The organism is Microcystis sp. M015S2 (assembly GCF_020245945.1).
Taxonomy (GTDB): Bacteria; Cyanobacteriota; Cyanobacteriia; order Cyanobacteriales; family Microcystaceae; genus Microcystis.
This window is the reverse complement of sequence record NZ_JADBTX010000063.1, coordinates 1-57,671: the sequence shown is the minus strand read 5'-3', so window position 1 is coordinate 57,671 and position 57,671 is coordinate 1. Positions and strand designations below refer to the sequence as shown.

Sequence of the window (57,671 nt, the reverse complement as noted above, 5' to 3'; positions counted from 1 at the left end):
CGCAAGAGAAGTGTAGGTAGTTCACCAAGTATTTGACTTGAGTAAGACGGCAATATATGTTACTATCGCAAGGTAATCGCAGCTAGCTTGAAAAAGCTGCCACTCAAAACTAGGAATGACCATGAATTATCCTAATAGCGAACAAAGTAAAGCAATCCCCTTCTTTGCTCGTTTTTTATCTGCGGACCAAGACGAGGCTCCGACTCCCGATTCCCCCCCCGATTCTCAACCCGCTCCCGTTTGGACTTGGAAATGGCCTTCTGACTGGGAAGATAGTTAATTAATTTAAAGATTGCTTTCAGTAATTCAGACAGAAATAAACTGCCGCCATAAGTCAAGCAGGAGTAAGATTTATGGCGGTTTTTTGTTGTATTTAGGGTTTGCTGAAAAAGTCAATTTGCCGGTGAGGGCAGCGGGGGGAGAAGGTGCTTAGTCAAGTTAAAACTACTCTTCAGCAATTTCGACTTCTTTGGGAGCAATGGGTTCTTCGGCAGCAATTTCTACTTCAATAGCCTTTTTCAGGTTAAGTTTTAGAACTTGAGAAATTGGCAAACCTTCCACCTCATTGATGAGATATTCTTGAGTTTCTGTTTCACGACGTTTGAGATAGACCGTTTTAAGCAGTGCCTCAATGCCATAACGCGTAACAATGTCGCCAATAATGGTAGAGATGCCTAAGACCCCAAGTCCACCAATTAGTCCCAGCGGACCGCCTAACCCAAAAAGCGCGTAAATCATCGGATAGGCAGTACCACCGGATGCGGCAACAGCAATAATGAAAATAATGCCGGGGAGTCCCAGAGATGCAAGTTTTTGAACAACTTCATCCAGAGAAATTCCCCAGGAGACAAGTTTTTTGTTGATGTCTGTGGGATTAATTCCGAGAAAATCATTGGGAATGGCCGTTTCAGTAGTTTCCGTCATTGATGAGACTCCTAAAATCACTAAGTTGGATTGGTTGGTCGGGATTTCAGTCATATAAAATCCATGGTAAGGCAAAAGAATACAAATCGGCTGTCTAGCAATCAGATGCCTTGCAGCATTTTACATTAGTCTTACCGTTCACACAACTTGTAGAAAATCGTCAGTTCTTAGATTAAATCCTGTTGAAAAGATAGATGAGATTGGGGAGAAACAATTGATAACTGGGTTTTTCAAGTTGAATTGGGAGTTAACCATAGTCTTAAAAACGGGTTTGGTATCAAATCTCAAGGCAAACTTTTAACTCTTCGGCTAAAATCTGGACATGGGGTTCCACCATAATCGAGACATGATTTCCTAGGACGAAATGAATCTCAACTGGCTCTGTAGAAAATTCACTCCAGCCTAAAGAGGAATCCTCGCAATCTCCAGCTATTAAATCTTTATTTGGATCATCAGCTAATTCCTCCCCAGCCCGTATAATCGTAATTTTACCAGGATAAATCTGTTTAGGGAGATAATCAATCAGACATAAACAGCTAGTTTTATAGGCTTGGACAATTTTTTCAAGCTGCCTAGTTTCCGCATTGGGAGGAAGCATATTAGCCAGTTTAAAAAAGTTTAAGGCGTATTTTAATTGTTCCTCCACTGTTAAGAGTTGAAGAGTTTCATAGGAAATATCGATGGTTTTATCTAAATAAACTTCGATACCTTTGCTGACTTCAGCTAACCATCGCGCATGATCCCAATTAATATAATCAAGCAAAATTTGTTTGTCTTTATAAGTGGGTGCTGAAGAATCAATGATTGCTAGTAATGCCACTTGTTGACCCTGATTAACCAACTGTTGAGCCATTTCAAAAGCCACATTACCACCGTAGGAATGTCCTCCCAAAAAGTAGGGTCCTTGGGGTTGTAAATCTTGCATGGCTTGAAGATAAATACTGGCTATATCCTCAATGCGAGTGATTTCTCCAAACTGTTGATAGAGATCATTTTCAAAACTGTAGAAAGGTTGATCTTTTCCTAAACAACGTCCTAAATGGTAAAAATAAAATGGTCGTCCCCCGGCGCCTGGAACACAGAAGAAAGGAGGCTTTGAACCCTGGGGTTGAATGGGAACCAAACAAGACTGATTAGATGGATCTAACCTGGTTTTAATAATAGTCGCTAACTGTTCAATAGTTGGGTTTTGAAACAGTGTTGTTACGGCAATTTCTTTGCCCAACTGTTCTTTAATTTGAGTTATTAAATAAGGAGCCAACAGGGAATGACCACCGAGATCAAAAAAGTTATCCTGCACGCTAACTTTGTCAATTTTTAGCACTTTTGACCAGATTTGTACTAGGTTTAATTCTAACTGATTACGCGCTTCAATAAATCTGTCTGAATCACTGGGGTTACTAGGAGCTTTTAACGCACGGCGATCAATTTTTCCGTTAGCTGTTAAAGGGAAAAACTCCAGCAGCACAAAAGCACCAGGAACCATATAACCGGGCAATTTATGGCTAAGAAATTGACGCAAATCGCCACTTGTTAGCTTTACTCCTAGCTTAGGTACAATATAGGCAACTAATTGTTTTTCCCCCGGATTGTCTTCACGAACAATCACACAAGAAGACTGTACCGCCTGATTTTGACTAAGTACAGCCTCAATTTCTCCCAATTCAATACGGAAGCCGCGAATTTTTACTTGATTGTCAATCCGTCCTACATATTCAATATTACCATCGGGTAAATAACGGGCCAAGTCTCCCGTTTTATATAATTTTGACGGCTCATTGCCCCCCTTATTAAGGGGGGTTGGGGGGATCACTTCATCCTTCTCAAAAGGATTAGGGATAAATTTTTCTTGGGTTAATTCGGGACGGTTAAGATAACCTTTGGCTAATCCTGCACCAGCAATATGTAATTCTCCTACTACACCAATCGGGACAGGTTGGAGATAGTTATCTAAAATGTAAACCTGTGTGTTGGAGATTGGACAACCAATGGGAATTGACTTTATTGTTGCCTCTAGTTGTTTAGGAATAGGATAGCAACAGGTAAAAGTTGTACTTTCTGTTGGTCCATATCCATTAATAATTTGCGTCAATGGCAAAGTTTCCAGTGCTTTATGAACATGAGCAACTGAAAGTGCTTCTCCACCAATTAGTAGCTGTTTAATTCCTGATAAAGCTTGGGAATTATCGTCAATAATCTTATTGAACAAAGCAGCCGTTAGCCATAAAATAGTAATGCCATGTTTGTCTATTGCATTTCTTAAACTTGTAGCGGTAGGAATATCTTCCGTAAAAATCACACATCTCGCACCATGTAATAAAGCACCCCAAATCTCAAAGGTAGAAGCGTCAAAAGCAATGGGAGCCATTTGTAAAAATCTTTGTGTTGCATCCAGATGTGCGTAATTTACGCCAAACAAAAGACGGTTAACGCTACGATGAATAACCCCAACGCCTTTAGGTTTACCTGTAGAACCAGAAGTATAAATAACGTAGGCTAAATTATCCGCAGAAACTGTGCTGTTCAGATTCTCCTGACTTGCTTGATTAATTTGTTGCCAATCTTTATCTAAACAGATAACAATAGTCTGATGATTTGGCAAGGAATTCTGTAAAGATTCGCAGGTTAACAGTATTTTAACCTGGGTATCTTGGAGCATAAAGCTAATGCGTTCTTGGGGATAATCTGGGTCAATAGGAACATAAGCTCCACCGACTTTAAGAATAGCCAATAATCCCACAATCATGTCTAAGGAACGCTCTAGACAAATCCCCACTAATTCATCTGGTTTTACTCCTAATTTTCGCAGATAATGGGCTAATTGATTGGCTCGACAATTTAATTCATTGTAGGTTAATTTTTGCTCTGAACATACCACTGCTACCGCATCGGGTGTGCGTTTTACCTGTTCTTCAAATAATTGATGAATACATTTATCAGAGGGATAATCTGTGTGAGTTTCGTTCCACAATGATAACAATTGATAACGTTCTTCATCACTTAACATCGATAACTGAAAAATTCCCATATTGGGATTAGCTGCAATCGCAGTTAAGAGATTCTGAAAATGTTGCCCCATTTGGTTAATAGTGGGGGCAGCAAACAAATCCGTACTATAACACCAAACCGCTTCTAAACGATCAGAAACTTCCCAAAAATTTACCTCTAAATCAAATCGCGCTTTAAGCTCAACAGATAAAGGCAAACTCTCCATCTTTAAGCCAGATAAACTGGCCTCAGATTGGGGAGTATTTTGCAGTGAGAACATTACCTGTATCAAAGGATTGTGACTTAAATCTCGGTTTAATTGTAATTTTTCTACTAACATTTCAAAAGGCAAATCTTGATGAGCATAAGCTGATAAAGTTGTTTGCTTTACTCGTTCTAATAACTCCAGAAAACTCGGATTTCCCGACATATCACCCCTTAAAGCCAAAGTATTCGCAAAAAAGCCCATTAATTTCTCAATTGCCGAACTATTACGATTAGCGATGGGAGAACCTACCAAAACATCTGATTGACCACTATAACGAGAAATTAGGACAAAAAAAGCCGCCAGTAAAGTCATAAATAGTGTTGCTCCTGACTCCTGACTTAACCGTTTGAGGCGTTGTGTTAAGTCTTGATTCAGGCGAAAAACTTGCCCATCACCCCGGAAACTAGGAATTGGAGGACGGGGATAATCCGTCGGCAATTCTAAAATAGTAGGTGCATCTTGTAACTGTTTTTGCCAGTAATTAAGTTGACGCTCCAAAACTTCACCGGTGAGCCATTGACGTTGCCATACGGCAAAATCGGCGTATTGAATCGATAATTTAGCGAGAGGGGAAGGCAAACCCTGGACAAAGGCCGCATAAAGTTGAGATAATTCATCAAAGAAGATGCTCAAAGACCAACCATCGTAAATAATATGGTGCATCTTCAACAGCAATACATACTCTTGAGAACCCAGTTTAAGTAACTTAAATTGGACTAATGATTCCTTGGCTAGATTAAAGGGTTTTAAGGAGAAAGCAATCGCTATTTCTTGCAGATGTTCTGTTTGTTCATTCTTTGATAAATTTTGTAAATCTTGAAGGGGTAAACTGACGGGTGAAGGGGGAGCAATCCGCTGAATTGGTTGCCCTTCTACCATGGGAAAAGTGGTTCTTAAAATTTCGTGACGGCGAATCAGTTCACTGAGACTTTGTTCTAAAGCCAACAGATTGAGGGAGCCTTCTAACCGCAAAGCTTCCAACAGATTATAGGAATGACTATCGGGAGAAAGTTGATGCAGAAACCAGAGTCGTTGTTGAGCAAAAGAGAGGGGTAAATCCTGATACCGTGACACAGAAATAATCTCTAAATCAACAGTATTAGTTGGGATTTTTGCCGCTCTTAAAAAGTCCAAAATTTCAGGTTTTTTGGCAGCGATTTCTTCTTTAATTTCTGGGGTCATAACCCCTTTGGGAGCCTGAAAACGAAGTTTTTCGCCTTCCAGCCATAGTTTAATGTCTAAACCCTTTAAATAGGCTAAAAATTCTCCTACTTTCACTTACCAATTGCCTCCCAAAGTTGTTGTTTAATTAGGTCTAAATTACGAGGTTCACTCTTAGGAGCAAAAAGTCCATCAGATTCCCATTTACTAGCATTTAGACTAATTGCCCAGGCATTTAACCAAGAATTAGAGCTAACTTTTGGTAACATTTCTGGCATAGTATCTTCTAGAGCTAGGTGAAACATAACTTGAGCTACCTCCTCTAACAATTTTAAGCTACTGAGATAGTTTTCAATGATTTCTGACTCGGTTTGGTTGTATCTTAAATTTCGTGATCGCAGTTCCTCGACAAAAGGAATTGCTAAATAGTCAATAAATTCAAAATTAACCCGATGTAAAGATTGATTCGCCCAATCCTTAAATAACTGCTGCATTCGATAGGAAAGGGGGAAAAATTTGCTATTGATCTGTTGAACTTTCGTTCTAAATTCTTGGTCAAGGTAGATAGAATTAAACATCATCAAACCACTAAATGTCCAGCCTGACAACGTATCCCAGATAAATTTTGTTGCCATCACCATGCCATTACCCAGACAATTGTAGGCGTTTTGAATATTCAAGGTTACTCCATCGCTATAGCTTAGATAAAAGCAATTTGCATCTTTGACTTTTTCCTGCGTCAGTTTACCTTCTAGATCAAGGGTAATCAACTGAGTTGTTAAGGAATTACCAAAGCCAATATTATCGGTACCTGGAGAATAAAAAGGATCGGGAAATGTCCCTGCTTCACCGACACAAGCCCAACGATTGTAGGAAAATACTTGTTTAGATGAGTAGCTATATTTGGGCATTTTCCTAAAGTCTTCCGGTTTTTTATCGGCTAAGTGAAAAGCCAAAGTCGGCTCATTTTTCTGTAACCATTGGTAAGCCAGTTCGTAGTTATAATAATTCTTTAAAGGATGAATATCTTGGCGAGCGACAATACCAATACTGGTATGACCTGTGGATAGAGGAATTGTCCAAACCCAGTAACCTTCACCGCATAAATGATTGGTAGAATAGTAACGGTTTTTATTGGGAACACGATTATGCCATTTTTCTTCACTACTAGGGACAAAATCGCTGATATCAAAGCGACCCTCAATCCGAAACCAAACAGCACCAAATTGAGCATTATTAGGTTTATCTAAGCCTAATTTTTTTTGCAGAAAACGACGGCGACTCATTGCATCAACCACCCATCTAGCTTGAATGAGTTTAGTTTTTTTATGATTTCCTTTTTCTTGAGTATAAACAACTTTATGATGTTGCTGTAACCCAACGGCGAGTTCAATCTCATTAACTGAACAATTTTCGCGTAATTCTACTCCTGCTTCGAGATTAAAGGCGCGTAAATCATTCTCTAATTTACCCCGATCAATTTGATAGGAATTAGGAAGATGAAACTCTGATAAACCTAGTTCGGGTCTATCTTGAAAATGAGTAGCACTATTGTTAAAGAAATATCGCAATCCTAGTTTAACTAAATGTTGCTTTTCAAGGTAATCTGTTAATTGAAGCGTATTGGCTAAATAGAAAGCACCCACTTCAACTGTTGACTCTCCCACTTTAAAACTGGCTTCTGGTAAAGGACGAGCTATTTTATCGAGAACAATGACAGAAATATTCGGCTTTTGCAGTTTTAACTGTCTTGCTAAGGTTAAACCAGCTAATCCACCGCCACAAATGACGACATCATAAACTTCTGCTTCACTTAAATCCTCAGCTTTTTGGCGCAATAAAGCAATTAATTGCTCTTTCCGCTCTTTTAACTTTCCCAATAATTCTGGGGTCATTACTCCTTGGGGTGAACGATAGCGTAGTTTATCATTTTCAACCCATAGATTAATTTGTAAACTGTTGAGATAAGCTAAAAATTCAACTGTTTTCATAGTTCTCCTTCCTCATAATCTTCTAAGGTTTCAGTCATAGATGTTTCTCCCGGTGCAACGGTAAGAACTTCAATGATTTCGGCTAAATTAGCGATAGTTGGGTATTCCAGCAGATTTTGTAAAGACAATTCCACCGAGAAAAGATCGCGGGAACGGGAGATAACCTGAGTTGCTAACAAAGAATGTCCTCCCAATTCAAAGAAATTATCCTTAATTCCAATACGTTCGACTCCCAAAACTTCACTCCAAATTTGAGACATTTGAGTTTCAATCGCGGTACGAGGTGCTAGAAATCCCGTAGCCAAATTGCGCGTAGCTAGATCAGGTGTAGGCAAAGCTCGCCGATCTACTTTACCATTAGGAGTCAAAGGTAGGGTATTAAGCAAAACAAAAGCCTGAGGAACCATATAACTAGGTAGCTTTTGTTGGACAAATTCCCGCACCTGTGGCACCAACTTCTGGACTAATTTACCGTATAGGGGATTATTCGTATAATCAGTCCAGGATTTGGGAATAATCGTCCCATCATCCCAAAAATTGGGGTATAGTTTTTCATCAACTTTACTTATTATCGGTTCTAAGATGGCATTCTGGCGACAGAAAACCACATCAAAAGAACCATCTTGACTACCTTTCCACCAACTGAGATGAACAGTGTAACCTAACTGTTCTCCCAGTTGCCACATTTGCTCAGGATTAATCCCTATCCCACTATTTTTTCCTAACAATTGCCGCAATTCTCCCACCGTTTTTACCCCCGGAGGATTTTCTAAACAGTCTAAAATTTGTAGTGCTTCTTGTAATCGTTGATTGGGTACATCCCTGATAGCTAAATATTCTGGTTGTTCCAGTTTCAGTTTATCTTGTAGTTGCCCTAAAGAAAACCGATCCCGCTGCCAATTTAGCCAAGGAATTGCGGTTTTTTGCCCATCAGTATCCAGATGTAAAGTAACATCATAGCGGAATTGGGTTAACTCATTGTCAGCCTGACCCCGTTTCGGTGCAATTTCTACCCAAGAAATTCGCGGAAAACGTTGTTTAAGCGCGATAAAGAACTGAGGTGCAATTAACAATTCTTCTTCGGTAGCTACACTTTGATTCACCTGTTTTTGCCATTCTTCAAGGGTTTTATTAGCTTCAGCGCGAGCTAACTGTACCGCGGCATGGTAAGGCTCTAGTAAGGACAAATTACGGATATCACCTAGGAAAATCTTACCCTGATCCGCAATCGTCTTGACTGCTCCTGCGATAACTTGTAATAGATAATCGACACTAGGAAAATACTGAACCACAGAGTTAATTACTACTCGATCAAAAGTAGCTTGGGGAATGCCAGTAAAATCATCGGCTGTTCGGTGTAATAATTTTACTTTGCCCTCTAAACCCTCAATTGTGCTGCATAAATGTTCGAGGTTATTAATAGTAGCAGCGGAATAATCGGCTCCCCAATATTCCTGACAATGTTTCGCCACACGGAATAGCAATAAGCCACTTCCGCAACCAATTTCTAACACTCGTTGCGGTGGTTGATTTCCTAAAATTCGGCTCACTGTCTGATCAACCCATTCCCGCATTTCTGCTGCGGGAATAGCTTGTCGCGTATAACTACTATTCCAACCACTAATATTAAAAGTGGGATCCTCGGTTTGAGGTTGGGGTTTACTGTAGGATTCTTCGTAAATTTTTTGCCAATCACTAACATATTCACTCTGCCATTGAGCAAGCTGTTCAGGCAATACTTGATCCTTGAGAGCCGGAACCAAGTAGGCTACTAAATTAGTATTAAGCTGGTCCTGATCATGATCACTTGCCTGATCAGCGCGAGCTATCACAACCGCTTCTTGTACTAGGGGATGTTGGCTCAAAACTGCTTCAATTTCCCCTAATTCGAGACGGAAACCCCTTACTTTAACCTGATTGTCAATTCGTCCCAGATATTCAATTCTTCCATCAGGTAAATAACGAGCTAAATCTCCTGTTTTATACAAACGTTTGCCTTTTAACTGTTCCTTATTTTCTAAATAGATAAATTTCTCTTGTGTCAATTCTGGGCGATTCAAATAACCTCTGGCCACCCCTGCTCCTCCGATGTGTAATTCCCCGGGTACACCGATAGGAACCGGTTGTAAATGCGAGTCTAAAATATAAACTTGGACATGAGGAATTCGCCGACCAATAGTTATTTTTGTGTCAAAAGGCGTACATTTAGCTACCGTTGCACAAACACTTCCTTCTGTGGGTCCATAACCATTAAAGAAATTTCGTCCCTGGGACCATTTTTTCACCAATTCAGGAGAACAAGCTTCCCCGGCGACAATAATAGTTTGCAGAGAGGAAAGATTTTCCCAAGACAGAACCGCTAAAGCTGATGGCGGTAGAGTAATATGAGTAATCTTATTATCTCGTAATTGCTTGATTAAGGGTAGGCCGGGCATTAAATTGTCTTTACTTGCCAAATAAAGTGCAGCGCCTGCTCCCAAAGCCATCAAAACTTCTGAAATACAGGCATCAAAACTAAAAGAAGCAAATTGAAGCACTCGACTCTGAGAAGACACAGCAAAAGTCTGAATTTGCGCCAAAGCTAAGTTACATAACCCTTGATGCTCAACCATCACCCCTTTAGGTTTACCCGTAGAACCAGAAGTATAAATCACATTAGCTAAATTAGAAGCTGTCACTTTCCCTGTCAAATTATCCCGGTTCATTGGTTTAATTTCTTCCCAAGTTTCAGCTAAAAAGATGGTTTTGCCTCGATGATTTGGGAGTTTATCAATCAGTAAACTTTGGGTTAGTAATAAGGGTACTTGACTATCCTCTAACATAAATTGTAAGCGTTCTTGAGGATATTCCGGGTCAAGGGGTAGATAGGCAGCACCGGCTTTAAGGATGCCTATTAATGCCACAATCATGTCTAAAGAGCGCTCTACACATAAACCGACTATTACCTCGGTTTCTACACCTAAAGAGCGTAAATAGTGAGCTAGTTGATTGGCCCGACTATTTAATTCTGCATAGGTCAACTGTTGATTTTCAAAGACTACTGCTACTGCATCAGGGGTACGCGCTGCTTGTTCCTCGATCAATTGATGAATACACTTGTTATAGGAGTAATCAGCTTTTGTCTCATTCCACTCCTCTAATAGTTGATACTCTTCCTCTGGGTTTAATAAGGGTAGTGAAGCTACTGATTGACGGGGATTTTCCACAATTGCCGCTAACAAAGTCTTAAAATGATTCATCAGGCGGACAATAGTTTCAGCAGCAAATAAATCCCTGTTATAAGAGCAAAAACCGCCTAATCCTTCCGGTGTATCCCAGAGGTAAAGTTCTAGGTCAACCCTAACTGAATCAAATCCCGATGGTATCTCCTCAATCTTTACTCCGGGTAAATCCCAGGGAGAACTAGGAGCATTCTGAAGGGCAAAAACTATCTGTGTTAAAGGATTACGATCTAAATGACGCTCAATTTGTAATTTTTCGACTAACATCTCGAAGGGTAAATCTTGATGGTCGTAAGCATCTTGAGTAGTTTGTCTGACCTGCGCGAGAAAATCCTCAAAGGTCGGGTCTTGAGATAAATCAAATCTTAACACTAAACTATTGACAAAAAAGCCGATTAACCCTTCAATTTCGGTGCGGTTACGGTTAGCAATTGGTGAACCAATTACCACATCTGTTTGTTGACTATAACGAGATAGTAACACAGCAAAACCCGCTAGTAATGTCATAAAGAGAGTGCTACCGGACTCTTGACTGAGTTTTTTCAGTTGTTGCGTTAGTTGACTATCTAGTTGCAGTCGCTCCGTCCCACCGCGAAAACTTTGGATTGCTGGCCGGGGACGGTCTGTGGGAAGTTGGTGTAGTAGGGGAACCCCGGTTAATTGTTGCTTCCAGTAGCTTAATTGACGGTCTAATACTTCATTGGTTAACCATTGACGCTGCCACAAGGCAAAGTCAGCATACTGTATCGATAAATCAGGTAAATCTGCTTTTGTCCCGGTGCAGAAACTTCGATAATAGACTGATAATTCGTCGATTAAAACACCTATTGACCAACCATCCGCCGCAATATGATGAATGGCTAATAATAGTACATATTCCTCTGTCTTGACTTGCCATAATTTGACTCGTAATACTGACCCTGATTCGAGATCAAAGGGTTCGGAGGCTGCTGCTAATAACAGGTTTTTTACCTGTTGCTCAGAATGACTGAGGTTTTGCAGATTGACAACTGGTAAGGTGAAGGTTACATTAGGATCTATCGCTTGTATTGGTTGATTATCTTTGAGTTTAAATTGAGTCCGTAGGGGTTCATGGCGTTGAATAATTGCCTGGAAAGCTTTTTCTAAGGCTTTAACATTGAGATTTCCCTGCAAACGCATCGTTAAATCAATAGTATAAGCCCCACTTTCTCCTTCTAATTGATTCACAAACCAGAGACGTTCCTGTGCCCAGGATAGGGGAATATCATCCTCTCGATTAACGGGGACAATTGATGGTAGCTTTAACCCTAAACCTGTTTGCAGTTCTTTTAAAATTACCGCACTTAACTGAGCAATGGTTGGGGATTCAAACAGATAACGCAAGGGTAAAACAATCTCAAAGGTTTCCTGTAATCGAGAAATAACTTGAGTTGCCAACAGAGAATGTCCCCCTAATTCAAAGAAATTATCCTCAATACTGACTCGTTCTAATTTCAGTACCTCAGCCCAAATCTGCGCCATTTTTTCTTCAATGGGGTTACGGGGAGCTATATATTCACCTTTGCTTTGGAAATCGGGAACAGGTAAAGCACGGCGGTCGATTTTGCCATTGGGAGTTAAGGGGAAAGCATCAAGAAGGACAAACGCAGTAGGAACCATATAGTCGGGTAATTTTGCTCGCAAAAATTGCCGTATTTCGTTAATTGTCAGGTTGATTTCGGGTTGCGGTACAACGTAAGCAACTAAGCGTTTATCCCCTAGATTATCTTCACGAACAATCACACAAGAAGACTGTACCGCCTCATTTTGGTTGAGTAAGGCCTCAATTTCTCCTAATTCAATACGGAAGCCGCGAAGTTTTACTTGATTGTCAATGCGTCCTAAATATTCGATTTTACCATCGGGTAAATAACGGGCTAAGTCTCCCGTTTTATATAATTTTGACGGCTCATTGCCCCCCTTATTAAGGGGGGTTGGGGGGATCACTTCATCCTTCTCAAAAGGATTAGGAATAAATTTTTCTTGGGTTAATTCGGGACGATTGAGATAACCCCGCGCTAATCCCATACCACCAATATGTAATTCTCCCGGAACACCAATCGGGACAGGTTGTAAATGGGAGTCTAAGATATAAATTTGGGTGTTAGCAATGGGACGACCAATAGTGATTTTTTCCGTCGCATCTGTCCATTTTTCTACCGTGGCACAAACGCTGGTTTCTGTCGGTCCATAAGCATTAAAGAAATTTCTACCCGTAGCCCATTGTTTGATCAATTCTTCTGAACAAGCTTCTCCCCCCACAATAATAGTTTGTAACTCTGGTATTTCTTCTAGTGGCAAAGCCGCTAAGGCTGAGGGGGGTAAAGTAACATGAGTAATACCATAATCTTTTAATCGCCCCATTAATGGCAACCCAGGCATTAAAGCGTCTTTGGTGTCTAAATAAAGGGTTGCACCCGATCCTATGGCCATGATAATTTCCCAGATAGAAGCATCAAAATTGAGGGAAGCAAACTGGAGAAGGCGAGAGTTTGACTGTAAGTTAAACGTTTTAATTTGCGCTTGAGCTAGGTTAAATAGTCCCCGATGTTCCACCATTACCCCTTTAGGTTTTCCTGTAGAACCAGAGGTATAAATGAGATTAGCTAAATTATTGGCTGTTACTACTCCTGTTAGGTTATCTTGGCTGTTTTGGTTAATTTCTTCTGTGAATCTGTCTAACAAGATTAGCCGCGCTTGATGTTCGGGTAATTTATCGATTAATCCCTCTTGAGTTAGCAATAATGACAGTTGAGCATCAGCGATGGCAAATTGTAGCCGTTCACTGGGATAATCTGGGTCGAGAGGTACATAAGCACCACCCGCTTTTAATATCCCCAATAATCCCACAATCATGTCTAAGGAACGTTCTAGACAAATCCCCACTAATTCATCTGGTTTTACTCCTAATTTTTGCAGATAATGAGCTAATTGATTAGCACGACAATTTAACTCATTGTAGGTTAATTGTTGCTGGGAACAGACCACCGCTACCGCGTCGGGTGTGCGTTTTACCTGTTCCTCAAATAACTGATGAATACACTTATACTCAGGATAGTAAACTTGAGTATTGTTCCACTCAATTAATAACTGATTAGTCTCACTTTCTGTCAGTAAGGGTAATTGGGAAATCCGCGCTTGAGGATTAGCCGCAATTCCCCCTAATAAGTTGAGAAAATGCCCTGATAGTCGCTCAATAGTGCTACTCTCAAACAAATCAGTATTATATTCCCAGACACCTTTTAAGCCATCATCGGTGTTAACCATAGCTAAGGTTAAATCAAACTTAGCTGTGGTATTTTCCGGTGGCAAATCTGTCACCGTTAATCCCGTCATTGCAATCTCAGACTTAGGTGTATTTTGCAGGACAAAAGCTACTTGAAATAGGGGAGTATGGCTCAAATCCCGTTCCGGTTGCAACGCTTCGACTAACATTTCAAAGGGTAAGTCTTGGTGCGCGTAAGCATCCATTGTCACTTCCCGAACCCGGGTTAATAACTGACTAAAACTCGGATTGTCTGATAAATCCGTCCGCATCACTAAAGTATTAACAAAGAAGCCGATTAAACCCTCAATTTCACCGCGATTACGATTAGCGATGGGAGTTCCTACTAAAATATCACTTGACCCTGTATAACGATACAGTAAAGCATCAAAAGCAGCCAACAGCGTCATAAATAATGTCACCCCTTGTTGGCGACTCAATTCATTCAAAACTTGGCTAAGTTTGGGGGAAAGGGAAAATTCTTGCTGAGTACCGACAAAGCTTTGCACCGCAGGTCGAGGGTGGTCTGTGGGAAGAGATAATAAAGAAGGTGCATTTGCTAGTTGATTTTGCCAGTAATTTAATTGAGTTTGCAGGACATCCCCTTGTAACCATTGTTTTTGCCAAACTGCAAAATCTCCATACTGAATCGGTAAGGGAGCTAAATTTGCGGGTTGATTCTGCACATAAGCATTATATAAGCTGGTCAATTCGTGAATAAATACTTCGATTGACCAACCATCACTAATAATGTGGTGCATACACACTAACAAGAGATGTTCCGTCTCAGATAGCACCACTAAAGTGATTCTGATTAAGGATTCTTTGGCTAAATTAAAGGGTTGAGTGGCTTGTTTTTGCTTTAATTGCTGTGTTTTTTCTTCTTGTTCATGGATGGGTAAATCTTGTAAATCAACGACCGATATTGTCTCCCTTGTTGTTTGAATAATCTGAGTCGGTTGTCCATCAATCGTGACCAAATTAGTCCGTAATACTTCATGGCGATCACAGATTTCTCGTAAACTTTGTTCTAAGGCCTTTTGATTGAGGTTGCCTCGGAAATGCAACACCATCGGTATATTGTATAAAGCGCTATTTGGTTGCAATTGATCTAAAAACCATAAACGCTGTTGAGCAAAAGATAGAGGTAGTTCTGTATCCTTAGTTCTCGGTAAAATGGGGGGTACTGTTAGCGTGAGATTTTGCTGCTGTAATTGTCCAATGAGATGCGCTAATTCGGCCACCGTAGCTGCTGCAAATAAACTCCGCAAAGGCAGTTCTATTTTAAATAAACTCCGAATCCGAGAGACTAATTGAGTTGCGAGGAGAGAATGGCCGCCAATTTCAAAGAAATTATCATAAATTCCCACTTGCTCTACTTTGAGTATTTCTGTCCAAATTTGCACCAACATCTCTTCAATTCCATTGCGTGGTGCTACATATTGATCCCGGCGATTCCCTATCTTATCTGGTGCGGGTAAAGCGCGACGATCTACCTTACGATTAGTAGTAAGGGGTAAAGATTCCAGAAAAACGAAAGCTTGAGGAACCATATACAGAGGCAATTTACTGGACAGAAACTGACGCAGTTCACTAATCATCGGTATCCGTTCGTAATGAGCTACTATGTAGGCGACTAAATATTTATCCCCCGGAGTATCTTCGCGAATAATCACACAAGATGTTTGTACATCAATATTTTGGTTAAGTACCGCTTCAATTTCTCCTAACTCAATACGGAATCCGCGAATTTTAACCTGATTGTCAATCCGGCCAAAACATTCAATATTACCATCGGGTAAATAACGCGCTAAATCTCCCGTTTTATACAAACGATTGAACGGTGAATGAGCAAAGGGATTGTTAATAAATTTTTCAGCAGTCAATTCGGGACGATTCAGATAACCCCGCGCTAAACGAACACCGCATAAATGCAATTCTCCCTTAACTCCAATGGGTACAGGTTGCAGATTTTGATCCAAGATATATGCTTTTGTGTTAGCAATGGGACGACCAATCAGCACTGAATTGATTTTTTCTGACTGATAATCTAGCAAGTCATGAACTATGGCGGTTACAGACGCTTCTGTAGGTCCATATACATTAATACATTCAACCCGTTTTCCGACCATTTGTCGCCAAATATTGACGGTTTCTGGTAACACTGCATCCCCTCCCACGGCGACGACCCGCAGACTGGATGGTACAGTAGCTAATGATTGGGAAACGGCGAGCGCCCATTCATGCCAATAGGCAGGGGTAATATTTAAAACGGTGAGGCTTTCTTGTTCGATAAAATCGGCAAAATCAGTCAAAGTTGGGAACATTTGCCCTGGTCTTAAGACCACTGTGCCACCTTTTAACCAAGTGGGGAAAATTTCTTCCGCAGCGACATCAAAACCAAAGGAAGCAAACTGTAAAACGCGATCAAATTCTGTCAAACCGAATACTTCACTAATGCCCCAACTATGATTAACTAAGGCTGCGTGAGTTAACATCACTCCTTTAGGTTTACCGGTTGAACCAGATGTATATAATAGGCATAGTAGATTTTCTGGGGCTACTTCACTGAAGGGATTTTCTGGTGTTTGAACTGTCAATTTTTCGGCTAATTTATCTAAGACAATTACCCCCACATCTTCTACTGGCAAAGAATCGAGTAAACTTTCTTGAGTTAGCAGTAGAGAAATTTGGGCATCTTCTGCCATATAAGTCAACCGTTGCTGGGGATAATCTGGATCTAAAGGTATATAGGCTCCTCCAGCTTTGAGAACTGCCAATAATCCGACAATAACTAACAGCGACCGCTCTAAATAAATACCAACTAAAACTTCTGAATTTACCCCCAAAGATTGGAGATAATGGGCCAATTGATTCGCCTGAATATTTAATTCTTGATAGGTTAATTCTTGACCTTCAAAGACCACTGCTACTGCAGCCGGTGTTCGTGCTGCTTGTTCTTCAAATAATTGATGAATACATTGATGGAAAGGATATGCTTTTTCGGTAGCATTCCATTCTTCTAATAATTCTTTTGCCTCGACTTCAGTTAATAGTGGTAGTTGAAAGATTGGCTGTTGCGGGTTAACAACCAATGCTTCTAGTAGGGTGATGAAATTTCCTGTTAATCGCTCAATGGTGCTGCGATCAAATAAATCGGTATTATATTCCCATACCCCTTTTAATTCTGCACCGGTATTCTCCATCGCCAGGGTTAGATCAAATTTGGCGGTGTCATTTTCTGTGGTGAGGGGAGTGGCGGTTAATCCTGTTAGTTCTAAGGGAGACGGGGGACTATTTTGCAGCAGAAAATCCACTTGAAATAAAGGTGCGTGACTTAAATCTCGTTCAGGTTGTAGGACTTCTACTAACATTTCAAAGGGCAAATCCTGATGAGCATAGGCATCCATTGTCATTTCCCGTACTCGACCCAATAACTGATTAAAATTGGGCTTACCTGACAAGTCAATTCGCAGAACCAAAGTATTGACAAAAAAGCCGATTAAACCTTCAATTTCACTGCGATTACGGTTAGCAATGGGAGTACCAATTAAGATGTCTTCCTGTTCTGTATAACGGTAAAGTAAGACAGCATAAGCGGTTAACAGGGTCATAAATAAGGTGACACCCTGTTCCTGGGTCAATTGGGTCAGTTTTTCGGTTAATTCCCAAGAAAGGCTAAAGGGTAAATGTCCCCCAGCAAAACTTTGTTGATTGGGTCGAGGTCTATCTGTTGGTAAAGATAGGAGGGCCGGTGCGCCGGCTAACTGTTTTTGCCAGTAGTCTAGTTGCTGTTGCAATACCTCTCCCTGCAGCCATTGTCTTTGCCAAAGGGTAAAATCTCCATACTGGATAGATAGGGGATTTAGAGGCGAAGATAAACCCTGAATATAGGCATTATAGAGGGCGGTTAGTTCCTGAAGAAATACCCCCATTGACCAGCCATCACTGACAATGTGGTGCATACAGACTAATAAGAGATGTTCCGTTTCAGATAACACCACTAAAGTGATTCTGATTAAGGGTTCACCGGCTAAGTCAAAGGGTTGAATCGCTTGGTTTTGTGTTAACTCTTGGGAGGCAATTACTTTTTCACTGCTAGATAAATGCTGTAAATCAACTACCGTAACTGTCCAGGTTCGTGTTTGTATAACCTGGGTAGCGATACCATCAACGGTAATAAAGTTGGTGCGTAAAGCTTCGTGGCGATCGCAAATTTCTTCTAAACTCTGGATTAAGATTTCTGAGTTCAGGTTTCCCTCTAAACGCAAGGCTAGGGGGATATTATAAAAAGAACTATTCGACTCAAATTCAGCCAAAAACCAGAGACGAGTCTGAGCAAAAGATAGGGGTAATTCTGCTGTTTTGTCCCTGGGTAAAATCGGCAGTTCAGTTAGTTGTTCTCCTTCGGAAAGCCGTTTTATTTCTTGGGACAATTCGGCGATTGTCGGTGCAACAAATAACTCGCGTAAGGGCATTTCTACCTGAAAAGCCTCACGGATGCGCGAAATCAGTTGAGTTGCTAATAATGAATGTCCACCTAACTCAAAGAAGTTGTCATAAATCCCCACCTTTGCAACTTTTAGGACTTTTACCCAAATCGAGGATAATATCTCCTCAATCGGGTTACGCGGCGCGATATACTGCTCTTGGCTTTGGAATTCGGGAGCAGGTAAGGCACGACGATCAATCTTACCGTTAGGCGTTAAGGGTAGGGATTCCAAAATAACAAAAGCACTAGGAATCATATACTCTGGTAACTTGGCTTTCAGGAATTGCCGCAGTTGAGTAATATTAAGGGAATTTTGCTCTTTTTTTGCAACAATGTAGGTGACTAAACGTTTCTGATTTGTCTCATCTTCCCGAGCAATAACAATAGCTGTCTTGACTGCACTGTGCTGACTAAGAACAGTTTCAATTTCTCCCAATTCAATGCGGAAACCGCGAATTTTTACCTGATTGTCAATCCGTCCTAAATATTCGAGATTACCGTCAGGTAAATAACGTGCTAAGTCTCCCGTTTTATAGAGACGAGAATCTGGGGAATTACTAAAAGGATTAGGAATAAATTTTTCTTGTGTTAATTCTGGACGGTTAAGATAACCTCTTGCTAATCCTGCTCCACTGATGTGTATTTCTCCTGGAATACCTACAGGTACTGGTTGAAGATTGGAGTCTAAAATGTAGATTTGTGTGTTAAATATTGGGCGACCAATGGCGGGTGAAAGACTATTATTCTTTTCTCCAGAAATTACTACCCCTGAAGTTGTAACGACTGTGTTTTCAGTGGGACCATAATTATTTACCACCTGAAAAGGAATGAAATTTGACGGGTATTGATTAAGCTTATCTCCCCCTGTCAAGATAGTTCGCAAAGAAACATTAATTTCTGTCCATTCTAACGATAATAATTGCTCGGCTATTGGTGTTGGTAGAAAACTGATGGTTATTTTTTTCGCTGCTAACCATTTTTGTAATTCCACTAGAGATATCAGGATTTCAGGTTTGACTAAATAAATACTTGCTCCGGCAGTTAAATAAGGCCACAATTCCCAAACAGCAGCATCAAATCCTGTTCCAGCTAACTGAGTAGCTTTGTCTAGGTTCGTAATTTCAAAGGTGTTTTGATGCCAGAATACTAGATTTAGTAATCCCTGATGGGTAACTAATACTCCCTTGGGTATTCCTGTAGAACCGGAGGTGTAAATTACATAAGCTAGGTTACTAGATTTAATGGTAGTAATTAGATTCTTTTGCTCCTCTTTAGAAATTACTGGCAAGTCAGCGTCTACACAAACAATATTTATATTTGCTTGAGATTCAGATAATTTATCAATCAATTTTTGTTGAGTTAGCAATACCTTCAAACCAGCATCTTCTAACATCAAACTAATCCGTTCAAGCGGATAATCAGGGTCAAGAGGAACATAAGCCCCACCCGCTTTTAATATCCCCAATAATCCGACAATCATCTCTAAAGAACGTTCTACACAAATCCCCACTAATTCATCAGGTTTAACACCTAAAGATTGCAAATAATGCGCTAACTGATTAGCTCGACAATTTAACTCATTATAGGTTAATTCTTGCTCTTCAAATATCACCGCTACAGTATCAGGAGTCCGTTCAACCTGCTCCTCAAATAACTGATGAATACACTTATCAACTGGATAATCTACCTCAGTATTATTCCAGTCAATCAATAACTGTTGTTGTTCAGATTTAGTTAACAAAGGTAATTGAGAAATCCGCTCACTCGGATTAGCAATAATTCCCTCAAGTAGAGCCAGAAAATGACCGTTCATTCTCTCAATAGTCTCAGCATTAAATAGGTCAGTATTATATTCCCAATGTGCAGTCAATCCAGCTTCTTTTACCTGTATAAACAAACTTAGATCAAACTTAGCCTTTTTAAATTCCAAAGGCTGAGGGGTGGCTTTTATTCCCTCTAAATCCATTTCATTTAGAACTTCATTATCTAGTCCAAACATCACCTGAAATAAAGGAGTATAACTCATATTTCTTTCAGGTTGTAATGCTTCTACTAACATTTCAAAGGGTAAATCTTGATGGTCGTAAGCATCTGTTGCCGTCTTTCGTACCTGTTTTAATGCCTCGCTAAAACTGGGATTTCCTGCTAAATCTGTTCTTAAGACTAGGGTGTTGACAAAAAAGCCGATTAACCCAGCTAATTCACTACGAGTACGGTTAGCGATGGGAGTACCGACTAAAATATCTTCTTGTCCCGTATAACGATAGAGTAGTACCTTAAATGCGGTCAAGAGGGTCATAAATAAGGTGACACCTTTTTCACGACTCAGCTTATTTAAGTCTTGACTAAGTTCTGGGGAAAGAATACCATTTATCTGATCTCCCTCAAAACGTTGTTCCGGAGGCCTTGGACGATCTGTCGGTAGATGTAATAAGGCGGGTGCTGCTGCTAACTGTTTTTGCCAGTAATTTAACTGATTTTGTCGGATTTCTCCCTGTAAATACTCCCTCTGCCAAATTGCAAAGTCGGCATACTGAATCGGTAACTCTGGTAAAAGAGGCTCTAAACCTTTAGTATAGGCATTATAAAGGGTTGTCAATTCCTCAATAAATACCCCCATTGACCAACCATCAGAGACAATATGGTGCAGACAAATGAGCAAGAAATGTTCTGTGTCTGATAACTTGAGTAGGGTGGCTCTAATTAGGTAGTCATTGGCTAAATCAAAGGGTTGATGGCTGCGAATTTCTAGCCATTTTTTTATTTCCTGCTCTTCTCGATATTTTGGGCTGTCTTTCCCATTGACAAGCGTTAATTGCCAATTACTTTCTGGTTTAATTACTTGTACAGGATTTCCCTCAATAGTGGCGAAATTTGTGCGGAGGGACTCATGGCGCTGAATAATTTCTTGTAGGCTTTTTTCGAGGACATCTACCTGGAGATTTCCCGCTAAATGCAAGGCAAGAGGAACGTTATAGAAAGAACTGTTTGGTTCTAATTGATCTAGGAACCATAAACGCTGTTGGGCATAGGATAGGGGTAATTCTTCAAAATTCATTTTCTTTTTCTTGGTAAAATAGTTGGAACGATGGTATCAGATTTTTCCTGTTTTAACTGTTCAATCCCTTGGGCTAATTCAGCTAGGGTTGCTGAGTTGAATAACTGACGTAAAGGAAGTTCAACTTTCAAGCGATCGCGTATCTGTGCTACTAATTTAGTGGCTAGTAGGGAATGTCCTCCCAGTTCAAAGAAGTTATCATTGATGCCCACTTTCTCAACTTTTAGAATTTCTGACCAAACATTGACTAATATATCCTCAATCGGGTTACGCGGAGCAACATATTTTTCTGATGGTTCACTACTAGATTCTGATGGGGGTAAAGCTCGACGGTCTATTTTTCCATTAGCAGTAAGGGGTAAGGCATCTAAAATAACGAAAGCATTAGGTATCATGTAACTGGGTAATTTAGCTTTCAGAAATTGCCTTATTTCGTTAATGGTAATCGTTTTTTCCGATTGTGGCACAATGTAGGCCACAAGACGTTTATCTCCTGTTGTATCATCCCTCACTATTACTACTGTTTCCCAAATCTGGGGATGAGATGCTAATAATGCTTCGATTTCCCCCAACTCAATCCGAAAACCCCGAATCTTAACTTGATTGTCAATGCGTCCTAAATATTCTAACTCTCCCTTAGGTAAATAACGCGCTAAGTCTCCCGTTTTATACAATTTTGACGGCTCATTGCCCCCCTTATTAAGGGGGGTTGGGGGGATCACTTCATCCTTCTCAAAAGGACTAGAAATAAACCTTTCTGTTGTTAATTCAGGACGATTGAGATAACCTTTTGTTACTCCGGCACCCCCCACATACATCTCCCCGGGTACACCAACCGGTACAAGTTGTAAATATTGGTCTAGTAAATATACTTGTAAGTCGGGAATGGGACGACCAATCACACTAGCTGTACTATCCAAGTCGGTCATACTTAATGGTCGATAGGTAACATGAACGGTAGTTTCCGTAATTCCGTACATATTAACTAATTGGGGGCATTGGTCGCCATGGCGCTGAAACCAAGGTTGTAAACTGTTAATTTCTAAAGCTTCTCCTCCAAAAATAACCAAACGTAAGCTTAAATCGTTATCTGTTGTCGATGAACGATCCCCCCTAACCCCCCTTGATAAGGGGGGAAAACTTCCTTTTAAGGATTCTTCAGCTTGAATTAACTGACGGAAAGCGGTAGGAGTTTGATTGAGAATTGTGACTTTTTCTTGACATAATAGCTGATAAAATGCTTCGGGGGAACGAGTTATTAAGTAGGGTACAACTACCAAGCGTCCACCATATAACAAAGCTCCCCACATTTCCCACACCGAAAAGTCAAAAGCGTAGGAATGAAATAGAGTCCAAACATCTTGACTACTAAAATTATACCAAGCATCTGTAGCGGCAAATAATCGCACGACATTGGAGTGATTGACTAACACCCCTTTCGGTTTACCCGTGGAACCGGAAGTGTAGATAACATAAGCTAAGTTATCTGGAGTGACGGTGTTTTCTGGATTTGAATGGCTGTTTTCAGCAATTTTTTCCCAGTCGCTATCTAAGCAAATGATGGAAGCTTGATGTTGGGGGAGAGTTTCTCCTAACTTTTGTTGCGTTAACAGCACTGATAATTGAGCATCTTCTAACATGAAGCTTAACCGTTCAATCGGATATTCTGGGTCAAGAGGAACATAAGCACCACCCGCTTTTAATATCCCCAATAAACCCACAATCATCTCTAAAGAACGTTCAAGACAAATACCCACTAATTGATCAGGTTTTACTCCCAAAGATTGCAAATAATGCGCTAACTGATTAGCTCGATTATTTAATTCATTGTAGGTTAATTGTTGATCTGAATATACAACTGCTACCGCTTCGGGTGTGCGTTTTACCTGCTCTTCAAATAACTGGTGAAGACACTTAGTAACTGGGTAATCAACCTGCGGATTATGACCGTCTATTAATAATTGATTTTTCTCAAATTCTGTCAGCAGAGGTAATTGAGAAACTCGCGCCTCTGGATTGGCGACAATTCCCTCCAGTAAGGTTTGAAAATGCCCCAGTAGGCGAGTAATTGTTCCATCATCAAATCGGTTAGTATCATAGCTAATTCTCACCTGTAATTGATCCCCAGGTAGCGCAATTAGGGTTAGAGGATAATTAGTTTGTTGAGAAACCTGAATATTTTCCAGATAAAAACTATCATTACCTAAGACCGCAGTAGCGTCAACTGGATAATTTTCAAAAACAACTATACTGTCAAATAAAGATTCACCCCTAGGGATTTCACTCCAAGTTTGAATCTCTGCTAATGAACTATATGAGTATTGATTAGACTCAACTAACTGAGCTTGTAAATCTTTTAATAAAGTCAGTGCTGAGGTGTCTGGTTTAACTTGGATTCGCATGGGCAAGGTATTAATAAATAATCCCACCATTGCTTCAATACCAGCAATAGATGTCTCACGACCAGATACAGTCGCACCAAATACTATGTCTGTTTCTTGGCTATAGCGCGATAGCAATAATCCCCAAGTTGCTTGCACTAAATTATTCAGTGTCAAGCGATTTTTCCTAACAAAAGATTGGCAGGTAGCTGTGGTTAAAGCGGGGAACTGAATTTGCTGTTTTTTATAGACGTTGCTATTTTTTGAATTCGCTGATCTTTCTATGACCAAAGGAGTAGGAGCAGTAAAACCTTGCAGTTTTTGTTGCCAAAATTCTTCGGCTGGTTTTTGTTCCTGTTGCTGTAGCCAAGCAATATATTGGCGATAGCTGACAACAGGTTGATCAGTGCTAATCTGATTTTGAGAAATTTCTTGATAAATCTTTAAAAAATCTTTAATCACTAAAGATAAAGACCAACCATCAAGTAATAAATGATGACTACTCCAAACAAATTGATAGGTATTTTTATCCAACTTGATCAGATTTAGGCGCATTAATGGAGCTTCAGACAATTCTAGGGATTTTTGCTGATCACTCTCCAAAAAAACTGCTAATTCCTGTTCTTGCTGTTGTGCGGTTAAATGTTGCCAATCAAATGTAGCGACTCTCACAGTTACTTGTCGATACACTACTTGTACAGGTTGGCTCAATGATTCCCAAATAAAAGCTGTACGGAAAACGACATACTTTTCTACTAATCTTTGCCAAGCTTGCTCGAATATTGTTGTATCGACATTGCCCTTTAAATTACAACTAAATTGGACGAAATATACATCTGAATCTGGCTCATACAAGCTATGAAACAACATCCCCTGTTGCATCGGCGATAGGGGATAAATATCGGCTACATTTTGTCTATTTGTGCTATTCATCTGGGAGTTCATCGTTACAGTTGAGCTAATATTTGTTCTAGTTCTATTTGGTCGATTTCTAATAAGGGGAAATCTTGGGCGGTGTAATCTCCAGTATCCGCTTCAGGCGGCGGAGGATTCACTATTTCTGGTTCTGTTTGTGACTCGGTGACTCTTTTTGCTACTGTGGCTAATTCGGCGATACTTTGATGGGTAAATAATTGTTTGGGGGTTAACTCTAATCCTGCTTTTCTGGCTCTAGTAATGATTTGAATAGTCAGGATGGAATCGCCCCCCAGTTCAAAGAAGTTATCATAGATACCTACTGGCTCTACTCGCAAAACTTGTGACCAGATTTTAGCTAATATTTCTTCTTCTAGGTTACGAGGAGCAACAAAATTCAATTCTATCTCTCCACACAAGTTGGTTTCAGGTAAAGCGCGACGGTCAATTTTACCATTAGGTGTTAGGGGTAATGATTCCATGATTACGAAAGCACTGGGAATCATATAATCTGGTAGCTTTTCTTTTAAGAATTGTCGTAATTCATTGGGGGTTGGTGTTGTCTCTTTTTGAGGGACAATGTAGGCAACTAAACGTTTATTTCCTGATGTATCTTCCTGGTCAATAATAACCGATGATTGTACTTGAGAATGTTGTTTTAATACTGTTTCAATTTCCCCTAATTCAATACGGAATCCTCGTATTTTTACTTGATTATCAATCCGTCCTAAATACTCAATATTACCGTCAGGTAAATAACGCGCTAAGTCTCCTGTTTTATAGAGACGAGAATCTGGGTAATTACTAAAAGGATTAGGAATAAATTTTTCTTGTGTTAATTCTGGACGGTTAAGATAACCTCTTGCTAATCCTGCTCCACCTATATGTAATTCTCCTGGAATACCTACAGGTAATGATTGAAGATTGGAGTCTAAAATGTAGATTTGTGTATTAGAAATTGGACGACCAATGGGGATACGTTGTCCATACATTTCTCTCTGACAATTCCAAAAAGTTACATCAATACAACATTCTGTCGGTCCATAGAGATTGCACAAATTTACATTTAGTTGGCTCAATAATTTCTCTTGCAAAGCCACTGGCAAGATTTCACCACCACAGAAGACTCGTTTGAGTAACTGACAATTTTCGATTCCTCCCTGTTCTAAAAGCATTTGCAGTAAGGATGGCACAAGTTGAACAGTAGTTACTTGCTGTTGGGCAATTGTTTTTAAGAGGTAATCGCTGTCGGTATGACCCCCTGGTTGAGCTATTAACAACTGTCCACCTACTAATAAAGGAGCGTAAAATTCCCAAACTGACGCATCAAAACTAAAGGGAGTTTTTTGCAGAACTCTATCCGTTTTAGTTAGGGGGAATGTTTCTTGCATCCAGAACATATGATTGGACAGGTTACTGTGGGAAAGCATTACCCCCTTCGGTTGACCAGTAGAACCTGATGTATAAATAACATAAGCTAAATTAGTTGCTTGTACATCAGTAATTGGATTATCCTGACTGAACTGAGAAATTAACTCCCAGTCAGCATCTAAACAAATAAGTTGTGCTTGATGTTCAGGTAATTTATTAATCAATTTCTGTTGAGTTAGTAACACTTTAACAGCAGCATCTTCTAACATAAAAATAATCCGTTCAATCGGATAATCAGGGTCAAGAGGGACATAAGCCCCACTCGCTTTAAGAATGCCTAATAATCCCACAATCATCTCTAAAGAACGTTCTACACAAATCCCTACTAAAGTATCAGGTTTTACCCCCAAAGATTGCAAATAATGTGCTAACTGATTAGCTCGACAATTTAACTCATTATAGGTTAATTGTTGACCTTCAAATACTACTGCAACAGCATGAGGTGTCCGTTCAACTTGTTTCTCCAACAACTGATGAATACACTTATCTAATGGGTACTCAGCCTGAGTATTGTTCCACTCAAAAAGTAACTGCTGTTGCTCAACTTCTGTGAGCATTGGTAATTGGGAAATACGCTGCTGTGGGTTAAGCACAATAGAGTTGAGCAGTCTTTCAAAATGCTTGGCCATGCGCTCAATAGTAGCAGCGTCAAATAAGTCAGTGTTGTATTGCCAACATAGCTTAATCACTCCTTTCGCTTCTCTCACCATTAAACTCAAATCCAAGTGTCCGCCCTGTTGTCCGAACAAGTGTGGCTCCATTGGCAACACTGATTTTTGCAGATGCAAGGAATTATTTTTTGGTTCACACCAAGTTTGTGCTTGCCAAGCAAAACTAACTTGAGAGAAAGGCGAACGGCTGGGATCGCGTTGTGGCTGGAGTTTTTCTGCTAACAGAGAAAATGGGTAATCTTGATGATTTTGAGCTTGGCTAACTATTTTGCTGACTTGAGCAAGAAGTTCTGTAAATGTGGCATTCTCCTGGACAGAAACTCTTAAAACGGTCAGGTTAGAAAAGTAGCCGACAATCTCTTTAAACTCTTTACCCGGCCGTCCTCTCATCGGGCTGCATAAGAGGATATCTGTTTGATTGGTGTAGCGGTAAAGTTGGACGTAAAATGCTGTAAGCAGAATCCGATAAAGGCTGGTTCCAGATGCTAAAGCTAGATGCTTGAGTTTTTCAATTAACTGTTCATCTAGCTTGACAATGTATGAGGCTCCCTCATAAGTCTTGACTGGGGGGCGGGGTTTGTCTGGGAGCAAATTCAAAATTGGCAATTCGCCAGCTAATTGTTTTTGCCAATATTGCCACAGTTTTTCTCCCCTATTACCCGATAGCATTGCTGCTTGCCATTGGACAAAATTTGCATAGGTTTTATTTTCATTCCAAGAATCTGGGGCTGTTTCTGTCTGCTGTTGACTAAATTGCTCCACTTCCTCTGGATATAAAGCTTGAAATTCACTCAGCAGTAAATCATAGGACCACATATCGCCAGCAATGTGGTGCATTGTCAGCAAGAGAATGTGTTCTGCTGCTGAACGAGTAAATAAATTCACCCGCAAAACTGAATCTTTTTCTAAGTTAAAAGGGTGGTCAGCAATAGCATAGATTTTTTCTACTAATTGCTCTTCCCTCCAGTCGCTGGCATCTATTACCTCAACCTGAAAATTCTCTTGCTGGTTAACCTGCTGTACCGGTTTGCCCTCATAACTGGTATATGTGGTTCTCAGAATCGGGTGCTTTTCAATAATTTTTTGCCAGACACGATTGACAACAGCAATCTCTAAATAAGCATGAATTTTTGCAGTAATAAATATATTATAAGCAACGCTCTCTGGAGCAATTTTCCAGATTAACCACATTGCTTCTTGACCCGGTGAAAGTGGGTAAATTGTTTTCATATTTCTACTCATGACTCGCCCGCATTTGTGATAAAAAAATGTTATCTAGGGGAAGGCGTATGCTTTATGCCCCTACAGAAACCGAATTTGCCCCACTGTAGGGGCGCAAGGAAGCCGAGTACAAAATGTAACATATATCGAACATTTTTCACCATGATGTCCCAAGGTCTGTTATCGCTTTGAGGGAACAGTAAACGGGGAAGAAAATCGGCGCACCTCATTACTTTGAACCCTGTATCCTGAAATCCTATCATAGAAAAGAAAATTTGTCATGGTCAACAAAATTCGGTAATATGTGGTAGTCTGAGAAGCGCTCACTAGCTTTAGCTATCAAAACAATGGTTACTTGTAGTAAGATAACGAGGGTTAAAAAAGCAGTAGCAGGGGGGCTGAGAAAGCGATCACTCTATGCTGACAGATAAAGCGACGGGAGTATGTTACCACAACTCAAGCACAATAACCTTAAAATTGTCGGGGAGCTTTATATTTTCGCCAATTGCCTTCTACACAGGGGAGGGTTTCTCCTGAAACTAGCCCACACAGACAACCTAAGGATCAACTCCGCCAATCCAGCCAAAATCTAAAATCATTCCTGCAAAATGTCCACAACTCAAATATAAATGCTATATGTCCGCCAAAGTCCCTCAAGATCGATCGACGACTAATATTATCTCCGATGTCAGCAAATTTTGGCACAGTGTCAAGCTGATCGCTGCTCCCTATTGGTATCCTACTGAATCGGGGGGAAGGGCTTTTTCTGATGTGATGAAAGCTTGGGCAATGCTCATCCTACTAATCGGGGCAATACTAGGAGTTGTGGGATTAAATGCCTTCAATAGCTTTGTTAGTAATTACTTAGTTGATGTCATTCTTGAAAAAAATGATTTTGATAAATTTGTCAAAACTTTGGTAGTTTTCGCGGTTGGACTGCTCTTTGTCACCCTTTTAGTTGGCTTGCTCAAATTTCTCAGAAAAAGAATCGCCCTGGATTGGTATGCTTGGCTCAATGACTGGATTCTCACAAAATATTTGCATAATCGCGCCTATTACAGAATTAATTTTAAATCCGATATCGACAACCCAGATCAGCGTTTATCCCAGGAAATTGAGCCGATTACCAGTAAAGCTCTCTCCTTTTTTGCAGTTTCCCTAGAAAATGTCCTAGATATGATCACTTTTTTAGTGATTCTCTGGTCAATTTCTTCCTCTGTCGCCATTATTTTAGTCGTTTGGACAATTCTCGGTAACGTCATTGCTATCTATTTTAACCAGGCTTTAAATAAAATTACTCAAGAAGAATTAGAACTTAAGGCTAACTACAATTATGCTCTAACTCATATTCGTAATCATGCGGAGTCGATCGCTTTCTTTGAGGGAGAAAATCAGGAATTAAATATTATTCAGCGGCGATTTAATAAACTCTTAGACAGTGCTAAACGTAAAATTGATTGGGAGAGAGGCACAGAAATTTTTAGTCGAGGCTATCAGGCGGCAATTCAAGTATTTACTTTTGTCATTTTGGGTCCTTTGTATATCAATGGTGAGGGGGTTAGTTTCGGACAGGTCGGGCAAGCCTGTTTAGCGGCTAATTTGTTTGCTACGGCGCTGGCGGAATTAATTCGTGAATTTGGCACTTCGGCACAATTTAGCAGTTATGTTGAACGTTTATCAGAATTTTCCCAAGCCTTAGAAGAAGTCATTAAACAACCAGAAAATTTAAGCACGATTACAACTGTCGAAGAAACCCAATTTTCCTTTGAAGATGTCACCTTGCAAACTCCCGATTATGAACAGGTAATTGTCGAAAACCTCTCCCTTTCTGTTCAGCCTGGACAAGGTTTATTAATTGTCGGGCCGAGTGGTCGGGGTAAAAGTTCCTTGCTACGCGCAATTGCCGGTTTATGGAATGCAGGAACCGGCCGATTAGTTCGTCCCCCCCTAGAAGAAGTATTGTTTCTGCCCCAACGTCCCTATATAATATTAGGAACCTTGCGAGAACAGTTACTCTATCCCAATCGCAATCAAGAAACCAATGAGATAAAATTAAGGGAAGTTTTGCAAGAAGTCAATCTCCAAAATTTACTAAATCGAGTCAATAGCTTTGATACAGAAGAGCCTTGGGAAAACATTTTGTCCCTGGGAGAACAACAACGTTTGGCTTTTGCTAGGGTATTGATTACCCGTCCCAGTTTTACTATCCTCGATGAAGCCACAAGTGCTTTGGACTTAAACAATGAGGAAAATTTATATCGGCAATTGCAGAAAACTCACACAACTTTTATTAGTGTCGGACATCGGGAAAGTCTCTTTAACTATCATCAATGGGTTTTAGAACTCTCTAGTAATTCCCATTGGCAACTGCTTACAGTGGAGGAATATCGCCGACAAAAAGTGAAAGAAATTATTAATATTTCTGTCGATAATTCTCAAGATAGGCTCGAAGATTTAGCGAATCAGGAAACCGAAGTCAATCCTAAAATCAATTCTGCCGGGGAACCCCCCCCCGAATCGCCAACGACAACAATCTTAACAGAAGTCGAAGAGGGACTTTCCCATGCACAAATGAAGGAATTAAGCGACTATTCCCTTAGTAGCATCAGAAGCAAAGCCAGTCAGGGAAAATCAATTACGGGGAAAGATGGACTGACCTATCGCTATGACAAAGACCCTAAAATCTTAAAATGGCTAAGAGTTTAGCCGATGAGAGACGGGTCAAAAAACAACGTTAAACCATTACACCAACTTAGCTACCCAAAAAATGAATCAAACCCTGGTCAATCAACAACAGTTGTTCCAAGAAATCGTCCAAGATATCGAGCAAAATAAAATTGCAATTGCGGCGAAAAAACTGCGTCAACAGGAAGCAGATAGCTGTGAAATTCCGGCTCAGTGGCTGTGGAAAACAGCAGCGGCTTTAGAAACCAACGACTGGAGCATTTTATCAGAAGATTTCATTAATCTGAATTTTATCGGTAAAAATGGTTATTTTCTGATGATTGCTCCCTATCGCATCAATCGTCAGGGAGAACGACAACTCACTTTGAGTGCGATTTACGGAAAAATTCACCAAAATAGTCAACCTTCTATCGAACAACTAGAAAGCTTGACTCGTGAAAAATTTGGCAGTCTAAGACAACCGATTCCCAGAAATTTATCCTTTACTGAAATTGCCAGTTGTGGCACGATTAAAGGTGAAAAGGGGGAGGCTTTTATCGTTCCCCATAGGTGGACTTTTCCCAATAGTGTTCAGGGGCCAGCTTTAAATAATGCCAGTGAGCAAAAACGACGCTTTTCTGGCTCTAGCTACGAATGTATCCGAAAAATTTTTGAGCCAGAAACAGCCGATTTACTATTAGGACCCCTAGAGGATCAAATTAATGGTGAACGCTATCGTCATCTCGATACCCAATTCCATGAAGCGGGTCATGCTAGTGGGTTAGGATTTGACTTGAAACTCAAAAATAAACTGTTTCAAAACTATACCTATGCCGGAGTCGAGGAGTGGCGCTCAGATAGTTTAGGGTTTGAATTTGCCGATTGTGCTTTACCTGCCGAAGAAGCGGGAAAATTAGTCGCTGTTAATTTCTGCATTCGCTTTGGTTTAGATGCTCACCGTTTAGGGGGTTTAGAAAAAGATGTGGATGTCCACGCTAGTTTGATCAGTTTGGAATATCTCTTGCAAAATGATGCTATTTATCTCACAAAAAATGGTCAATTGTCCCTGCGGAATGTCAGTTATCCAGGCTTACTAAAAGCGGTGGAAATGCACCGAACAAAAGCATTATCTCTAACGCGAAGGGAGTTGAATCTAAATAGTCCAACAGGTCTTTTTGCTCTGTATAAAGTGGAGATTCATCCCGCAACCCAATTAATTTTTCAGGGACTAATTGTAGAGCGCTGCCGCGGAATTTGGTCAGAGTTACAATAAGTACCTAGCGGTTACTGTTAACCGGGCCGGTGAGGGATGTCATTCAGCCATGAGCATCCCTCCAAAGCCTATTGATGGCGATAGGGATTGGGGTCAACTCCTCTGAGTTTCTGGCCACAGCAAGTGCCGGCCCTGGAATATTAGTCGTTGACTCCTACACATTTATTTATATATATATCGCTAGATAACTAAAATGTGTTAAGCTAGGCGGTAGCATTCCCTCTTTTTCCCCCAGTCGATGACAAAACCAATGGCTGAACAACGCTCTGTACTAAAATTTAATGGCATCGATGATCACATGGATCTATCCCACGGATTTCTCGATATTGATCAGAGTATTACCATTACATTTTGGGCAAAAGGGGAAAATAATTTAGCTACAGAAACGACTCTTTTAGAAGCTGTTAATCGGGAAAATAACCGCGTTCTACATATTACCTTGCCTTGGGGCGATCCCGTGAAACCTGCGATTTTTTGGGATGCGGGAAATGAAGAAGGTTTCGATCGAATTGAAAAAAAAGTCAAGCTTAAGGATTATAGTGATTGGACTCATTGGGCCTTTGTCAAAAATGCGACCACAGGCCGAATGTTGATCTATCGTAATGGTATCATTTGGCATCGTGGCAACGGTCATAACCGTGCCTTAATGGGGATTGAAAAAATCATCTTGGGAGCCTCTGTTAATCTCTCTCATTATTGGCAAGGTTGTCTTGCAGAACTTTCTGTTTGGAATCAAGCGCGTAGCCAAGAAGAAATCCAAAAAGCGATGTATCAATCTCCCTTAGTTGATGACCTTGGCTTAGTTACTTATTTATCACTCAATGGCAGTGCCGAGGATCAAACAAGTTATAGCAATCATGGTATTCTTTATGGGACAACCTGGCAACTAGATAGTCTTCCCTCCAAACCGACCTCGATCCCTAAATCAAAAACTCAGACTAGCAGTAAAGCTAGAAGGAGTGCGAAAAGGATAACAATGGTCAACGAAATTTTTAACTCCCTTGAAGAAGAAGAAGTGGTTGAACAGGATGCTCCATCCGAAAATCAAGAACCTTCCCGGGAAGATAATTCAGAATCAATTATAATTGCCGCAGAAGCTGCTCTTGCCAGCAATAAAATTGAGGAGATTACTGAAACTGCAATTTCTCAACCGGATATCCTCACTTATTCAAGCCAGAAAAAACGGTTAATTATTTGTTGTGATGGTTCTTGGGAAGACTCTACCAGTACTTACCCCACCAATGTGGTTAAATTCGCCGAATCTATTAAGTATATTGCCGAGGATCAAACCCCCCAAATCGTCTTTTTGTCAGGTTCTGGCACCCCCGAAGATAACGAATTTATTAAAAGTTTAGGGAATGAAACTTTTGGCTGGGGCCTTGATCGAATGATTCAAGATGCCTATCGTTTTCTTGTCCTTAACTACAATCCCACAACCGAGGATGAAATTTATTTGTTAGGTTTTAGTCGAGGCGCATATATCGTTCGTTGTTTGGCTAGTTTTATCGATAAATGTGGAATCCTAAAACGCTCTAAGATTAAGGAAATTCCCCTGGCTTATCAACTCTATCGAGACCACACCGTTAGTTCCGATAGTGCCAAAGCTCAACAATTCCGTGCTGCTAATGCTAAAAAAATTGAGACAGAAAAGGAAGATTTTCAAGATCGTATTCCAGTCAAGATGTTAGGTTGTTGGGATACAGTTGGCAATTTTGGTATTCCTGATTTAACTCCTTGGTTTCCCCTGGCTAAGTTTTATCATAAAAAATATGAATTTAGTAATACAAAATTAAGTCCGATTATCCAGAATGCTTTTCATGCTGTTGCCATTGATGAAAAACGTAAAAACTTCCCTTCCACTCCGATCAAAGCCAATCCAGAAAATCCCGAACAAGTTGTCAAAGAAGTTTTATTTGTGGGTGAACATACCTGTCTAGGTGGTGGCAAAAAAGAATATCAAGGACTTTCCGATTACCCGTTACAATGGATGATTAATCAAGCCAAAAAATTGGGATTAGAGTTTGACTCAACCACCTCTGAATCTGAGGAATTCCAAATTAAACTAGACCCGACCATCAAGTTCGATAATACTGTTAAAGGATTGTCGGTCTTGGGAGGTGAGCAATGGCGATATTTCAATACAAAAGTTGTCACTGTTCATCACAGTGTGGTAAAACGATTAAAGGCTTTTTCCGATTATCGTCCCAAAAGTCTTGAACCTTTTCTTCAAGCTTTACTTGACGACGATCAACAGACAGATTAACCTTGCTTTAAAATTAAATTAATCCTTCGCTAGAAATTTGAGGTGATTTTTATGGAACTCGATAACATTATCAAAAAAGTGGCAGGTGCTTATTTAGCTTCGGCTGTTATTGCTGTCATCGTGCTAATTCTGACCCTCGGACAACCCTTTGTAGTTTTTATGGGTATTGGAGCGATGGGGTTGGTTACTGTCCTAGGAGATGCGATTGCTCAGTACGGAATTGAAGCGGTTCTGAATGCTTTTTACGCCGAGCGAAGTAAAAAAGAATCCCTGGAAACACTTTTAGCTGAAATTGATGCTTTACCTCTGACTGATGACCTGAAATTAAAAACCAAAAAATACTTGACTGACCATCAAGAACAGACAGTAAAGCAGCAAGAAACGGTAACTGAGCCAACTCCTGAAAGTCCTCAAACAGTTGTTATTGAAAATGAACCAGTTGTTGAAAATGAACCAGTTATTGAAAATGAACCAGTTGTTGAAAATGAACCAGTTATTGAAAATGAACCAGTTGTTGAAAATGAACCATTTGTTGTTGAAGTTGAAAATGTTTAATTAGGTATTGCTCCCTCTTGCAAGAGATGGGAGCAGCGAATGATTATTGCTAAGTATTGAGGAATTTTTTGGTCTAAGATAGCTATGCTAAATAGGAACTCTCAACGTCTGATGACCTATAAAAAAATTGCCATTTATGAGCAAAGCTATCAACTTCCTGTTTTTAAAAATAGATACTTAAAAAATTTTCAGAAAATCATCAAGGAACGTCGGAAATTAATTCAAGAAGGAGTTCGCTACCATTACTATTTTGGTAAGATTATTAAACGAAAAGAAAAAATTACTCAACAAGAAATCTTGATCGAGACTCAGTTATTAATTAAAGACTATAATTTATTAATTAATGGACTAGAAATCTATCAAGACGGATATTATCGTTTTTTACTCCAACTCAGTGACAATCTCAAAATTTTATTTTCCCAAAAATATCAAGAATTGAAAATCTTAGACTACGAGAGAATAAAGTTAGAAATTAAAAATAATAATAATAATCAAAATATTCTCAATCAACTCAAGCTGGAAAAACAGGAAAATTTTCGGGCAATTTTGCTACTGGGAAAAACATCTTTTTTGATGTTGAGAAAAACTAAATTACTAGGGGAAGGAGTTCAGAAATTAGCCGAGGATACTCAAAAGCAGAAAAAAATTGTACAAGCAATTATTCAAGAACTCAAAATTTATGAGGAATTAAATCATTATCAACTCAAATCTCAACGAGTTCGCCAAGAAATTGCTGATCTTGCCCAAAATGCGATTAATTTTGAAAACTACTTACAGGACTATTTTGCTCCTTTTCAATTATTAATAGAAGAAGTGATTAAGGTGGATGAAGAATTTTATGCAACAGTTGGAGAAATTAAGTATTTGGTAGATAATATTTTTCCACCTCAGCCTGCTCTCTTAGAAACGTCAGATTCAGCCATAAATTCTGAGTTTTTGCTAAATTTTCTGGCGACTGGTTACGAGAAAGAAGCAAGGTTAAAAGATGCTTTTTCCTCTGATCAATTTAATGATTACTTATTCAATGAAAGTGAATGGTCAGCACAATTTATTTCCCTAGAAAAAACCATCAATAAATTATCTCATCATTTAGCAGAACAAGAGGCTTGTCAAAAAGACACTATCCTAAAAACTCCCCCGGCAATAATTGTTTCTCAATTAACTCAAAACAATATTGACAAATCTTCTACTTCTAAAAATCCCCAGACTTTCCCAAATATCTTAACTCAAGAATCGGCGGATCTTGATTATAATCAATTACAAGATTTGCTAAGAAAGCAACAGTGGCAAGCGGCTGATCGCCAAACGACTAAACTACTATTGAAAATTTTGGGTAGGAGCTACTGGAATGAGGTTTATCCCCAAGATATTGCTCAATTACCTTGTTCGGAACTGAAAAAAATTGATCAACTTTGGCTTCATTATAGTCATGGTCATTTCGGTTTTAGTATTCAGCAGGCTATTTTCTCTAGTCTCGGTGGTTTAGCCGATTATGAAACCCGAAAAAAACTTGGCGATCGCCTAGGTTGGCGGAAGGAAGGTAAATGGCTCAATTATGAGCAACTAAACTTTCAATTAGAGCCGAATTCTCCCCTCGGTCATTTACCGGTTCATTGGTTGATTTTTGAGGAAAATCTTGGTGATCCATCTGCCGAGGTTGCTGATCATCAAAACTCCGTGGCTTTCTGGAGAGTTGGCAATTGGTTATTATGGCAACTTCACCTCGTTTTCAGCAAAATTCAAGCCTGTGGAATTATTCCTCTGTCTGACTTTTAAAGCCATTATAGCGGTGTGCAGTCGTATGAAGTACAGTGTCACGAGCTATAAACCATGCTAGGCAAGGCTTGGTCTGTATCTCACTCAAGCGCTTACCGCTATATCCTATTAAAAACTGATTTGCTATCACTACCAATTTCTTGACCGATAGTTAACTCTTAATCAGAAAAATATCACAAAAAAAATCTCCCCTTTTTACTGGAAATAAAAAGGGGAGAAAATATTAGATAGCTTTAGGATTCAGTCATCCATTCCGTATGAAAAAACTCACCTCTGGGTTTATCGGTACGTTCATAGGTATGAGCGCCAAAATAATCCCGTTGTGCTTGGGTGAGATTTTGTGGTAAATTGGCCCGACGATAACTATCAAAATAGTCCAAAGAAGAACTAAAAGCTGGGACGGGAATTCCCAACTTATTAGCCAAGACTAACACCTCACGCCATGCTTCTTGGCGATCGAGGATACTTTGCTTAAATTCCGGCGCTAACAACAAATTCGGCAGGCCCGGATTTTCCGCAAAAGCTTTGCGAATTTTATCCAAGAAACCGGCGCGAATAATACAGCCGCCCTTCCAGATACGGGCTGATTCCGGCAGACTGATATTATAGTTAAACTCCTGAGAAGCTTTAGCGATTAAAGCCATACCTTGGGCATAGGAACACATTTTCGAGCAGTAAAGAGCATCACGCACCTTATCCACAAATAGTGCCGCATCCCCCGGATAGGTTTCCCCAGGTCCGGGTAACTCTTTTGAGGCTGCCACCCGTTCATCCTTATAAGCGGACATCACGCGAGCATTAACCGCAGCATAAATGGTCGGAATTGGCACCCCCAACTCCAAGGAACTTAACACTGTCCAGCGTCCGGTTCCCTTTTGTCCCGCCGAATCCAAGATTAAATCTACCAGATGATGGCCGGTTTCTGGGTCAACATACTTAAAGATATCGGCGGTAATTTCAATTAAATAAGAATTAAGCTCATCGGTGCGATTCCACTCGGCGAAAGTTTCCTGTAACTGCTGATTGCTTAGTCCTAGACCATTTTTCAGCACATCGTAGGCTTCCGCAATTAACTGCATATCGCCGTACTCGATGCCATTGTGAACCATTTTCACATAATGGCCTGCCCCCCCGGACCCAACGTAAGTGACACAGGGACCATCATCGACTTGGGCGGCAATTTTGGTTAAAATCGGCTCTAATTCCCGATAGGCGAACTCTGTACCCCCCGGCATCAGGGAAGGACCGTGCAGAGCGCCTTCTTCGCCACCACTGACCCCCATCCCGACAAAACCGAGTTTAGTGGTCGATTCTAGGTCGCGGGTGCGTCTTTCCGTGTCCTCGTAGAGGGAGTTACCGCCATCGATAATCATATCTCCTTCTTCGAGAAGGGGTTTTAATTGTTCAATCACGGCATCCACCGGCGGGCCAGCTTTTACCATGACCAGAATTTTGCGGGGACGCTCTAAAATTTGGACGAATTCTTCTAAACTATAGGCCGCCTTGACATCTTTGCCGACGGCGCGAGTTTCCATAAATTCTTTAGTTTTGCTGGCGGTGCGATTGTAAACAGCGATGGGAAAACCCCGACTCTCCACATTGAGAGCGAGATTTTCTCCCATGACAGCTAGTCCGATAACACCGAAGGTACGTTTAGTCATAGAAATTCAGTCTCGGCTGATGCGTTCTTCCTCCCCTTTTAGCGCCTACTTTCCCTAAGATAGCTAAACTTTCCCTATTTCTTAAGCCTTGACTAATCAGGAGGCGGTCGGCAGGAGTCAGGAGTCAGGAGATAGGAGTCAGGAGTCAGGAGTCAGGAGATAGGAGATTATTTTTTTATTCTCCCAACTCCCTGCTCCCCATCTCCCCAATTCATAATTCATAATTCATAATTCATAATTCCTCAAAAAAATTAATGCTAATGTTAAATTAAATTAAGAAAATCCCCATTCTTCCTCGGCTTATATGCAGTTAACTTGGCTTGATAGTAATTCTTGGTTAATCGAAATCGGGGGAAAACGCCTGCTTCTCGACCCTTGGTTGGTAGGTTCCCTGACTTTTGGTAATTTAACTTGGCTATTTGAGGGCAAAAAAACCTCTAATCATGCCATTCCCGAAAATATCGATCTGATTCTTCTCTCCCAAGGTTTGGAAGATCACGCCCATCCTCCTACTTTACAGGTACTCGATCGTCAAATTCCCGTGGTGGCCTCTCCCAATGCCGAAAAAGTGGTTCGAGCGCTCAATTATACCCATCGCATTTCTTTAACCCACGGATCTAGTTATATCTTTGACAATGCGATCGAAATTACTGCTGTCCCCGGTTCTCCAGTCGGGCCGACTCTGGTGGAAAATGGTTATGTTATCAAGGAATTAGCGACAAATCAGAGTATCTACTACGAACCCCACGGTTATCATTCTCCTAGCCTCGATTCTCTGGGTAAAATTGATGTGATTATCACTCCTTTGATTGACCTAAAAATACCTTTCCTCGGACCGGTAATCAAAGGACAAGAAAGCGCCTTAGCAGTCTGTCAACGCTTGCAGCCCGAATATATTATTTCTACGGCTGCCGGTGGGGATATCGAGTTTAAAGGTTTATTGATGGCGGTGTTAAGTGCCGAGGGTAGTCCCGAATCTTTTCAAGAATTATTAACATCCCATGCCTTGCCGACAAAGGTAATTGATCCTCGTCCTTGGCAACCTTTTACAGTGGAATTAGGCGAGTGCGTTTCTGGTTTGAGCTAATCTGAGTTAAGGGAAGAATAGAAAAAAGTCAAAACTTTCTTCCCGATTTTTATCTAAAAAAGTAGAATTTTTGTTATATCTTTGCTGGCTACAGATAACATTAATTGTTTTAAAAAACTGGCTCTCTTGCATATTGGATGTAAAATAGGGAGCATCCCCATTGTACTATGAGTAAGAATACTTGGTGCTTGCTGAATAACTGCGGTGGTAGATGGTAAAACTTCCAGTTTACACAGCCCGAAATCTTTGGGATTTTTAGTCCAGAAAACTATATAATTAAAAGTGGCTCTTCTCTGCTAAATTGTCTATGAATCAGTTGCCCTTATTTTCTCAGTCAAAATCAGTGCGAGACTTTTATCAACCTGATGCCGAAATAATTCTTTATCAAGGAGATAGCAATAATTTTATCAAGACTATACCAGATAATTCTGTGAGCTTGATTATTACTTCTCCTCCCTACAATTTAGGAAAAGACTACGAAAAAAAAATCTCTTTGGATACTTATCTGGAAACCCAAACCAAAATTATGCGAGAATTCTCTAGAATCTTGCAAGATAATGGCAGTATTTGCTGGCAGGTGGGAAATTTCGTTCAAGAGGGAGAACTTTATCCTTTAGATATTTTTTATTATCAGCTATTTAAACAAATGGGTTTCTTTTTAAGAAATAGAATTGTCTGGCATTTTGGCCATGGATTACATACCTCTAAAAGATTTTCTGGCAGATATGAAACTATTTTATGGTTGACAAAAACCGATAAATATATCTTTAATCTTGATCCAGTGAGAATCCCCGCTAAATACCCTGGTAAGCGCCATTTTAAAGGTAAAAATATCGGTAAACCCTCTGGTAATCCTTTAGGGAAAAATCCCAGCGATGTTTGGGAGTTTTTAGCACAAGAATGGGATGAGTTACTATGGGATATTCCTAACGTTAAATCTAATCATCCAGAGAAAACTATTCATCCTTGTCAATATCCAATCGAATTAGTAGAAAGATGTGTTTTAGCCTTGACAAATGAGGGGGATTGGGTTTTTGATCCCTTTGCCGGGGTTGGAACTTCTCTGATTGCTAGTATTATGCACAATCGTCGAGTGATGGGGAGTGAAAAAGAAGCAGAATATGTGAAAATTGCCAGGGAAAGAATCGCCGCTTATTTGCAAGGAAATCTCAAAATTCGTCCTTTAGGAAAACCTATTCATCAGCCTACTGGCCAAGAAAAAGTCGCTCAAATTCCCGAAGAATGGCACAATAATATATAGGAATTAACACTGAATCTCCCCAGCAGATTACAGGTTTTTGCTCTCATATACTTGGGTTTTAATGCTTAGTGCCGTCTAACCCATCCTGCAATGATTGATAAGTTTTTTTGTCACCATTTTTAGAGAAAACTTTGCAGAATTGTGGCGGTTTCTTGACCAGTTTTTTCCCAACTAAAAAGCTCGGCGCGTTGACGACTGAGGGACTTTAATTTTAGGCGTAATTGTTCATCCATGGCGATTTGCTGCATTGCCTCTCTCATCTCATCGATACTATAGGGATTAATTAAAATTGCCGCATCTCCTGTGACTTCTGGGAGAGAGGAAAGATTAGAAGTAATGACAGGAGTTCCACAGGCGATTGCTTCTAGTACAGGTAATCCGAAACCTTCCCAAAGGGAGGGATAAACTAAAGCAGTTGCTTGGTTTAAAAGTTGCGGCAATTCTTCATAGGAAACATAGTTTAAAAATTGCACTCGTTGAGAGATTGATAATGCTTCTACCTGTTGCTGCAGAGCCGGGGTAAAACGGGGGTCAAATTGACCGACAATTAATAATTGATATTCGGGATCGATTTGGGAAAAAGCAGTAATTAAACGACCGAGATTTTTATGAGGATCATAACGACCAAGATAGAGAAAATAGGGACGAGTCGCCAGATTTAGAGGACGAAAATTATCAGAATCATAACCAGAAAGAATCACGGTTATTTTGTCAAGAGGTATGTTAACAAACTTATTAATATCGGCGGCAGTTGCTTGGGAAACAGCGATAATATGTGTGGCTTTTTTCAGGACTTGGGGTAAATAGTATTTATTATAAAAAGTTAGAGGGGAAAATTTTGGAAATCGCAGGGGAATTAAATCATGAACTGTGACAATATAGCGGCAATTTCCATAAATAGGTGCTTCGGGAATGGGGGTAAATAGCAGGGAAGACTTTAATTGTTGATAGGTTTGATAGAGTTGGGTTTCTGTCCAAATTAAGCGCTTAATATTGCCTTTGGTTCCCTGCTCTTGGGTGAGGTTTGCCGAGACAGGATAGGTGTTAAAATCTGGGTAACTATTAGAAGTGATTAGGGTAGGATTTAAGTTAGCTAACTGGGGAATGAGATTTTTAGTATAGGTAGTCAATCCAGTATATTTAGTACCGAGAAAAGCGAGATTGATTAATAATTGATGATTCCTATTCATAGATATTGGCTAGTTATTATAAAAGAGAAAGATAAGCTTTTATAGTAGCTTGTGCGGTTTTTTGCCAAGAGAATTTTGCCGCTTGTTTTTTTCCTTTAGTGATTAAGTCTTGACGGAGAGAGGTATCACTAATCACCTGATAGATTGCCGCAGCAATTTCTAGGGGATTATCGGGATTAATTAATATTGCCGAGTCTCCCGTGACTTCGGGTAAGGATGCAGTATTAGCAGTTACGACAGGACAACCTAAAGTCATCGCTTCTAAAACCGGTAATCCAAAACCTTCATAAAAGGAAGGATAAACAAAAACATCGGCTTTTTGATAATAATCTGCAACTAAGTCATCAGCAAGATAATCAAGATGTTGGATACTATCTCGAAAGGGAGACTGAGATATTTTATCGAAAATTGGTTGATACTTCCATCCTTTTTTGCCAATCAGAATCAGATTATGGTCTAATTTATACCTGTCCTTGAGATAGTTAAAAGCATCGATAAGATTAATAATATTTTTTCGTGGTTCTAGGGTACTAACAAAGAGTAAATAGGGTTTAGTGATAGTTAGAGATGAGGGTGGATTGGGGAGGGAAGAATAACGACTTGCGAGGGGAGTAACAAAAATTTTCTCTGGGTTCACATCTAAATATTCAATAATATCTCGTTTGGTACTTGCGGAGTTAGCAATAACTAAATCTGTCCATTGTAGAGATTTTTTAATGCGTTGGGTGTAGGTTTTGACAATCCCCGTGACAAACTCAGGATATTTCATAAAAGTAACATCATGAATAGTCATAACTTGACGACTCTGACGACAAGGATACACCACATGATCCAATCCGTGGAGAATATCGGGAGAATCAAGAAAGTTTTCTAGATAGGGAATTAGAGGATTAGGAAATCGGGTTAAAATATTGCTAAGACTGACGGGAATTGGTAAACACTTAACCTCTGGATAGGATTGCAGTTTTTCGGGTATAGAAAGATTACCCCGCAGCCAGTTTTTTACCGATGGTTGAAAACAGAGGGACAGGGAAAAGTTTTCTTGGTTTTGTAATTTAGCTAATTCGGCAATCAGGTGATAAGCATATAATCCAATTCCACTAGGATTTTGTCTTATCGGTGTACCATCAACTAAAATTTTAAGCATTTGTGGTTAGATGAGATTGACGGGATAGATATTTTTAAAATTACAGATTCAATTGTCAATTTTGCTCGCTTAGGACAAGATTAAAATCGGCAACAAACTCCACCCTAATAGTTAATCTTACCCTATAGCGCCCCTGAATAGCAGCCTTTTTGGGCTAGGTTACGGCGAATACTTAATTTATCGGGCAATTTTTTCAATTATTGTCCCCTCACCCACCCTATTACTATGATTGTCAACGGGTAATTATAAGCTATGAATCTCCTTGACGAGAAACGCTGTAATTAGTTATAATCATGGAAGAATAGCTTCCCCGCACTTGTGGTGAGCGGAGATTTTTCAAAAGTTATCTCAGGGATGGCTTAGTCCCCTACAGAATCACTAACATCGGGTAATGCCGAAAAATCTTGATTAACTAACTAATGTTTTCACCATGTTTAATCGTTTAGTATCTTTTAAATCCTTAGAAGTCCATGAAGGTGAGGTTAAATGTCTAACTTTTTCCCAAGATGGTAAATTTTTGGCTAGTGCTGGAGATGATGGTAATATTCTAATCTGGGAATGGAGAAAAAATCAGAAGTTTTATTTAAATAAAAAAATTGATCAAGTTTTTGAAGATGATATAAATAAAATGTTTGGAGATCTAGAGGAGGGGATTGGCAATATATTTGGAAATAAGGGTGGAATCGCTATACCTAAAATTAATGATATATTCTCAAAACCTCCTCAAGTAAAGGTTTCGGAGATTGATGATATATTTTCAAGACATAGACATAAAAGAATCAATTCTGTTGCTTTTAGTCCCTGTCAAGGATATTTGGTTAGTGGAGGAGATGATCAAACTGTAAGAATTTGGTCACTAGAAACTAAAAAATTAATCTCTACCTTAACGGGACACCAAGACAAAGTTACAGCAGTAGCTGTTCATCCCGATAAGGAAATTATTGCTAGTGCTAGTGAAGATAAAACGGTGAAAATATGGTCAGCAAAAACTGGAGAAATTCACGCCACATTACAAGGTCATAGCGATAAAGTCCTAACAGTTAAATTTAGTCAAAATGGTCAACTTTTAGCCAGTGGTGGCGGCGAAAATGACAAAACGGTAATTATTTGGAATCTGGGAGAAAAGAGCAGTATTACCTTAAAAGGTCATTCCGATTGGTTTGGAGGTATTTTATCGGTAGATTTCGGCAGTAATAACAAATTTTTAGCCAGTGGCAGCAAAGACAAAACTATTAAAATCTGGGATATTAAAAGAGGTACAGAGGTAAAAACTCTCAGCGAACATAGTGATCATATCAATTCAGTTAGTGTTAGTCCTAATAATCAACTATTAGCCAGTGGTGGTGATGATAAAAGCTTAAAATTATGGGATTTAAAAGCAGGAAAAGCGATTATTTCTATTCCCCATCCCCAGAAAATCTATTCGGTTTGTTTTAGTCCCGACGGTAATTATATCGCCACGGCCTGCCAAGACAAAATCGTGAGAGTTTATGGCACTTCCGAACTACAATCTTTAGCAAGTTAAGCAATCTTTGAGCGCACCAGATACTTATCGGTGTCTAATTATCTACTAGAGATCGCTGCTGGTCTGTTCCTCTCGGAAGTAAAGTTGATATAATTGACAGCTAGGCTGGGCTAGGTCGCCTTTTAACTGAATTAAACCCATACTTTCCAGTTTATAGGCAGTAATCGGTTCTAATCGCGCTCCCTTATCGGACGAATTAACCACTTCCCCCATCGCTGTTAATAATTCCGGCTGTTTTTGCAGATTATCCCAGTGATGACGCAGGTGTGCCGCATAAATTCCCCCTTGGGTAGCAGCATTAGGGAGAATATTTTTTTCCCCACGCACCCGCGCTTCCAGGGCCAAACGGCTAAGATAGGGATGACCAGCGACTAGAGCAATTAAATCGCCAAGAAAACGCTGATTATCGTCATTTTTAGGCAATCCGTAGCTAATAGCCAAGTTTTCCAGTTGTTCGAGGCTAAAACCGGGTAATTTAATCGCGCGACCGACATTAAAGGGAGATTGATTAGCGTCCAATTGAATATAGATTTCCGTGGAATTAGCAATCGCTAACCGCAAATTCTGCCAGATTTCTAAATTATTAGCTTCTTCGTGCCAACAGCGCAAAAGCGGCAGAAAATCCCTAGCGATGTCGGGATACTCGAAAATTCTGTCTAAATTATCTAGGGCCAAAAAGAGCGGCCCGTTAATCTGTTCCAAAAGATAGGACTGAAAATAGGTTTGACAACTGATTAAACTGCCAAATAGTTCCTCATCCCAATATTCATCTAATTGCGGCTTTAAACCCAATTCTCGGCTGACATTTGCCGAAAACCAGCGACAAAATCGGTCTAAACTGGCAAACATCGCCTTTTCTGCCACTTGACAATTAATATAAACTGTGCTGTGTCCCCAACTATCTGCCTGAGCGAGCAGATGTTTAAGGAGAGAAGTTTTACCAGTCTTTTCGGGGGATTTAATGCGAATGAGTGACCCCGGACGATTAATTTCTTGATAACAGTCGCTTTCGACGGGAGGGCGGCTAATATAACTATCTATAACTGATTTTTCTGCTAGTATCGGGACGGGTTGATTTCTCCATTCAGGATATTTGATATCTTTGAACCATTCCCGGAGGATTTGGAACTTACCCGGCCCTTTACTGCCTAATTCTAGTTCGGGACAGCCATTATCTTTATCTGCCGAGAAATAGCTATAGATTTTAGTCATTTGTTTTTTATAGGTTTCATGGCTGGCGGCCTCGGCCATTTCCCAAATTTCCTCATCCGGTTTGCGCCAATTTTCATAGGCAAAACGAACCAAAAAAATCTCCTTTAATTTGCCTTGAACACCGTATTCTCTAGCTATATGTTTGAGAAACTCGTCCCATCCCTGTGGTTTCATCCCGTTCTACTTTATTCTACTTATATTCCCTTTTTTTCCATGTTAACCCCTTTTTCCCTCTTGGCAATGGGACTGACATCCGAGAGGAAAAACCCTATGGTAAAAATAGGTCAATTACCTGATGGTGTCTAAGGGAGTAAAAGCCATGAAAATCTCGTTAACCTTGTTTGTCGTGGTCTCCTTGCTGTTAGGTTCAATTCCTCACACTTTAGCGGTTAATAGTCAAGATAACCATTTTGACCATTCCTCTTGGCCGCTAAGTTTACAAAACCGTGACTGTAAGGGTGATAAGGACGATAATTGCAATTAGTCCTGATTATCTCGGTTAAGGTTGTTAATCTATATCCCCCACCGATGAAAAAATCGTGGTCGGGATTTTTTTTATCGAAAATTTTGGTTTTAAAATCCCGACTTTTAAGGATGGCTTTGTCATTTTATTTTTTCATGTTTCTGAACGATGGAATTGTTATTTGTCGTCGATACCATAGACGGGAAGAGTTGCTTACAGATATAGCCAAGGCATAGTTTGGCGAGTCAAGACACGAATTGCGTATTTCAACTGTTCGGAACGACTATTATAGTCTTTTCCCCCAAAATGTCCCGCAATACCAGAAAATTTCGGTTCAACGGGAAACCTTTTACAAACATTAGCCGATTGTGATGCTAAATTAATAGCTTGATAATATTGATGTTCACTGTAAAAACACCCCTGCTGATGATTTTTGTGCATCGGCTGCAGGTAGCTTTCATAAAAGCATTTGCTAAAGACAAGAAAACGAGTATCCGCATAGGAAGGATTATTTTGTTTGTTCTGTAATTGTTGCCAAATCGGCCATTTAAAATCACATAAACACTCAAAGGGACTTTTAACCCTCTCTAAAATATCGGTCATATTGAGAAGGTAAATTCTCCCAGTTATCTTGGCAATATAAGAAGACTCTTTGACCAGTGCTGATTTTAAAATTCCCTGCTCTATTAATAGGGTTTCGCCGTAACCTTTGCCAAAATTACGAGGAAAATCATTGGCATCTAGTGAAATAAATTCAATTTGTTTGTTATGGGGATTTTCTTGAGTCGTTTCCTGCAATCGATCAAGAGGCCAACCAGAATTTTCCACAAATAGTATTTTTTTGATACGAGGATGAAAATTAATATAATACTTCAGGGAATTATAGTAATCTTCCTGTCTTTGATCGGGAACATTTGGATAGGCTTTCGGCATACCTTTAATATTAATTGTTGCTGTTAAAAGTAAAACTAATTCCTGCTCTATATTTAACCAACCAGCTTGAAAACTTGTTCGTGATCCATTCATAAGCTATTGTCTGTATTGATTGTCTAATTATTGAACCATTTGTTCAGAGTGTGCTGCCATTATCTAGAAAATGAGGATTGATTGAGCGACTATAGATAATGCAAACCGTAGTTAGCTTATCATCGTAACTAACCGACCAGAATAATTTCTAGATTCAAGACCAATTATCTCAAGAAGTCGCCTGTAATTCCTCTAAACGTGCTAAAACTTCGGCGCTGTGAATGGCAGGATTTACCCCTAAATAAATCTCTTTTAAAATCCCCTGCGGATCGATAAGATAGGTATGACGCAGGGAAACATAACCCATCCAAGAACCATAGGCTTTACTAACATCTCCGGTAGTATCTGCCAGTAAGGGAAATTTTAACCCCTCCGAGTCACAAAATTCCGCATGAGAATCGACATCATCGGCACTTACCCCTAAAACTTGCGTATTTTTAGCCATATATTTCGGCAAATCCTGCTGAAAACGCCGCGCTTCTAGGGTACAGCCGGGGGTAAAATCCTTGGGATAAAAATACAAAACCACCCATTTACCCCGATAGTCCGATAGGGAAATATTCCCTTCTCCCGTGTTAGTCGGTAGGGTAAAATCGGGTGACGGTTGATTTAAAGGGGGTTGGGGGCCACCCAAAGCGTTAGCATCGGGAATAAGGGCAAAAAATGCCAGAATTACTGCAATTAAAAAACTCAACAGTTGACGACGAGACATAATCAGTTATCAGTTATCAGTTATCAGTTTCTTGGTGTGATAAGTTTAACCTAATACGGGAGCGATCGATCTTTGTGTCCTTTCCCTCGTTCCTGTCACACTGGGAAAATCAACTGTCACTCTAGCTTAATATTCTTTACATAACTTGACAAGGAAAGGGCGAGGTAAAGGGGGAAAATAGATCGAGCTTGTCTTCATCTGCCTAACGATCATGTCTATTGTCACCCTTAACCCCCTTCAATCCCATCAAGATTTAGTCATCGATCCAGCCAAAATCACGGGATTACGGGGAAAAATCACCATCCCAGGCGATAAATCTATATCCCATCGCTCCCTGATGTTAGGAGCGATCGCCGAAGGAGAAACCGTTATTCATGGGTTATTATTGGGCGAAGATCCCTGCAGTACCGCTAGTTGTTTTCGTGCCATGGGTGTGGAAATTTCCCAACTCAACAGCGAGAAAGTGATCGTTAAAGGTAGGGGTTTAGGCAATCTCGAGGAACCCTTAGAAATCCTCGACGCGGGCAATTCCGGCACGACGATCCGCTTAATGTTAGGATTATTGGCCGGTCATCGGGACCGTTTTTTTGTCGTTACCGGTGATGCTTCCCTGCGATCGCGTCCCATGTCCAGGGTGGTGAAACCCCTAAAAGAAATGGGGGCGCAAATTTGGGGCAGAAAAGCCAATTCTTTGGCTCCTTTAGCCGTTTCTGGGCAATCTCTGCAACCGATCCACTACTATTCTCCCGTTGCTTCTGCACAGGTGAAATCCTGTCTTCTCCTCGCAGGACTGTTAACGGAGGGGAAAACCACGATCACGGAACCCGCTTTATCTCGCGATCACAGTGAACGGATGCTGCGCGCTTTTGGGGCAAATATTGAGGTGGATGGGGAGACTAATAGCGTCACGGTGACGGGTTATCCCACTTTAACTGGACAAACGGTGATTGTACCGGGGGATATCAGTTCGGCGGCCTTTTGGTTGGTAGCGGGAGCAATTGTGCCTAATTCCGAGTTATTAATCGAAAATGTGGGAATAAACCCGACTAGAACCGGAGTTTTACAGGTTTTACAGGCAATGGGAGCAGATATCACCCTCGAAAATCAACGGGTGGTGACGGGGGAACCGGTGGCGGATCTGCGGGTGAAATCCAGTCCACTACAGGCAACCACGATCGCTGGTGAGATTATACCCCGTCTGATCGATGAAATTCCGATTTTGGCAGTAGCGGCGGTTTTTGCCCAAGGAACGACAATTATCAAGGATGCCGAGGAACTACGGGTGAAGGAAAGCGATCGCCTGACGGTGATGGCCACCCAACTCGATCGCCTAGGGGCAAAAGTAAGGGAATTACCCGATGGTTTAGAGATTACCGGCGGTACGGGCCTATTCGGCACGGAAGTGGACAGTTTTACCGATCATCGCATTGCCATGAGTCTAGCGATCGCTGCCCTCAATTGCCGTCAACCCACCACTATCCATCGCGCTGAAGCGGCTGGCATTTCCTACCCCGATTTCTTTAGCACCTTACAGCAAATTTGTCAAGAGTAGAAATATTAAGTTTTTCTGCGAGTGGGCGAGGAGTCACTGGTACAATTGCAGGATAAATCACAGAGTAGTGGGCCACCTGTGTGATAATCGAGTTCATCGATCGAAATAGCGGAAAATAGAAGCGTCCCTAACTCGCATTTCCCTGAAAAATATCTCCCTATCTACCCCACTCCCGTCTTCTATTCCCCACCGATAATGGAAATCATCGCCCAATTAGAGAAAGTTTCCTATATTTATCCCGAATCCTCCAATCTAGTGCTTAAAAATATCTCTTTAGCAATTCATCGAGGCGAATTTTTAGGTATTATCGGGCCCACAGGTGCAGGAAAAACTACTCTCTGTTTAACTCTTAACGGTATTGTCCCCCAATTTTACGGAGGGCGTTTTTTTGGTTATGCAACAGTAGCCGGTTTAGATACTTTAACCCATCCCGTTAGCACCTTGGCCCGCTATGTGGGGGCAGTATTTGAAGATCCCGAAACGCAACTTTTAGCCACTTCGATAGAAAATGAAATCGCTTTTACCCTAGAAAATTTACGGCTACCGCGAGAGGAAATTAAAGCGCGTATTCCCAAAGTTTTAGCGGCAGTCCGGTTAGAGGGAATGGAAAAAAAATCGCCGGGGGAATTATCAGGAGGACAAAAACAACGATTAGCGATCGCCGCCGCTCTCGCAGTTCAGCCCGCTTTGTTAATTCTCGATGAACCCACCTCCCAACTGGATCCGGTGGGATCCCAGGAAGTTTTCGCCACCATTAAGGAATTAAATCGCCATCTCGGTGTCACCATTGTGATGGTCTCCCACGCAGCCGAGGAAATGGCCGAATATGCCGATCGCCTGGTACTATTAAGGGAGGGTGCGATCGAAGCCATGGGAACCCCAGCAGAGATCTACTCCCAAGTACAACGTTTACAGGAAAATGCCCTGCGTCCTCCGCAAGTGGCCACTACTTTTGCTTTGATCGAGCAGAAAATCGGGGCGGTCGAGTCCATTCCTGTCACCCTCGACCGCGGTTTTGCCCGTTTAAACGAGCTTAAATCCTTTTACCATCAAATAACACCAAACTCTCCCTTATCATCGGTTTCTGACCCCTTAAACCCCCTACTGAGGGTAAAAAATCTCTGCCATACCTATCCCGATGGTACTACCGCCTTGCGGGATGTGTCCCTCGATATTGCCGAAGGGGAATATCTGCTGATTATCGGTCAAAATGGCGCGGGAAAAAGCACTTTAGTCAAGCATTTTCTCAATCTTCTCTCGGCGACCACTGGTCAAGTTATGATTGATGGACGTTCGATCACTAGCTTTTCTGTTAGTGATTTAGCTCGTTCGATCGGTTATGTAGCCCAAAATCCCGATAATCAGATTTTTAACACCACTGTGGAGAAAGAAGTATCATTTGCCCTGACTAATCTTGGTTATTCTCCAGAAATCATTATCCAACGCACGGAAGCAAGTCTAGAAGCCATGGGATTGCTAGAATATCGCTCCTATCATCCTCTCTCCTTACCGAAAGGCGATCGAGCGCGGGTAGTGATTGCGGCAATTTTAGCCATGGAACCGCGTATAGTTGTGTTTGATGAACCCACCACCGGCCAAGATTACCAAGGAGCTAAGGCAATTTTAGAGGTGAGTCGTCAATTACACCAGATGGGCAAAACGGTGATTGTGATCACCCATCACCTCTATTTAATGCCAGAATACGCCGAAAGAGTAATTATCATGGGTCAAGGAACTATCCTTTTAGATGCCCCAATCCGGCAAGCTTATCATCAAACCGATCTCTTAGCCAAAACCTATCTAACTCCACCCCAAGCAGTTTTATTAGCACAAAAATTAGGACAACTTTCCGGTTATCCTAATTTCCTTTTAACTCCCCAAGAAATTGCCGATTGTTTTCAGAGGATTTAGCCTTGAGGCTATTTAACTGTTTCTAAAATCAACTTTGATCGCTTAACATTATCGGGTACAGGAATCGGATAATCGCCATTAAAACAGGCAGTACAGAAGGTTTTCGGATCTTCTTTCGTTGCTGTTAACATCCCATCGTGACTGAGATAAGCTAAACTATCCACCCCGATTTGTGCCTGAATTTGCGCCACCGATTTAGTTGCCGCAATTAATTGCTCTTGGTTGTCCGTATCAATACCATAAAAACAAGGATGAGTCACCGGAGGAGAAGATATTCTCATGTGAACTTCTCTTGCTCCGGCATCGCGTAAAGCTTTAACTAATTTCCGGCTAGTGGTTCCCCGCACGATCGAATCATCAACAATAATAACTCTTTTTCCCTGTAAAACATCCTTTAAAGGATTCAATTTCATCTTAATCCCCGACTCTCTCATGTGTTGGGTTGGTTGAATAAAAGTCCGTCCCACATAACGATTTTTAATCAATCCTTCCGCGTAGGGAATATCAGAAATGCGCGAAAATCCGATCGCCGCTGGAATACCCGAATCGGGAACTCCCATCACCATATCTGCTTCTACCGGCGACTCTTTGGCTAATTGTTCCCCCAAACGTACCCGATAAGTATATAAAGATTCCTCGTGAACAATGCTATCGGGACGGGCAAAATAAATCATCTCGAAAACGCATAATTTTTTCTCCGGTTTCATGGCCCAATCCACCGAAGATAAGCCATCTTCACTAATCCAAACTAATTCCCCCGGCTGCACATCCCGCAGATAATCGGCCCCAATAATATCTAATCCGCAGGTTTCCGAAGCTAAAACATAACGAGGGGGATTGCCTTCTTCTTGCAAAACCCCAATTACTAAGGGTCTGACACCATTGGGATCCCGCGCCCCGATAATTCCCGTCGGTGTGCCGATAACAAGGCTATAAGCCCCGCTACAATAGCTAAAGGCATCGATCGCCGCTTGTATCCAATCCTTGCCACTATCCACTTCCTGGCCGATAGCGACGGCGATCATTTCCGAGTCGGTGGTGGTGACGAGATCGCAACCGCGCTTTTCTAATACATTTCTTAACTCAAAAGTATTGACTAAATTGCCGTTATGTGCTAGGGAAAGTTTACCTAAACGGCTTTCGATCACAGCAGGTTGGGCATTGGCCCGACGGCTAGAACCGGTGGTAGAGTAACGAGTATGACCGACGGCGTGAGTACCGGGCAAGGTTTTAAGGACAGTTTCGCTAAAAACTTGGGAAACTAAGCCCATTTCTTTGTAACAATGCACCGTTTCCCCATCGTAGGTGGCAATACCTGCCGATTCCTGTCCTCGGTGTTGCAGGGCATAGAGTCCGAAGTAGGTCAGTTTTGCTACTTCTTCCTCGGGGGCATAGAGTCCAAAAACTCCACAGGCTTCTTCAGGCTTATCGACACTGGCAAAAGATACAGATGAGTCGGGATGGCTAGACATGGGAGGGTTGGGGCTGCAGAATACTTTGGTAACAAAATCTTAACCGATCTTAATCTTCTTTTAACGATTTATTTATGAGCTATCAGCCTTTATTTACCGATATAATCGGCCATCTTATCTAGCTGACGGCCTCAAGATTACAGTCTTCTTTCGATCGCTTTTGACCAAACTTGCTGTATAGTTTCTAGACTAACATCGATCGCTGGTTGTTTATCCCGGTCAAAAATCCGAAGATTATCGCTTTTTTCGCTAACTTTGCCGGTTATTTGCCAATAGTCTCCTAATTGTGTCTTTAGGTATTCTTCCCAATCTTGCCGATTTTCGGAGGAAACGGAGACAATAATGCAACTAGCTAATTCCCCGAATAACACCGCGTCAAAACGGCCTTGATGCTGCCAAGAAAGGTCAATTTCCGCCCCTAATTGGCCACTAATAGAGCATTCTGCCAGAGCAGTGGCTAAACCTCCCTCCGCGCAATCGTGGGCAGATTTCACCCAACCGGCGCGAATTCCCCGACGACAGGCCGCCTGTACCTTTCTTTCTAATTCAAAATCAATTACCGGCGGTTTTCCCGTCACCAAACCGTGAATAACGGCTAAATATTCGGAAGCGCCGATAGTTGGCAAGGAGAAACCCAAAAGATAGATTAAATCCCCCGCTTTTTGCCAACCTTGGCCGCAAATTTGCTCGATATCTGGCACTAATCCCACCATCCCAATCACGGGAGTGGGATAAATAGACTGGGGGCTGCCAGCTGCATCAACTGTTTCGTTGTACAAAGAGACATTACCCCCAGTCACTGGTGTATTCATTTCCCGACAAGCTTCGGCAATACCCTGACAAGCAGTGGCTAATTGCCAATAACCGATTGAATTCTCTGGACTTCCGAAATTGAGATTATCCGTGACAGCAATGGGGTCAGCACCAACACAGCTAAGGTTTCTGGCCGCTTCCGCCACGGCCAACTTAGCTCCGTTATAGGGATCAAGATAAACATATCGCGGATTACAATCTGTAGTCGCCGCTACACCTCGCCGAGAATTTGCGGGATTAGCACCCAGAGGACGCACGCGAATCACGGCCGCATCGGCCCCCCCGGGGAGAATAACGGTGTTATTCTGGACTTGATGATCATATTGACGATAAACCCAGCGTTTTGATGCAATCGAGGGACTATCAAGCAGTTTTAATAAAATCTCGTTATAGGATTCGGGAATAGGAATAGTAGCATCTTCCCATAATTGAGCTTTTTGGGCGTATTCTGGCGGTTCTGTTAGTAATTCCCGATGATAAATCGGAGTATTATCCGCTAGGGCCGTGGCAGGAATTTCGGCGGCAATTTCCCCTTTAAATAATATACGGACGATCGGTTCTGCAATTACCTGGCCGGCGACCACAGCCTGAAGTCCCCAACGATGAAAAATCTCGATTAATTCGCCTTCTCGTCCCGATGCTGCCACAAATAACATTCTTTCTTGGGATTCCGATAGCAGATATTCGTAGGGGACCATCCCAGTTTCCCGGACGGGGATTTTATCGAGGTCTAATTCAATTCCCACCCCTCCCTTGGCCGCCATCTCGGAGGTAGAACAGGTGATCCCCGCGGCCCCCATATCCTGGGCCGCCACCACCGCGCCGGTCTTAAATGCCTCTAAACAAGCTTCTATCAGGGATTTTTCCAGAAAAGGGTCGCCCACTTGCACCGCGGGCCGGTCATCCATAGATTTATCGGTTAATTCGGCACTGGCAAAACTCGCCCCTCCCATACCGTCGCGGCCGGTGGTAGAACCAACGTATAAAACTGGGTTTCCCAGGCCTTTTGCCCCAGATTTAACGATTTCCTCGGTTTCCATTAGCCCTAAAGCCATGGCATTAACGAGGGGATTGCCATTGTAGGCATTATCGAAGTATATCTCACCGCCCACCGTGGGAACGCCGACACTATTGCCATAATGACTTATTCCTTCCACAACTCCGGCAAAAATGCGACGATTGCGGGCATCTTGCAAGTTACCAAAACGGAGGGAGTTGAGGATAGCAATGGGCCGGGCCCCCATGGTAAAAATATCCCGCAGGATGCCTCCGACTCCGGTAGCGGCACCTTGGAACGGTTCCACCGCAGAAGGATGATTATGGGACTCGATTTTAAAGGCTAATCGCAATCCATCGCCTAAATCCACTACTCCGGCATTTTCCCCCGGTCCGACGAGAATTTTTTCGCCGGTGGTGGGGAATTGTTTGAGCAGCGGCCGGGAGTTTTTATAACAGCAGTGTTCCGACCACATCACGCCAAACATTCCTAATTCGGCTTTGTTGGGGTGTCTTCCCAGTCTTTTGACTATTTCTTCGTATTCTTCGGGTTTGATGCCTTCTGAGGCAATTTCTGCGGCAGTGAAGGGGGTAGTCATGGGACAATGCGATCGAGGGACAAGATTTATTGTATAACGTCTGATGAGATCGAGTTACACTGCTTAGTAAAGGACAAAAAAGTTAAAAGGGTTGCGCTAGTAAAGTTAAGCTAAAGACATAAGTAGGTAGGCGTTAAAAGTTGTCAGATCCCCCCCTTATCAAGGGGGGATTAAGGGGGGATCGAACCTAAAATTCATTTTTAACTTAATTATAACCAGCTACTTAAGCAAGTCAGAGAGTATTGGGATAAGTGGCAGCAGCAAGGATTATTTTTCTTTCAACTGCCCAAATATTCCTCTGAAATGAATCTTATTGAAATTGAATGGCATCAATTAAAAACTCATGAACTGGCAGGTCAAATTTTTCCCGATGAGTACGATTTAGCGCTCACTGTTAAACAAGGGATCGAAGCTCGCGCTCAAAAAGGAGGATACGAAACTCACTGTTTTAAGTTTAATTCTGCCTAGCTACTTAAGTCTTCAAAAATGTTTCCCGAACTAATAGTATATTCTGTCATAATCATTTATCTCCTTTTTGGTATTTATTGTTGCTCTTTTGCGATCTCCTGTGCTTTTTTCAGTCGTTCTTTTTCTCCTACAGGTGATTGCATCATTCAACCTTTATTTGATCTCAGAGAATAAAGCATCTAAATCTTGACGACCATTAACAATTCTTAAAATTTCCACCGTTTCATTAATTACTCGATAGAAAATAATATATCCATCTAAAGGTAAACCTCTCAAGGATGGTTTAATATGACTATAGCTGCGTCCTAACTTGGGAAATTGTACTAATTGTTGACACTTTTCGTAAAATTTTCTGAATAGTTTTTCACCTGCTTCAATATTTACTACTAAAAAATAATCGGCAATCTTGTTTAAATCTTGACTGGCTGAAGGCGCAATAATATAACGAGTCATAATTATTTTTGTTGCGCTTTTTTAAATTTTTCGAGTATATCATTTATGACTTTTTCTCCATCTAATCCCTCTCCATTATCTAATTCTGCTATGGCAACGTCAATTTTTTGACGAGTTTCTTCTACCCATTGTAAGTAATCTTCATCGAGGATTTCTAGTAAGTAAAAAGCGGTATCTATGACTTGTTCTGAATTATTAAATCTGCCACTTTTTAACTGTTTTTGGATAAATTGTTCTTGATTGGGTTTTAGTTGAATATTCATGATGACTTTTGTAAGGTTAAGGGTTAAGTCGAGTGTCCTGTTTTATTTTACTACAAGGATTAGCTAAAATAGGTTAGTTGAGGTGCGTTACATTAACATTAACGCATCTTACGAGATCGGCGATTGCGCTTAGATTAGGATTGATTTCGATACATGACCTGGATACTTAAACTAGAGTTTGCTAAGGCTTGGGGAGTTACTAAGATTTCTATCTTCTGACCTAATGCTACTAGAAAGTCAAACATCTGCTCAAGAGAAAATTTTTGCAATCTGCCATTTTTTAAGTTAGAAATTTTAGCCTCGTCAATCCCCAAAATTTGACTGACCTCCTGCTCGCTTAATTCTTGTTCAGTAATCAGATCGTAAATCACTGAAGCCAGCTTGACTTTAGCGAGTTTTTCTTCTGCATTAGCAAAGCCTAAGTCTTCAAAAATGTTTCCCGAACTAATAGTATATTCTGTCATAATCATTTATCTCCTTTTTGTTATTTATTATTGCTCTTTTGCGATCTCCTGTGCTTTTTTCAGGCGTTCTTTGATTAGATTAACATTTTGTTTTGGTGTTTTAATCCCTGATTTTGATTTTTTCTGAAAGGCATGGAGAATAAAAATAGCATTGCTTAGTTTGATGGCATAAACTGTTCTATAGGTATCGGTTTGATAATCGCTGACTATTTCAAAAACACCATTAAAGCCCTTTAAGGCTTTGATGTTAGGATGATTCTGATTGTTCTGAACACGATAAAGAATATAGCCAACTTCATCAATAACCTCTTCAGGAAATTCTAATAGCTCCTTTTTTGATGCTCCAATCCAGATAACAGTTTTCAGTTGTTTATCTACCATTTTTTTGAAAAAATGTGAAAAATACAAATAAGGAAATGAGCTTTGGGAGCATTCTTGTTAAAGATTAGGTCAGAGTAAGACAAGCAATTTTCTCCTTTTTTCCAGCCGATGTGATCGCCGAACTTTTTCCACACTTCACTATTATATTCTCTCGTGTCACGGAGACTCTCATAGATTTCTTTCTGGACGCTGAAGCCAAATTTGCCGTTACTGTAGTGCGGACAACATGAAGCGCTAAAGCGCAACTACGAACCTTAACTCAACCTACAGATTATCCTAAATCCCTTGAGTAACCCACAGAAAACCAGTTTCTCCGAGAAACCCGTTTTCTACTCATGCTATAGCAAAGAGCGGGATAGTTAGGACATAATAGAGAAAAAGAAATGAGGAGAAGCTTTCATGGCAGCACCCTATAGTGATGATTTAAGACAGAAAGCAGTGAGTGCCGTAGAGCGAGGGGAGAAAAAAAGCCATGT

At 40.8% G+C, this 57,671-nt stretch carries 32 protein-coding genes; 13 read left to right on the top strand and 19 right to left on the bottom strand.

Going from position 1 to position 57,671, the window contains the following annotated elements:
- Positions 1-121: 121 nt before the first annotated feature.
- Complete coding sequence (locus tag IM473_RS12620) at positions 122-280, top strand: microviridin/marinostatin family tricyclic proteinase inhibitor (protein ID WP_287658692.1); 159 nt, start codon at positions 122-124, stop codon at positions 278-280.
- A 164-nt stretch (positions 281-444) separates the two neighbouring features.
- Here the strand turns inward: IM473_RS12620 and IM473_RS12615 are convergent, their stop codons facing one another.
- The 6 genes from IM473_RS12615 to IM473_RS12590 all read right to left on the bottom strand — a co-directional run bounded on the left by IM473_RS12615 (position 445) and on the right by IM473_RS12590 (position 28,017).
- Entirely contained in the window at positions 445-924 is a 480-nt protein-coding gene (locus IM473_RS12615; RefSeq protein ID WP_287658690.1) for a hypothetical protein, read from the bottom strand.
- Between the two features lie 277 nt (positions 925-1,201).
- Complete coding sequence (locus tag IM473_RS12610; RefSeq protein WP_287658689.1) at positions 1,202-5,458, bottom strand: non-ribosomal peptide synthetase; 4,257 nt, start codon at positions 5,456-5,458, stop codon at positions 1,202-1,204.
- The gene (locus IM473_RS12605) at positions 5,455-7,332 is read right to left on the bottom strand and encodes a TubC N-terminal docking domain-related protein (RefSeq protein ID WP_002777035.1); all 1,878 of its coding nucleotides are present in this window, start codon (positions 7,330-7,332) and stop codon (positions 5,455-5,457) included. The genes IM473_RS12610 and IM473_RS12605 overlap by 4 nt, the downstream gene beginning before the upstream one ends.
- Positions 7,329-21,389: a non-ribosomal peptide synthase/polyketide synthase gene (locus IM473_RS12600; RefSeq protein ID WP_287658687.1), complete on the bottom strand. Its 14,061-nt coding sequence runs from the start codon at positions 21,387-21,389 to the stop codon at positions 7,329-7,331. The genes IM473_RS12605 and IM473_RS12600 overlap by 4 nt, the downstream gene beginning before the upstream one ends.
- A complete protein-coding gene (locus tag IM473_RS12595) occupies positions 21,386-24,703 on the bottom strand; it encodes a non-ribosomal peptide synthetase (protein ID WP_287658686.1) in 3,318 nt (1,105 codons plus the stop codon). Before IM473_RS12595 ends, IM473_RS12600 begins: the two co-directional genes overlap by 4 nt.
- Positions 24,704-24,717: 14 nt before the next feature.
- Positions 24,718-28,017 (bottom strand): non-ribosomal peptide synthetase, encoded by a 3,300-nt coding sequence (locus tag IM473_RS12590; protein ID WP_287658685.1) that lies wholly within the window; start codon positions 28,015-28,017, stop codon positions 24,718-24,720.
- Between the two features lie 627 nt (positions 28,018-28,644).
- On the opposite strand from IM473_RS12590, the gene IM473_RS12585 reads away from it, so the two are divergent.
- From IM473_RS12585 to IM473_RS12565, 5 genes are all read left to right on the top strand, one after another.
- On the top strand, positions 28,645-30,714 hold the full coding sequence (locus IM473_RS12585) for an ABC transporter ATP-binding protein/permease (protein ID WP_287658684.1): 2,070 nt from the start codon (positions 28,645-28,647) through the stop codon (positions 30,712-30,714).
- Positions 30,715-30,775: 61 nt separating this feature from the next.
- Positions 30,776-31,945, top strand: a complete 1,170-nt coding sequence (locus IM473_RS12580; protein WP_287658683.1) for a DUF6014 family protein — start codon at positions 30,776-30,778, stop codon at positions 31,943-31,945.
- Positions 31,946-32,195: 250 nt separating this feature from the next.
- Positions 32,196-34,208: a phospholipase effector Tle1 domain-containing protein gene (locus IM473_RS12575; protein WP_287658681.1), complete on the top strand. Its 2,013-nt coding sequence runs from the start codon at positions 32,196-32,198 to the stop codon at positions 34,206-34,208.
- Between the two features lie 51 nt (positions 34,209-34,259).
- Positions 34,260-34,763, top strand: a complete 504-nt coding sequence (locus IM473_RS12570) for a hypothetical protein (protein ID WP_287658680.1) — start codon at positions 34,260-34,262, stop codon at positions 34,761-34,763.
- 84 nt (positions 34,764-34,847) lie between these two features.
- Positions 34,848-36,539 carry a GUN4 domain-containing protein gene (locus IM473_RS12565; RefSeq protein ID WP_287690471.1) on the top strand — a complete coding sequence of 564 codons (1,692 nt, stop codon included), beginning with the start codon at positions 34,848-34,850 and terminating at the stop codon, positions 36,537-36,539.
- A 233-nt stretch (positions 36,540-36,772) separates the two neighbouring features.
- Here the strand turns inward: IM473_RS12565 and gnd are convergent, their stop codons facing one another.
- A complete protein-coding gene (gene gnd / locus IM473_RS12560; protein WP_016515095.1) occupies positions 36,773-38,200 on the bottom strand; it encodes a decarboxylating NADP(+)-dependent phosphogluconate dehydrogenase in 1,428 nt (475 codons plus the stop codon).
- A gap of 304 nt (positions 38,201-38,504) precedes the next feature.
- On the opposite strand from gnd, the gene IM473_RS12555 reads away from it, so the two are divergent.
- A complete protein-coding gene (locus tag IM473_RS12555) occupies positions 38,505-39,287 on the top strand; it encodes an MBL fold metallo-hydrolase (RefSeq protein ID WP_287658678.1) in 783 nt (260 codons plus the stop codon).
- Positions 39,288-39,594: 307 nt separating this feature from the next.
- Positions 39,595-40,548, top strand: a complete 954-nt coding sequence (locus IM473_RS12550) for a DNA-methyltransferase (protein WP_287658676.1) — start codon at positions 39,595-39,597, stop codon at positions 40,546-40,548.
- A 119-nt stretch (positions 40,549-40,667) separates the two neighbouring features.
- Here IM473_RS12550 and IM473_RS12545 read toward each other — a convergent pair whose 3' ends face one another.
- Together IM473_RS12545 and IM473_RS12540 are read right to left on the bottom strand one after the other, a co-directional pair.
- Complete coding sequence (locus tag IM473_RS12545; RefSeq protein WP_287658675.1) at positions 40,668-41,738, bottom strand: glycosyltransferase family 4 protein; 1,071 nt, start codon at positions 41,736-41,738, stop codon at positions 40,668-40,670.
- A gap of 16 nt (positions 41,739-41,754) precedes the next feature.
- The gene (locus tag IM473_RS12540) at positions 41,755-42,885 is read right to left on the bottom strand and encodes a glycosyltransferase family 4 protein (RefSeq protein WP_287658674.1); all 1,131 of its coding nucleotides are present in this window, start codon (positions 42,883-42,885) and stop codon (positions 41,755-41,757) included.
- 430 nt (positions 42,886-43,315) lie between these two features.
- On the opposite strand from IM473_RS12540, the gene IM473_RS12535 reads away from it, so the two are divergent.
- Positions 43,316-44,410: a WD40 repeat domain-containing protein gene (locus tag IM473_RS12535; protein WP_287658672.1), complete on the top strand. Its 1,095-nt coding sequence runs from the start codon at positions 43,316-43,318 to the stop codon at positions 44,408-44,410.
- Between the two features lie 45 nt (positions 44,411-44,455).
- On the opposite strand, the gene IM473_RS12530 is transcribed toward IM473_RS12535, so the two are convergent.
- Positions 44,456-45,796 (bottom strand): AAA-like domain-containing protein, encoded by a 1,341-nt coding sequence (locus IM473_RS12530; RefSeq protein WP_287658670.1) that lies wholly within the window; start codon positions 45,794-45,796, stop codon positions 44,456-44,458.
- 145 nt (positions 45,797-45,941) lie between these two features.
- On the opposite strand from IM473_RS12530, the gene IM473_RS12525 reads away from it, so the two are divergent.
- Complete coding sequence (locus IM473_RS12525) at positions 45,942-46,106, top strand: hypothetical protein (protein ID WP_287658669.1); 165 nt, start codon at positions 45,942-45,944, stop codon at positions 46,104-46,106.
- 192 nt (positions 46,107-46,298) lie between these two features.
- On the opposite strand, the gene IM473_RS12520 is transcribed toward IM473_RS12525, so the two are convergent.
- On the bottom strand, positions 46,299-47,111 hold the full coding sequence (locus IM473_RS12520; RefSeq protein ID WP_287658667.1) for a hypothetical protein: 813 nt from the start codon (positions 47,109-47,111) through the stop codon (positions 46,299-46,301).
- A gap of 169 nt (positions 47,112-47,280) precedes the next feature.
- Positions 47,281-47,823, bottom strand: a complete 543-nt coding sequence (locus IM473_RS12515; RefSeq protein WP_287658666.1) for a peroxiredoxin — start codon at positions 47,821-47,823, stop codon at positions 47,281-47,283.
- A 211-nt stretch (positions 47,824-48,034) separates the two neighbouring features.
- Here IM473_RS12515 and aroA point away from each other — a divergent pair, with 211 nt between their 5' ends.
- Positions 48,035-49,375, top strand: coding sequence for a 3-phosphoshikimate 1-carboxyvinyltransferase (aroA, locus tag IM473_RS12510; RefSeq protein ID WP_287658665.1), 1,341 nt, complete (start codon positions 48,035-48,037; stop codon positions 49,373-49,375).
- A 195-nt stretch (positions 49,376-49,570) separates the two neighbouring features.
- Complete coding sequence (locus IM473_RS12505; protein ID WP_287658664.1) at positions 49,571-51,286, top strand: ABC transporter ATP-binding protein; 1,716 nt, start codon at positions 49,571-49,573, stop codon at positions 51,284-51,286.
- Positions 51,287-51,294: 8 nt separating this feature from the next.
- On the opposite strand, the gene purF is transcribed toward IM473_RS12505, so the two are convergent.
- Entirely contained in the window at positions 51,295-52,758 is a 1,464-nt protein-coding gene (purF, locus tag IM473_RS12500) for an amidophosphoribosyltransferase (protein WP_287658663.1), read from the bottom strand.
- Positions 52,759-52,895: 137 nt separating this feature from the next.
- Positions 52,896-55,166, bottom strand: a complete 2,271-nt coding sequence (gene purL / locus IM473_RS12495) for a phosphoribosylformylglycinamidine synthase subunit PurL (RefSeq protein ID WP_287658662.1) — start codon at positions 55,164-55,166, stop codon at positions 52,896-52,898.
- Positions 55,167-55,448: 282 nt separating this feature from the next.
- Between purL and IM473_RS12490 the strand changes: the two genes are divergently transcribed.
- Positions 55,449-55,634: a hypothetical protein gene (locus IM473_RS12490; protein ID WP_287658730.1), complete on the top strand. Its 186-nt coding sequence runs from the start codon at positions 55,449-55,451 to the stop codon at positions 55,632-55,634.
- 153 nt (positions 55,635-55,787) lie between these two features.
- Here IM473_RS12490 and IM473_RS12485 read toward each other — a convergent pair whose 3' ends face one another.
- The 5 genes from IM473_RS12485 to IM473_RS12465 form a co-directional block, all read right to left on the bottom strand.
- A complete protein-coding gene (locus IM473_RS12485) occupies positions 55,788-56,087 on the bottom strand; it encodes a type II toxin-antitoxin system RelE/ParE family toxin (protein WP_287658661.1) in 300 nt (99 codons plus the stop codon).
- Positions 56,088-56,089: 2 nt separating this feature from the next.
- Positions 56,090-56,350, bottom strand: a complete 261-nt coding sequence (locus tag IM473_RS12480) for a ribbon-helix-helix domain-containing protein (protein ID WP_287658660.1) — start codon at positions 56,348-56,350, stop codon at positions 56,090-56,092.
- 134 nt (positions 56,351-56,484) lie between these two features.
- A complete protein-coding gene (locus tag IM473_RS12475) occupies positions 56,485-56,814 on the bottom strand; it encodes a helix-turn-helix domain-containing protein (protein ID WP_002737427.1) in 330 nt (109 codons plus the stop codon).
- Positions 56,815-56,841: 27 nt separating this feature from the next.
- On the bottom strand, positions 56,842-57,195 hold the full coding sequence (locus IM473_RS12470) for a type II toxin-antitoxin system RelE/ParE family toxin (protein WP_002783506.1): 354 nt from the start codon (positions 57,193-57,195) through the stop codon (positions 56,842-56,844).
- On the bottom strand, positions 57,189-57,440 hold the full coding sequence (locus tag IM473_RS12465; RefSeq protein WP_080600705.1) for a GUN4 domain-containing protein: 252 nt from the start codon (positions 57,438-57,440) through the stop codon (positions 57,189-57,191). Before IM473_RS12465 ends, IM473_RS12470 begins: the two co-directional genes overlap by 7 nt.
- Positions 57,441-57,671: the final 231 nt, after the last annotated feature.

Coding starts and splice junctions, on each gene's coding strand:
- IM473_RS12580 (WP_287658683.1), top strand. CDS start 30,776: ATGAATCAAACCCTGGTCAATCAACAACAGTTGTTCCAAGAAATCGTC.
- IM473_RS12620 (WP_287658692.1), top strand. CDS start 122: ATGAATTATCCTAATAGCGAACAAAGTAAAGCAATCCCCTTCTTTGCT.
- IM473_RS12615 (WP_287658690.1), bottom strand. CDS start 924: ATGACGGAAACTACTGAAACGGCCATTCCCAATGATTTTCTCGGAATT.
- purL (WP_287658662.1), bottom strand. CDS start 55,166: ATGACTACCCCCTTCACTGCCGCAGAAATTGCCTCAGAAGGCATCAAA.
- IM473_RS12535 (WP_287658672.1), top strand. CDS start 43,316: ATGTTTAATCGTTTAGTATCTTTTAAATCCTTAGAAGTCCATGAAGGT.
- IM473_RS12590 (WP_287658685.1), bottom strand. CDS start 28,017: ATGAAAACAATTTACCCACTTTCACCGGGTCAAGAAGCAATGTGGTTA.
- IM473_RS12480 (WP_287658660.1), bottom strand. CDS start 56,350: ATGAATATTCAACTAAAACCCAATCAAGAACAATTTATCCAAAAACAG.
- IM473_RS12520 (WP_287658667.1), bottom strand. CDS start 47,111: ATGAATGGATCACGAACAAGTTTTCAAGCTGGTTGGTTAAATATAGAG.
- IM473_RS12530 (WP_287658670.1), bottom strand. CDS start 45,796: ATGAAACCACAGGGATGGGACGAGTTTCTCAAACATATAGCTAGAGAA.
- IM473_RS12605 (WP_002777035.1), bottom strand. CDS start 7,332: ATGAAAACAGTTGAATTTTTAGCTTATCTCAACAGTTTACAAATTAAT.
- purF (WP_287658663.1), bottom strand. CDS start 52,758: ATGTCTAGCCATCCCGACTCATCTGTATCTTTTGCCAGTGTCGATAAG.
- IM473_RS12575 (WP_287658681.1), top strand. CDS start 32,196: ATGGCTGAACAACGCTCTGTACTAAAATTTAATGGCATCGATGATCAC.
- IM473_RS12565 (WP_287690471.1), top strand. CDS start 34,848: ATGCTAAATAGGAACTCTCAACGTCTGATGACCTATAAAAAAATTGCC.
- IM473_RS12540 (WP_287658674.1), bottom strand. CDS start 42,885: ATGCTTAAAATTTTAGTTGATGGTACACCGATAAGACAAAATCCTAGT.
- IM473_RS12595 (WP_287658686.1), bottom strand. CDS start 24,703: ATGAATAGCACAAATAGACAAAATGTAGCCGATATTTATCCCCTATCG.
- IM473_RS12505 (WP_287658664.1), top strand. CDS start 49,571: ATGGAAATCATCGCCCAATTAGAGAAAGTTTCCTATATTTATCCCGAA.
- gnd (WP_016515095.1), bottom strand. CDS start 38,200: ATGACTAAACGTACCTTCGGTGTTATCGGACTAGCTGTCATGGGAGAA.
- IM473_RS12470 (WP_002783506.1), bottom strand. CDS start 57,195: ATGGTAGATAAACAACTGAAAACTGTTATCTGGATTGGAGCATCAAAA.
- aroA (WP_287658665.1), top strand. CDS start 48,035: ATGTCTATTGTCACCCTTAACCCCCTTCAATCCCATCAAGATTTAGTC.
- IM473_RS12600 (WP_287658687.1), bottom strand. CDS start 21,389: ATGAATTTTGAAGAATTACCCCTATCCTATGCCCAACAGCGTTTATGG.
- IM473_RS12555 (WP_287658678.1), top strand. CDS start 38,505: ATGCAGTTAACTTGGCTTGATAGTAATTCTTGGTTAATCGAAATCGGG.
- IM473_RS12550 (WP_287658676.1), top strand. CDS start 39,595: ATGAATCAGTTGCCCTTATTTTCTCAGTCAAAATCAGTGCGAGACTTT.
- IM473_RS12525 (WP_287658669.1), top strand. CDS start 45,942: ATGAAAATCTCGTTAACCTTGTTTGTCGTGGTCTCCTTGCTGTTAGGT.
- IM473_RS12570 (WP_287658680.1), top strand. CDS start 34,260: ATGGAACTCGATAACATTATCAAAAAAGTGGCAGGTGCTTATTTAGCT.
- IM473_RS12585 (WP_287658684.1), top strand. CDS start 28,645: ATGTCCGCCAAAGTCCCTCAAGATCGATCGACGACTAATATTATCTCC.
- IM473_RS12485 (WP_287658661.1), bottom strand. CDS start 56,087: ATGACTCGTTATATTATTGCGCCTTCAGCCAGTCAAGATTTAAACAAG.
- IM473_RS12545 (WP_287658675.1), bottom strand. CDS start 41,738: ATGAATAGGAATCATCAATTATTAATCAATCTCGCTTTTCTCGGTACT.
- IM473_RS12475 (WP_002737427.1), bottom strand. CDS start 56,814: ATGACAGAATATACTATTAGTTCGGGAAACATTTTTGAAGACTTAGGC.
- IM473_RS12515 (WP_287658666.1), bottom strand. CDS start 47,823: ATGTCTCGTCGTCAACTGTTGAGTTTTTTAATTGCAGTAATTCTGGCA.